The sequence below is a fragment of the Bartonella sp. AA2SXKL genome (genome assembly GCF_042197205.1).
GTDB lineage: Bacteria > Pseudomonadota > Alphaproteobacteria > Rhizobiales > Rhizobiaceae > Bartonella.
This window is the reverse complement of sequence record NZ_JBHIRN010000001.1, coordinates 223,567-281,237: the sequence shown is the minus strand read 5'-3', so window position 1 is coordinate 281,237 and position 57,671 is coordinate 223,567. Positions and strand designations below refer to the sequence as shown.

Annotated in this window: 46 protein-coding genes and 1 tRNA gene (1 of these 47 running past the window's edge); 16 read left to right on the top strand and 31 right to left on the bottom strand. The window is 37.9% G+C overall.

All coding sequences use genetic code 11. The features are described from left to right. Positions 1-847: 847 nt before the first annotated feature. Entirely contained in the window at positions 848-1,528 is a 681-nt protein-coding gene (locus tag ACFINS_RS01055) for a response regulator transcription factor (protein WP_375700944.1), read from the top strand. An 897-nt stretch (positions 1,529-2,425) separates the two neighbouring features. On the opposite strand, the gene ACFINS_RS01050 is transcribed toward ACFINS_RS01055, so the two are convergent. From ACFINS_RS01050 to argH, 5 genes are all read right to left on the bottom strand, one after another. Continuing rightward, a complete protein-coding gene (locus ACFINS_RS01050) occupies positions 2,426-3,196 on the bottom strand; it encodes a class I SAM-dependent methyltransferase (protein WP_375612730.1) in 771 nt (256 codons plus the stop codon). A gap of 222 nt (positions 3,197-3,418) precedes the next feature. Next, positions 3,419-5,848 carry a TIGR02302 family protein gene (locus tag ACFINS_RS01045; protein ID WP_375628587.1) on the bottom strand — a complete coding sequence of 810 codons (2,430 nt, stop codon included), beginning with the start codon at positions 5,846-5,848 and terminating at the stop codon, positions 3,419-3,421. A 126-nt stretch (positions 5,849-5,974) separates the two neighbouring features. Continuing rightward, positions 5,975-7,255, bottom strand: a complete 1,281-nt coding sequence (gene lysA / locus ACFINS_RS01040) for a diaminopimelate decarboxylase (protein WP_375705768.1) — start codon at positions 7,253-7,255, stop codon at positions 5,975-5,977. A gap of 8 nt (positions 7,256-7,263) precedes the next feature. Continuing rightward, positions 7,264-7,443: an LPS translocon maturation chaperone LptM gene (locus ACFINS_RS01035; RefSeq protein ID WP_375645305.1), complete on the bottom strand. Its 180-nt coding sequence runs from the start codon at positions 7,441-7,443 to the stop codon at positions 7,264-7,266. A gap of 51 nt (positions 7,444-7,494) precedes the next feature. Then, positions 7,495-8,895: an argininosuccinate lyase gene (gene argH, locus ACFINS_RS01030; RefSeq protein WP_375612215.1), complete on the bottom strand. Its 1,401-nt coding sequence runs from the start codon at positions 8,893-8,895 to the stop codon at positions 7,495-7,497. Positions 8,896-8,927: 32 nt separating this feature from the next. On the opposite strand from argH, the gene ACFINS_RS01025 reads away from it, so the two are divergent. Further along, a complete protein-coding gene (locus tag ACFINS_RS01025) occupies positions 8,928-9,623 on the top strand; it encodes a TlpA disulfide reductase family protein (protein WP_375705767.1) in 696 nt (231 codons plus the stop codon). 2 nt (positions 9,624-9,625) lie between these two features. Here the strand turns inward: ACFINS_RS01025 and ACFINS_RS01020 are convergent, their stop codons facing one another. From ACFINS_RS01020 to ACFINS_RS00990, 7 genes are all read right to left on the bottom strand, one after another. Beyond that, a complete protein-coding gene (locus ACFINS_RS01020) occupies positions 9,626-10,102 on the bottom strand; it encodes a YaiI/YqxD family protein (RefSeq protein WP_273790302.1) in 477 nt (158 codons plus the stop codon). A gap of 30 nt (positions 10,103-10,132) precedes the next feature. Then, entirely contained in the window at positions 10,133-10,987 is an 855-nt protein-coding gene (locus ACFINS_RS01015; protein ID WP_375612213.1) for a YihY/virulence factor BrkB family protein, read from the bottom strand. A 410-nt stretch (positions 10,988-11,397) separates the two neighbouring features. After that, positions 11,398-12,327, bottom strand: a complete 930-nt coding sequence (locus tag ACFINS_RS01010) for a prephenate/arogenate dehydrogenase family protein (RefSeq protein WP_375628578.1) — start codon at positions 12,325-12,327, stop codon at positions 11,398-11,400. Positions 12,328-14,285: 1,958 nt separating this feature from the next. Next, entirely contained in the window at positions 14,286-15,326 is a 1,041-nt protein-coding gene (gene holA / locus ACFINS_RS01005) for a DNA polymerase III subunit delta (protein WP_375612211.1), read from the bottom strand. A gap of 4 nt (positions 15,327-15,330) precedes the next feature. After that, complete coding sequence (locus ACFINS_RS01000; RefSeq protein ID WP_375618340.1) at positions 15,331-16,125, bottom strand: ABC transporter ATP-binding protein; 795 nt, start codon at positions 16,123-16,125, stop codon at positions 15,331-15,333. Beyond that, positions 16,118-17,014: an ABC transporter permease gene (locus ACFINS_RS00995; RefSeq protein ID WP_375639923.1), complete on the bottom strand. Its 897-nt coding sequence runs from the start codon at positions 17,012-17,014 to the stop codon at positions 16,118-16,120. Before ACFINS_RS00995 ends, ACFINS_RS01000 begins: the two co-directional genes overlap by 8 nt. A 63-nt stretch (positions 17,015-17,077) precedes the next feature. Beyond that, on the bottom strand, positions 17,078-18,055 hold the full coding sequence (locus ACFINS_RS00990; protein ID WP_273790096.1) for an ABC transporter substrate-binding protein: 978 nt from the start codon (positions 18,053-18,055) through the stop codon (positions 17,078-17,080). A gap of 186 nt (positions 18,056-18,241) precedes the next feature. Here ACFINS_RS00990 and ACFINS_RS00985 point away from each other — a divergent pair. After that, positions 18,242-18,316 (top strand) — tRNA-Gly (locus tag ACFINS_RS00985). Positions 18,317-19,980: 1,664 nt separating this feature from the next. Here ACFINS_RS00985 and thiD read toward each other — a convergent pair. Further along, positions 19,981-20,835, bottom strand: coding sequence for a bifunctional hydroxymethylpyrimidine kinase/phosphomethylpyrimidine kinase (thiD, locus tag ACFINS_RS00980; protein ID WP_375648877.1), 855 nt, complete (start codon positions 20,833-20,835; stop codon positions 19,981-19,983). Between the two features lie 128 nt (positions 20,836-20,963). On the opposite strand from thiD, the gene ACFINS_RS00975 reads away from it, so the two are divergent. From ACFINS_RS00975 to ACFINS_RS00965, 3 genes are all read left to right on the top strand, one after another. Further along, the gene (locus ACFINS_RS00975) at positions 20,964-21,770 is read left to right on the top strand and encodes a lysophospholipid acyltransferase family protein (protein ID WP_375611308.1); all 807 of its coding nucleotides are present in this window, start codon (positions 20,964-20,966) and stop codon (positions 21,768-21,770) included. Positions 21,771-22,462: 692 nt separating this feature from the next. Then, on the top strand, positions 22,463-23,560 hold the full coding sequence (locus ACFINS_RS00970; protein WP_375611309.1) for a D-alanyl-D-alanine carboxypeptidase family protein: 1,098 nt from the start codon (positions 22,463-22,465) through the stop codon (positions 23,558-23,560). Positions 23,561-23,952: 392 nt separating this feature from the next. Beyond that, positions 23,953-25,014, top strand: coding sequence for a CobW family GTP-binding protein (locus ACFINS_RS00965; RefSeq protein ID WP_375611310.1), 1,062 nt, complete (start codon positions 23,953-23,955; stop codon positions 25,012-25,014). 892 nt (positions 25,015-25,906) lie between these two features. Here the strand turns inward: ACFINS_RS00965 and ACFINS_RS00960 are convergent. From ACFINS_RS00960 to ACFINS_RS00950, 3 genes are all read right to left on the bottom strand, one after another. After that, complete coding sequence (locus ACFINS_RS00960) at positions 25,907-26,656, bottom strand: L,D-transpeptidase family protein (RefSeq protein ID WP_375611311.1); 750 nt, start codon at positions 26,654-26,656, stop codon at positions 25,907-25,909. A gap of 40 nt (positions 26,657-26,696) precedes the next feature. Continuing rightward, positions 26,697-27,653, bottom strand: a complete 957-nt coding sequence (locus ACFINS_RS00955; protein WP_375611312.1) for an acetyl-CoA carboxylase carboxyltransferase subunit alpha — start codon at positions 27,651-27,653, stop codon at positions 26,697-26,699. 78 nt (positions 27,654-27,731) lie between these two features. Further along, positions 27,732-28,670, bottom strand: a complete 939-nt coding sequence (locus ACFINS_RS00950) for a site-specific tyrosine recombinase XerD (protein ID WP_375611313.1) — start codon at positions 28,668-28,670, stop codon at positions 27,732-27,734. 260 nt (positions 28,671-28,930) lie between these two features. Here ACFINS_RS00950 and ACFINS_RS00945 point away from each other — a divergent pair, with 260 nt between their 5' ends. The 4 genes from ACFINS_RS00945 (at position 28,931) to ACFINS_RS00930 (ending at position 31,893) form a co-directional block, all read left to right on the top strand. Continuing rightward, the gene (locus ACFINS_RS00945; RefSeq protein ID WP_375611463.1) at positions 28,931-29,563 is read left to right on the top strand and encodes a shikimate kinase; all 633 of its coding nucleotides are present in this window, start codon (positions 28,931-28,933) and stop codon (positions 29,561-29,563) included. Further along, positions 29,538-30,671, top strand: coding sequence for a 3-dehydroquinate synthase (gene aroB, locus ACFINS_RS00940; protein ID WP_375611314.1), 1,134 nt, complete (start codon positions 29,538-29,540; stop codon positions 30,669-30,671). Before ACFINS_RS00945 ends, aroB begins: the two co-directional genes overlap by 26 nt. Positions 30,672-31,087: 416 nt before the next feature. Next, entirely contained in the window at positions 31,088-31,483 is a 396-nt protein-coding gene (locus tag ACFINS_RS00935; protein ID WP_375611315.1) for an MliC family protein, read from the top strand. Between the two features lie 17 nt (positions 31,484-31,500). Beyond that, on the top strand, positions 31,501-31,893 hold the full coding sequence (locus tag ACFINS_RS00930; RefSeq protein WP_375611316.1) for an MliC family protein: 393 nt from the start codon (positions 31,501-31,503) through the stop codon (positions 31,891-31,893). A gap of 16 nt (positions 31,894-31,909) precedes the next feature. Here ACFINS_RS00930 and mnhG read toward each other — a convergent pair whose 3' ends face one another. The 7 genes from mnhG to ACFINS_RS00895 all read right to left on the bottom strand — a co-directional run bounded on the left by mnhG (position 31,910) and on the right by ACFINS_RS00895 (position 38,687). Further along, positions 31,910-32,320, bottom strand: coding sequence for a monovalent cation/H(+) antiporter subunit G (gene mnhG / locus ACFINS_RS00925; protein ID WP_375648889.1), 411 nt, complete (start codon positions 32,318-32,320; stop codon positions 31,910-31,912). Further along, positions 32,317-32,598: a K+/H+ antiporter subunit F gene (locus tag ACFINS_RS00920; protein WP_375606068.1), complete on the bottom strand. Its 282-nt coding sequence runs from the start codon at positions 32,596-32,598 to the stop codon at positions 32,317-32,319. Before ACFINS_RS00920 ends, mnhG begins: the two co-directional genes overlap by 4 nt. Continuing rightward, positions 32,595-33,080: a Na+/H+ antiporter subunit E gene (locus tag ACFINS_RS00915; RefSeq protein ID WP_375629083.1), complete on the bottom strand. Its 486-nt coding sequence runs from the start codon at positions 33,078-33,080 to the stop codon at positions 32,595-32,597. The genes ACFINS_RS00920 and ACFINS_RS00915 overlap by 4 nt, the downstream gene beginning before the upstream one ends. Then, complete coding sequence (locus ACFINS_RS00910) at positions 33,077-34,699, bottom strand: monovalent cation/H+ antiporter subunit D (protein ID WP_375648896.1); 1,623 nt, start codon at positions 34,697-34,699, stop codon at positions 33,077-33,079. The genes ACFINS_RS00915 and ACFINS_RS00910 overlap by 4 nt, the downstream gene beginning before the upstream one ends. A gap of 2 nt (positions 34,700-34,701) precedes the next feature. Further along, positions 34,702-35,040: a Na+/H+ antiporter subunit C gene (locus ACFINS_RS00905; RefSeq protein WP_375705766.1), complete on the bottom strand. Its 339-nt coding sequence runs from the start codon at positions 35,038-35,040 to the stop codon at positions 34,702-34,704. Continuing rightward, positions 35,040-37,961 carry a monovalent cation/H+ antiporter subunit A gene (locus ACFINS_RS00900; protein WP_375639901.1) on the bottom strand — a complete coding sequence of 974 codons (2,922 nt, stop codon included), beginning with the start codon at positions 37,959-37,961 and terminating at the stop codon, positions 35,040-35,042. The genes ACFINS_RS00905 and ACFINS_RS00900 overlap by 1 nt, the downstream gene beginning before the upstream one ends. Before the next feature lie 228 nt (positions 37,962-38,189). Continuing rightward, a complete protein-coding gene (locus tag ACFINS_RS00895) occupies positions 38,190-38,687 on the bottom strand; it encodes a BA14K family protein (RefSeq protein ID WP_375705765.1) in 498 nt (165 codons plus the stop codon). Positions 38,688-38,854: 167 nt separating this feature from the next. On the opposite strand from ACFINS_RS00895, the gene ACFINS_RS00890 reads away from it, so the two are divergent. Together ACFINS_RS00890 and ACFINS_RS00885 are read left to right on the top strand one after the other, a co-directional pair. Further along, positions 38,855-39,952: a carboxynorspermidine decarboxylase gene (locus tag ACFINS_RS00890; protein WP_375620959.1), complete on the top strand. Its 1,098-nt coding sequence runs from the start codon at positions 38,855-38,857 to the stop codon at positions 39,950-39,952. Between the two features lie 54 nt (positions 39,953-40,006). Beyond that, positions 40,007-41,245 carry a saccharopine dehydrogenase NADP-binding domain-containing protein gene (locus ACFINS_RS00885; protein ID WP_375648908.1) on the top strand — a complete coding sequence of 413 codons (1,239 nt, stop codon included), beginning with the start codon at positions 40,007-40,009 and terminating at the stop codon, positions 41,243-41,245. A gap of 1,130 nt (positions 41,246-42,375) precedes the next feature. Here the strand turns inward: ACFINS_RS00885 and lpdA are convergent. From lpdA to ACFINS_RS00845, 8 genes are all read right to left on the bottom strand, one after another. Then, positions 42,376-43,782 carry a dihydrolipoyl dehydrogenase gene (gene lpdA, locus ACFINS_RS00880; protein WP_375705764.1) on the bottom strand — a complete coding sequence of 469 codons (1,407 nt, stop codon included), beginning with the start codon at positions 43,780-43,782 and terminating at the stop codon, positions 42,376-42,378. 31 nt (positions 43,783-43,813) lie between these two features. Continuing rightward, positions 43,814-45,025 carry a 2-oxoglutarate dehydrogenase complex dihydrolipoyllysine-residue succinyltransferase gene (gene odhB, locus ACFINS_RS00875; RefSeq protein ID WP_375705763.1) on the bottom strand — a complete coding sequence of 404 codons (1,212 nt, stop codon included), beginning with the start codon at positions 45,023-45,025 and terminating at the stop codon, positions 43,814-43,816. Between the two features lie 32 nt (positions 45,026-45,057). Next, positions 45,058-48,057, bottom strand: coding sequence for a 2-oxoglutarate dehydrogenase E1 component (locus ACFINS_RS00870; protein ID WP_375611325.1), 3,000 nt, complete (start codon positions 48,055-48,057; stop codon positions 45,058-45,060). Between the two features lie 163 nt (positions 48,058-48,220). Further along, positions 48,221-49,123 (bottom strand): succinate--CoA ligase subunit alpha, encoded by a 903-nt coding sequence (gene sucD, locus ACFINS_RS00865; RefSeq protein WP_375705762.1) that lies wholly within the window; start codon positions 49,121-49,123, stop codon positions 48,221-48,223. Between the two features lie 3 nt (positions 49,124-49,126). Further along, positions 49,127-50,323, bottom strand: a complete 1,197-nt coding sequence (sucC, locus tag ACFINS_RS00860; RefSeq protein WP_375611327.1) for an ADP-forming succinate--CoA ligase subunit beta — start codon at positions 50,321-50,323, stop codon at positions 49,127-49,129. Between the two features lie 86 nt (positions 50,324-50,409). After that, positions 50,410-51,372 (bottom strand): malate dehydrogenase, encoded by a 963-nt coding sequence (mdh, locus tag ACFINS_RS00855; protein ID WP_375611328.1) that lies wholly within the window; start codon positions 51,370-51,372, stop codon positions 50,410-50,412. Between the two features lie 288 nt (positions 51,373-51,660). Next, positions 51,661-52,860 carry a cell division protein ZapE gene (zapE, locus tag ACFINS_RS00850; protein ID WP_375611329.1) on the bottom strand — a complete coding sequence of 400 codons (1,200 nt, stop codon included), beginning with the start codon at positions 52,858-52,860 and terminating at the stop codon, positions 51,661-51,663. Positions 52,861-52,958: 98 nt separating this feature from the next. Next, on the bottom strand, positions 52,959-53,504 hold the full coding sequence (locus tag ACFINS_RS00845; protein ID WP_375620904.1) for an AprI/Inh family metalloprotease inhibitor: 546 nt from the start codon (positions 53,502-53,504) through the stop codon (positions 52,959-52,961). Between the two features lie 225 nt (positions 53,505-53,729). Between ACFINS_RS00845 and dapF the strand changes: the two genes are divergently transcribed. The 4 genes in view from dapF to ACFINS_RS00825 are tightly spaced (at most 14 nt apart) and all read left to right on the top strand, a layout consistent with a single transcriptional unit that may run on beyond the window. Beyond that, positions 53,730-54,581, top strand: a complete 852-nt coding sequence (dapF, locus tag ACFINS_RS00840) for a diaminopimelate epimerase (protein WP_375611331.1) — start codon at positions 53,730-53,732, stop codon at positions 54,579-54,581. Further along, positions 54,581-55,864 carry a tRNA (N(6)-L-threonylcarbamoyladenosine(37)-C(2))-methylthiotransferase MtaB gene (mtaB, locus tag ACFINS_RS00835; RefSeq protein WP_375611332.1) on the top strand — a complete coding sequence of 428 codons (1,284 nt, stop codon included), beginning with the start codon at positions 54,581-54,583 and terminating at the stop codon, positions 55,862-55,864. The genes dapF and mtaB overlap by 1 nt, the downstream gene beginning before the upstream one ends. Before the next feature lie 14 nt (positions 55,865-55,878). Then, positions 55,879-57,132, top strand: a complete 1,254-nt coding sequence (ftsY, locus tag ACFINS_RS00830) for a signal recognition particle-docking protein FtsY (protein WP_375611333.1) — start codon at positions 55,879-55,881, stop codon at positions 57,130-57,132. Beyond that, positions 57,129-57,671: the 5' portion of a septation protein A gene (locus ACFINS_RS00825; protein WP_375639861.1), read on the top strand. Its footprint extends 144 nt past the window's final position; only the first 543 of its 687 coding nucleotides appear in the window; it begins with the start codon at positions 57,129-57,131; its stop codon lies off the right edge, out of view. Before ftsY ends, ACFINS_RS00825 begins: the two co-directional genes overlap by 4 nt.

The window sequence follows — 57,671 nt, the reverse complement described above, 5'->3', positions numbered from 1 at the left end:
AAGCACAACACCTCCTTCTGTTGAGGTATTCTCATGCTAAATGCATAAATATGATATTTTTTTGTCATTTTTTATCCTGCACTCTTTCTCAATACAGTCTCCTTCCAAATTACACAAAAAACCTCTTTATGATGCATCTTTTCGGCATTGCTAAAAGCAAGGCTTACTCAACAATTATAATAAGCAACACCATGAACATAACACACAGCCCCTTCGCACACAAATGCAACGAAAAAACAAAACTGAACGTGGATAAAAAACAATAAAAATGATCGTGAAATTCTCCTAAACAGTGCATATGTGCTAGGTGTTGCACAATTCTCTTCACACTTAAAAAACGCATCATATTGCGTGTTTATTGTTTTGCATGTTGGACGAGTGCGCCTCATACCGCAGGATTCTCTCATTCCCAACCTGTTTTATATTGAATCAATCAAAAGCTATTTGCTTGCACATTCTAAGCGGAGAAAGTCCCATATAGATAAAAAACGTGAAAGAAAGGACTTAAAATTCCTCCTATGAATCGTCTCAAGTGCCAAGGACTGTCCGCAACACCCACAAGCTGGCAAAGTGAATGATAGTGCCAGCTTGTTTCTCCATAAGCGTAAAGATGATGACACTCAATAGCTAAAACACCTTCTAGAACATAAAAAACGCTTCCAACCAATACGTAAAATACCCTGCAGACGGAATACCTTCTTTTCAGCAAGCAACCATTAGAAATTATAAAAGTTTATTTTTTAGAAGCGCTCTTTTTTAATTTTCCTCTTTTAATTTTTCTTGCATGAAATCTTATTTTTCATGAAACTATATCAATCAGTGCATCAACATGCCTATAAGGAAAAACATGAACCACTATACTCTTTTAATCGTTGAAGACGATGATCTACGCCCTATTTTAGTAGAACAATTGCAAATGCATCAAGAGTTTAAAATTTTCCAAGCAAAAACAGCAGAAGCGGGAATGAGAATAATCCAAGAAGAAAATATTGATCTCACTATTTTGGGATTTCAACTTCCTGATCTTGATGGCTACAAAGCCGTTAAACAATTACGCACCCAAGGATTTCGTGCCCCCATTATCATGATAATAAATTATGATACAGACTGTGATAATATTTTAGATCTTGAAACAGGCGCCAATGATTATGTAACAAAACCCTTTCGCTTTGCGGTGTTATTAGCGAGAATTCGAGCACAGTTGCGCCAATATGAACAAAATGAAGACGCAACCTTTCATATTGGTCCCTATACTTTTAAACTAAGACAAAAACTTCTTCTTGATCAATGCAACAATAAAATCTGTCTCACAGAAAAAGAAGCAGCGATCCTTAAATGTCTCTATCATGCCAATGATAAAATTGTCAGCCGTGAAACATTGTTAGAACAAGTTTGGGGATATAATGAAAATATTGTCACCCATACTTTAGAAACCCATATCTATCGTTTGCGACAAAAAATCGAAAACGATCCCTCCAATGCGCAAATTCTCATAACAGATCAAAATGGTTACCGTTTAAATCTTTAATTCGAGATTTTCTGTTTCAAAAATAATTTTAATATTCTAAATGAAAACAGAAACGAGATGAAAAAACCTTCGCATATAATTCGAATGCTATTACATAGAACTTACTCTTATGACAAAATATATAACATTATGAATAAAAAACGAAATATTCCAACATGAGAACCAAAAACAAAAATGCTTTCAACCCTCACGATATACTTTGTAACTTCTGTTTCACATGCTTTTGTTCTTTCTAAAGTTTTTAATATGTTTCGCATATAAATAATCGTGATATCTTTTAGCAACATTCTTGATCATAACTATCATCTTTAGATGAGTGCTATTTATGATTATTTTTTTCAGAAAACCGCTCCACGCACTGCTTTATCTCACATTCACTAACCTAAATTGAGAGATGTTTTTTATCTTTATAGTTTTCCTCTATTCTTTATGACTTTATCTCCTCTTAAGAGGTTATATAATTCATGATATAACGCTAAATGTTTATCCTAACGATAAAGCCACTGGGCACCACCATCTTTACGCTTATAAAAGAACAAGCCAGCACCATCACACTTATGTTAGATCTTGATGTTGCAGAGGAGCCCTTGATACTTGAGATGGTTTATAAGAAGCATTGTAATCCTTCCTTGTACAGTTTTTACCACCATAAACCATATTATGTAAGATCTCTTGGACTCTGCTATTTTTACGTTTACGAAGATACCAGCATTTTTTTCTTTTAAAATGTTTCCACTATTCATGAAATATGGTTCGGTATATAGATACTTGAGATTTTTATTCACATACCAATTCCACATATTAATGTACAAAAGAATATTTTTTAATTGTAAATGCAAAAAATTGAAATAAGAGAATGCCTCTATATTTGCGATTCTTATGACAATGACAAAATGATTAATTATCTTTATAAATTAAAATATTTCTTGTCTGTGGTGATAAAGCAGGAATAAAAATACGTCGCGACTGACGACGCTGTACGAGCAAACCCTGATAAACACGTTTTTGTGCCTGACACATTAAGAGTCCACCAAAATAAGGCAAAAGATAGCGAGCAAATGGCTCGTAAAAAAATGAGAGCAACCGCGAAAAATACCCCGTAGAGGGCATATAGTGTACAATTTCTTGTATTGGTCCAGAAACAAAATTTGTTTTTTCGAACAAACGAGTAATTTGTTGCCGACTATAGGGTTCGCCATAACCAAAGGGCGTAGTAATATTGCGCGCCCAAAAGCCAGAGCGATTAGGTACAATAACGATCAAGTGGCCATTGGGTGCTAAAACACGCCATATTTCATTCAACGTTTCAAATGAATTTTCTGTATATTCTAATGCATGTACCAATAAAATACAGTCAACTGACGCATCAGGAAGTGGCAAATCTTCTTCAAAAACAAGCGCTGTAGCAACTTGCTCAGAACAAGGCCAAGGCGAAACACCCTGAGAAGCTGGCATAAAAGCAAAACATTGTTGGGCACGTTCACGCAATGTAGAAAGATAAGGAAGTGCATAACCCAATCCCATAATCCGTTTATCCGTAAGATCAGGCCACCATAAATTCAATTGGTCACACAGCGTTTTTTGCACACGCAGTCCAAGTGCAGAAGCATAAAAATCTTTCAGCGTAACGATATCCAACTCAACATACCATGTAGAAACAAATTTCAAACATTACAGATTTTCATATACCAAACCTATATGGACTTCTGCTTTTTTTCCGCAATAGCGAACATTTCAATATTGCATATTTTAAACTTAAATGATTAAAAAATCAGTACAACAGGATGATTATTGCCTTACAAGCACTTTAATCATTTTTTTGGAGATAAACCCCATAGAGGTTCTTCATATACTGTTTTTGACATCAATTAAGAAAAAAGCCAACACTGATTAATTAAAATGAAGCAATCTTTCAAGATAGTTTTTTTCTTCTTCTGAAAGATGCTCTTTACCAAGACGTTTGCGAATTTCATCCAAAATCTGCCGCGTACGCATTTGATCACTTTCTTGTGGGAGTGCCTCGCCTTCTTGTTCTTCATCTGTTGTTGAAGAAAGTGGACGTCCTAACGGATCTTTAGGACCAAAATCAGCATTTTGATCATCTCCCGTTTCTTTAAGTGTTTCGCGCATTTTTTTCAAAACATTTTGTGCACCTTGCCTCAAAGATTCCAAAGCATCAGACTGATTTTGTATAGATACCTGATGATTTCCATTATCAAGAGCATTTTCCGCAGAATTCATTTTTTCTTCTGCCCTTTTCAACGCCCCCCCTGTTTCAAATCCTTGTTCTGATAATTCTTTTTCTAATGTTGATAATTCAGATTGCAATTCAGCTTGACGTTTTTTTAAAGATTTTTTTTGTGTTTCCGGTACATTTTCTCCGCGTTTTTGTTCCATCTCTAACTGATGTGTTTCATTGAGAATTTCTTGCTGACGACGCATTAAATCTCCAAGCTGGTCCATCTTTTCTTTCATTTGTGCAGATTGGCTTTTTTCTCCCTCATTTTGATTGCCTTTTTGCACATGCAAATGATCAAGCGTCTGTTCAACTTCCGCCAAGAGTTGTTCAGCTGCTAAAGAAGAGCCCGTTTTAGCCATTTCCTCAATTAAATTTAGCTTTTCTTGTAATGTAGATTCAGAAAGATTAGGACTTTTTGAGCTTTTAGAATTTTTAGAAACTTGACTATCCGGTGCTTTTTCAGCCAAAGCACGAATATACTCATCCATAGCTTGACGTAAATCTGCCATAAGCCGTTCAATTTCTGCCGCTGAAGCACCGTAACGCAATGCATCACGTAAAGCAGCTTGTGCTTGTTTTAACTTTTTTTGCACGGATTCAAGCTGATTATCTTCAATACCCAAAGCAATTTGCCATAAATAATCCACCACATCGCGCAAATCCTCGTCTGTTTGTGCTAAAGAAAGTCTTGTCCACGCACTTTGTAGAACAATAAAATGCGATGCATTTTGCAACCCCTTTTCTGGACGCACAAGCAAAGCAGAAAGCATATCCAATACACGCTCTTTCACAGAAGCATCAAGAGCTAATAGACGACGCAATTCAACCACTGCGCGTGCAACAGGATTCGAAAAAACACGCTGTGGTAATATCATAACAAAAGTTTTGCTACGCCCTTTCTGCCCCGCACCATCTTCTGCCACCAAAGTAATTTTGACTTGCGAACCTGCCCATGGATGCGCTGATATATCCTGCACCATTCGCATTTTCCCCTTTCCACCACGCGGAAGAAGAAGTTCTATTTCCGGAGCATTATAAAGAGAAGAAGCACTTTTATTCTGAGGAAGAAAAGGCTCTATTTCAACAAAAGCCTTTGTCACACCATAATCATCATCCACCACATATCGTAACTCCAATGATCCCGTTAAAATCCTCCCTGGTTTTTCCAACCAATGAATTGTTGGACGCGTGTCCTTAATTATCTGCAAATGCCATTGCTGTTTTTTACGACGTGATGATACAAATAAATTTATTGGATGCTTTAAATGTGTTTCAAAATGAACAATTGGATCATTCAAAGCTGTTTGTTCCGTTTTCTCTGAAAACGAAACTTCCCTCCCATCTTCTACAGACTTTGCTTTTACTGTAATGCCAGCCCCATTGACAACACGCACAACAACATTACTCCCTTCAGGGATTTCTAGTTGTGTTTTCTCATCTTTTGTCAAATAAATCGGTGCCACACCGGTATAAGCAGGTGGTGTTACCCAAGCATCAATCCGCATGAGTTTTTCATCAACGATAGGACGAAAATCAAAGGCATCAGCCAAACGCCCCCCTTGTGAACCAAAAGAAAAACTAAAAGCGCACACAAAAAGAAGAGCACACAAAGCCCTCAAAGCCAAAGGATCATAATCCGCATTATTAAGAGAGATAAATCCAGTTTTTAAATGGTATAATTGCTTTGCCATTCGGCGTTGATGTTCACGCCAAATAACAGCACTAAAATCTTCATCATTTTCAGAACATAAACGATCTGTCTGAATATTCAAAGGCTGGTGTCTAAGATCATTGACGCGTTCAAGGCGGCAATTTACTTCCCGCATTGTGGGAAACCGAAAACGAATAAGAAAAAATAAACTCGCCCCAGCACAAATAAGTATAACCCCAAGTAAGAGCAAATGTGACCAATAGCCCAAAATACCAAAAAGTCCCAACCAGCTAAACGAACAAAAGAGACTAAGAACGAGGAAAAATGGCAACAACCGTACCCACATCCGTTCAAATGAAAGGATCCCCCACATCAAAATGCGCACACACAAAAGCTTCATTGCAAAACCTTTGATGTTTTTATTTTTCATAAACAAGCATTTATCCCCTTTTATCGTGGTGCATTAAGATCATAAACCCCATACAAAACAATTTCTAGAAAATAAATTGTTTCATCAAAGTTTAGTAAAAATAAGACCCAAAATATTTAATAATGCTCAATCTAATTTGGGCTCAATCCAATCTGGAATATGATCACAGCCTATCAATTGTGCATAATCAAGGCGTGGACGAATGACTGCATAACGCGTATCCTGAACCAGAACTTCCGGCACCAAAAGTCGACTATTATAAGTGCTTGCCATCACTGCGCCATAAGCCCCTGCTCCTGTTAACATCAAAACATCACCCGCTTTTAACACTGGTAAAGAACGTTCCAAACCTAAATAATCACCAGTTTCACAAATAGGACCGACAATATCAGCATTAATCAGAGGGGCATCTATTGGTGTTTTTTTCACTGGCATTACATTTTGCCACGCATCATAAAGCGTTGGACGCATGAAATCATTCATCGCCGCATCAACAATAACAAAATTTCGTCCTTCCCCCTTTTTAAAATACACAACCGATGTCACCAACACACCGGCTTCACCAACAATACTACGCCCAGGTTCTAGGATAATATTGATCCCTAAAGGCGCAATATGTTTCTTTACCAGTGCTGCATACTCAAAAGGAGAAGGTACTGGATGCTTCTCATAACCATAAGGAATACCAAGCCCGCCCCCAATATCGATATGGGTTATCGCATAACCATTATTCCATAATTGACGCACAAAATCTGCAACAATAACAAATGCATCTTCAAACGGTTTTAAATCACAAATTTGACTGCCAATATGGAGATCAACACCACACACATGAAGACCAGGCAATTGAGCTGCTTTTTTATATACATCACCCGCCAAAGACAGTGGAATACCAAATTTATTCTCAGACTTACCTGTTGTAATTTTCTTGTGAGTCTTAGCATCCACATCAGGATTAAGGCGTAAAGAAATACGAGCCGTTTTTGAAAGCGCAGCAGCCCGCGCCGATAATTGTTCAAGTTCTGGCTCTGATTCAACGTTAAAACAATAAATATCTTGTGCAAGAGCAAAATCTATTTCTCTCACTGTTTTACCAACACCAGAATAAACAATATTCTGCGCAGGAATACCAACAGCAAGTGCACGCCGTAATTCCCCTTCTGAGACCACATCAGCTCCCGCTCCATTGTTAGCTAAAAGTTGTAAAACTGCTTGATTGGAATTCGCTTTAACCGCATAAGCAATCAAACTCGGCATATCATGAAATGCATTCTGATAATCTTTAAAATGTGCAACGATTGCGCTAGCTGAATAACAATAAAAAGGTGTTCCAACTTCCCGCGCAAGTTCCAAAAGAGAAAGACCTTCAGCGTGAAGCACACCCTGATGATAAGAAAAAAAACGCATAAAAATCCCTATTGTATTAACCGATCAAGAATAAAAGGTTTATCTGTTTTGCCTTGAGAAACAAAAGTTCCTTGTGAAGAATTCACTCCTGTTGAAGGAGGTAACTCTAATGACCCTTTACGCCCACACCCAACGACACCAAAGCCCCCAAAAAGGACAATCATCAACCCCTTTATTATAATTTTCATCTGTCCTCTTTCCTCATCTCGATTTCTTTTTTACCTTTAAAATACAATCACTCAAGCGCTCACGAGACGCTTTTTCCAATACGCAATTTGTCGAAGAACCTCTGAAGGCGCTGTTCCCCCAAAGCTTTTACGACTTTCAACAGATTTTTCAACGGTCAAAACATCAAAAAGTGTCGCATTGATATCAGGACAAATTGCTTGAAGTTCATCTAATGATAAATCATGAAGGCGACACTGTTTTTTTTCTGCCAATGCCACAGCACACCCTGTGATGTGATGTGCTTTGCGAAAAGGAATCCCTAAATTGCGTACAAGCCAATCCGCAAAATCTGTAGCTGTTGCATACCCTAAATCCGCTGCTTGTTTCATAGCTTTTTTATTCACTTTCAAATCAGCAATCATCCCTGTCATTGCTGCTAGTGATAATTCCAAACTCAAAGCCCCATCAAACACATATTCCTTATCTTCTTGCATATCCTTTGAATAAGCAAGCGGTAATCCTTTCATCACCGTTAACAATCCCATAAGTGCACCATTCAATCGACCTGCTTTCGCTCGTACTAACTCTGCCGCATCAGGATTTCTCTTTTGTGGCATAATAGATGAACCCGTTGAAAAAGCATCTGATAAATGAATAAAACAAAACTGTTCACTTGACCAAAGAATTATTTCTTCTGCTAAACGTGAAAGATGTGTTGCACAAAGAGCGCCAGCGCTTAAAAATTCCAATGCAAAGTCACGATCTGAAACACTATCAATTGAATTGCGTGTAGGTTCCCGAAAGCCTAGCGCTTTTGCTGTCATAAAACGGTCAATTGGAAAGCCTGTCCCCGCTAAAGCAGCCGCCCCTAAAGGCGATTCATTCATTCGCTCAAGAGCATCACGCATCCGCGATAAATCTCGACCAAACATTTCAACATAAGCCATCATATAATGACCCAATGTTACAGGTTGAGCCAATTGTAAATGCGTAAAGCCTGGCATAAAGGTATCAACATGTTGTTCTGCGCGAATAAGTAATTGCTCTATCAATCCTTTTAAAGCTTGTGCTATCTTTTGCGTTGCTTCACATACCCACAAGCGAAAATCAACAGCAACTTGATCATTGCGTGAACGCGCCGTATGCAAACGCCCAGCTACAGGACCTATCAATTCGCTCAGCCGCGCTTCAATATTCATATGAATATCTTCAAGCTTTCGTGAAAAAACAAATTTACCGTCTTCAATTTCTTGGCGAATAAGTTTCAAACCATGAACAATTTTTTCATAATCTGATTGTGAAATGATTTTCGTTTGCGCTAACATAGCCACATGAGAAAGAGAACCTTCAATATCTTGTCGATAAAGTTTTTGATCAAAATCAATAGAAGCATTAATTTCTTCCATAATTGCAGCAGGAGCTGCCGCAAACCGACCACCCCACATTTGGTTCTTTAACTTCTCATCTGTCATATTCTGAAAATACCCATCCAAAGGACAAAATTATGATTTTTCAAATTTTCATCAGCGAAAAAAACAATAAAAAAAGGCAACTCTCCCTTGCATTCTTTATCATTGCATTGAGTTTATACGCAACCATAAACTACGATACCAAAAGAGAGTTTTTTCTTTTCAATTTCATTTCAGCAGCACAAGCACAAGAAATAAATACTGATAAAGCACGAGCAGAAAAAATGATGGCGATACGAAAAGCAGCAAAAGGCTTTTTTAGCCACATACGATTTGCTGATACGCCCTCAGATATGAATAAACTCTCTTTCAAGGATATTCTAGGAAAAGAGCACACACTCAGCGAATTTACTGGAAAACCAATGCTGGTCAATCTATGGGCTATTTGGTGTGCACCTTGCCGCACAGAAATGCCTGAACTTGCGCAATTAAAACGTGAATTAGGTGGAGAAAACTTTGATGTCATAGCTATTAATATCGATAAAACTGCTTCTCCTGAAAAAATTCAGCAATTTTTACAGAATATTCATTCAGATAATTTGCTTTACTATCGCGATGAAACAATGGATATTTTCAACAATGTTAGAAAACAGGGGCTCGCTTTAGGACTCCCCATTACATTGCTCATTGATAAAGAGGGATATCTCATTGCTTCTTTCAATGGTGCAGCTCCGTGGGCCAATGACGATGCCAAAGCACTTATAAAAGCAGTCATTAAAGAAGCCCTATAACTTTAATAACCGCGTCTTTTTAAACGTTGTATAACAAGATCCAGTGCTGACAAAAAAGCAGAACGGTCTTTACGAGAAAAAGGACGGGGACCACCTATTATACTGCCCTGTCCACGCAAATCTTCCATCAAATTGCGCATCGCCAAAGCCTGACCAATTGAATTTACATCAAAAATACGCCCCGTTGGCGAAAGACAAAAACCCCCAGCTTGCACAACCCGTGCTGCTAAAGGAATATCACTGGTAATAACGATACTTGCCTCATGCACATGTTCTACAATCCAATCATCAGCACCATTGAATTCACCAGCAACGACCACTCTTTCAATGAGTGCTTCATCTGGAAGGGACAAAGAACGATTTGCCACAACAAATGTCTTAAGCTGATAACGATTCATCACACGATAAACTTCATCTTTTACAGGACAAGCATCCGCATCAATCAACAAAGTGATAGCAGGCTTTATTGGGATATTCATACCTTAGCTTTCAAGCAATAATAAACTCTTTCATTCATCTGAATGTTGCAAATCCTTGCGATAAAACATTATCGCCGCGTTTATTTCTCCTCCCAAAATAAAAATTGCACTCAATATGTAGAGAAAAATAATAGCAACCATAATAGATGCCAACCCTGCATAGGTAGAAATATAATCAAACATCGTTAAATATTGCGCAAAAGCGATAGAAGCCATAAACCATATAAACATTGTCACCACTATTCCTGGTAAAATATCTATAATTTTCCGCCGCCCTGCTGGAAGCCATTTATGAACAATCAAAAGACTGATAAACAAAATAACGATTGCAACTGTATAACGCCATACACGAATAACAGCAATATATTCAGTCATAAAAAAAGAATGATTTTGCATAATTTTGATCAACAAAGGCGCCAGAATCAATAAAAAACTAATCACAACAAGACCAACAGCTCCAAGGATTACAAAAAACAGACTTTGAAAACGACAAAATAACAAACTCCGTCGATCAGTAACACGGTAAGCTTTATTTAAAGCCGTACGCAAAGCCTCTATCCCATTAGAAGCAAAATAAGCCGTTCCAATGACAGAAAGCGTCAACACACCTCCTCGATGAATGGTTAAAACATTAACAATTTCCTGAGATAAAGGCTCTGCAATAACATCAGGCAATAACTGCACCAGTGCTTTAATTTTCTGCGGTGTATAAGTAAAAGCACCTAGAAAACGAGCAAACGATGTTCCAAAAATAAAAAAAGGGAAAAATGCTAAAAGCCCCGATAGCGCAACATGGCTTGCAAAAGCACTCCCACTATCACGCCAATAATGACTTACTGCGTCACCAAAAATACGATAGCTATACCAAAAGATATTTTTTAACAAAACTCAATACTTTCTGGTAAAACTCTTCCTCAGTCTATTTCAAGTTTTATAAAAATCATCAAAACTCTGCAAATAAACATTTTGCAATGTTGCAATATAAAGGTTAATAATCAATACGGTCAAGCCCGACTTTATACGAAAACAAAAACAATAACCCACTCTATGAAGTTCTACAACGACCTCATTTTTTTGTTACTTCTACAGATCAGTAACCTCTTCTGTACATCATATGCCCTATAGAGAGCTAAGCAAGATGATCGTGCACACATAAAACCTTTTAAAGTCATGATTATCTGTATCGGAGCAATCGCCCCTCCTTTTTATTGCAATCTATGACTGAAGAAAGAAAAAACTTCTTATTGATTTCTAGAAAAAACCAACGAAATTCAACAAAACCCCCTTGCTTTTATTCACCCTTTTTTAGAAACACTCTGACGTCCAAAATCAGGAGCATCAATTTCCTGGCCAGCATCAATAATATTGCGACGTACAGCACGCGTACGTGTAAAAAAGTTAAACAGTGTCTCACCATCTCCTAAATGAATTGCCCGTTCTAAAAAAGCAAGCCCTTCACTAAAACGACCCAACATTTCTAAAATAGCATCTTTATTATGCAAACAAATATCTCGCCACATAACGGGATCAGAAGAGGCCAAACGCGTAAAATCACGAAAACCAGAAGCGGAATAAGCAATCACTTCCGAATTTGTTACTTTTTCTAAATCACTCGCTGTCCCAACAGTATTATACGCAATCAAATGGGGTAAATGTGAAACAATAGCCAAAACAAGATCATGATGCTTAGGTTCCATCTTTTCGACACGCGCACCACAAGCTTCCCAAAACGCTGTTAATTGTGCGACAGCAGCAGCATCGCTATCCGCAAAAGGCGTTAAAATACACCAACGATTCATAAATAAATCAGCAAAACCAGCATCCGGTCCTGAATATTCCGTTCCAGCAATTGGATGCCCTGGAATAAAATGAACCGTTTTGGGCAATAAAGGTGCCATTTCCGCAATAACCAACGCTTTCGTAGAACCAACATCACTCACAATCGCTCCAAGTTTTAAATGATCACGAATGGTTTTTGCCACTTCTGCACTAGCCCCAACAGGAACAGAAAGAATAACTAAATCTGCTCCTTCAACAGCTTTTGCATTATCTGTCGTATAAAAATCCCCAAGCTCCAATTCACGCGCTCTTTTCAGGGTTTCTGGACGACGTGTTGCAATAGAAATCTGAGTCGCAAGATTTTTCTTTTTAATCACTCTTGCTAAAGAAGACCCAATCAGACCGATCCCAATGAGTGCTATTTTTTCAAACTGAATATGGAGCATCTTTCACCTTCAAAGATTCTTTGCAAATGGCAATAAAGACAATTGTAAAATCACAATTTTCTTGTTTGTTTGTTCAAGAGTTATGCGTAAAACATTAAAAAATGACAACTAGGGAATAAAGAATAACGCAGTTTACCAATTATCACCTGCGCAAGCTGACAACAGATCACTTTACCTAGAAAACACATAAAAAATAAATGACGAGAAATCTAACATCACGCTCTAAAACTCCCTCTTAATTACTGATCAAAGCGCATCACCGAAACAAAATAAAATGCACTCTCAATTAGGATAACAACGACTCTACATAAAATCCCATCAGTTTACTTTATCTTACTAATTTACTCACAAAAAAACACATCAAAAGCGTAAGCAGACACTAACTCTTCTCCAATTATCCCGATACGTTCATTAATTTGTACATTAGACCTATATAAAAACGTATTGCGCCTCCACCTACAAACATCAACATAAGTTTCGCGAATATTGAAAACACCGTAAAACAACGCATACCAACAGATACCATTAAAAACATTTTCCTCTCCCGATTCCGGATACCATAAATCAAATAAATATGAGAAAAACACGCCCTCTCAATAAAGAAAAAGTTTGATAACAAAAACACCGAATATCCCTTTAATGGAATCACACCCCTCACGTAAAACAGAACGCCCTCAACAGAATAAATTTGGATTATAAATTCATGGGTTTGTTTTAAAAAGCATCTCGCTCCCTAGCCTATCTCATGACAGTGTTCGTAAATGTTATAACTATAAATCTATTAAGCACGACCCTCTTCACACTTAATAAAACACTATCATTATATTTTCCTACCCCCAATGTTGCAAAAAACCTTGGAATTTGAGAGCATTCACTAAGAGGCATTTTTAGTGCTTTCTTGTACAGTTTTTATCCACACGCCCCCCCGCTTATGACGTGCAAAAGACATTGTTCTGATTGATTTAATATGAAAAATAATAAATTATTAATAATAAACAATGGTTAGCTCTGTTTATGAGACACATTCATTGCTAAGATAATCATCTCTGTATCAAACATAAAAGTTTCCCCATAGGTGCTGTGGTTTTCATCATAATCTATTTTGACTTTCTTCTCATCCCATGAAGATTCTTAATTCATACCGATCTGCAAACAATTCATTTTCTTGTCTAAAAGATTCCTCTGGCTCACTATTTTAAGTGATTCAATTAATCTATAATACATTGATTTATAAAAATAATACTTTTTTTCAATTTGAATCATAACTTCGAATACTGTAAAATTCTTCCATCACAAACCCTCTTATCAATTAAAATCTCTTGTCTACACGTCACAAGAAGACATGTGAGAAAAAATGATGAAAAACGCTCTCTAATGCTAAAAACTGTAGCAACATTAGAGGCTAGCAAAGTATATAATGAGTGTCGACTTTCACTTTTATTAAGCGTAAAGATAGAGTTGCTCTATGGGTTTTATATTCTTCACAAGGAACTTTACTTCTACACCATCCATAAACACCGCCGCGAAATAGATATGACGCGCATTGAAAAATATTTCTAAGAAAGCGTATGAATCTACCATACAAGTGTCTTCTGTTGTTTGAGATACTCTGTTTTACATGGGGGTGTTACTCCATTAAGACTCTATGAACCAACTAATATTCACCAAATATCCACACAAAAAAACATCGAATACATAAAATTTGATATGAGCCTCGTATCACTACTCTAAAAAACAGTACTTTACGACACAACAAAATAATAAAACTGTTTCAAAATGGCCTTTTGAAAATAAACTATTTCTTTTGAAGAAAAATTTCTATCAAGCTTTCAAGCTCCTAAAATGCATCCTCAAAAATACAAGTTCCATCAACCTCTACTTGATAGCATAACAGTTTTAATTACTGAAAATGCCTCTGTGGTATACCAAAAATAAAAAATCATTATATTTCTAGGCTGTTAAGCTGCCATCTGGCGTCGTGCAATAATTGTAAGCCCTAACAAAACTTGACGAATGATAGCTTCGCTCAAAAGTGGATTTTTACGACTGTCTAAAACAGCACTCTGAATTCTTTCCATTGCATAAGAAATTTGTTCTAATTTCCAATATTTTAAAGCTTGTTCAACGACCTTTTTCCGTTGAAAAAAAATGGGAGGACGAGCTTCAGAAACCACCGTAAAAGACGATTTTCCTTCAACCTCTACCTGATAACGCAATAGCTGTAATTGCTGAAAATGCCTTTGAGCTGTACTCAAAATTAAAAAAAGTGCCCCCTGCACTGCTGCATGTCGGTTAAAATGCGCTTCAAAGCCTGATATATCGCCCAATAAAAGAGCATCAATGACTTCATCTTGAGAAAGAGCACTGACATCGCTTACAACAGCTTTCACATCTTCAAGAGTAATATGAACATTTGCAGCGTAAAGACAAAGCTTTTCTAATTCACCTCGTGATACAAGGCGATCCGCCCCTAAACATTCATGCAACCATCTACGTGCATCTAAAGAAAGAGTCTTCTTAAACTGTCCTAAAACCTCATCAATCAAACCGTCAAGAGACCGCATATCATCGGCAAAACAGGGTAAAGCCATCGCTTTTGATGCTGTTTCAACAGCATTGCGCAACCCTGTTCCTTTTTTTAAATCCCCTGCCTCAATGAGAATAAAACAAGCTTCTGGTGGTTTCTCAATTAAAAGTTTTAAGGCAGCAAGAAAACCTTTTTGGTTAGCAGCATTAGAGATCCATATCAAACGATCTCCCCCAAAAAGCGATAACGTACGCGCTTCATTTTCTAAACGTGCAGGATCTTTATCAATTTCAGCAGCATCCAAACGAATTGTCGAAAATGGATCTTCTATTGCTACCCGTGTAAGTTTTGCAAAACATTGTGCACGCTCACAAATAAGACCACGATCTGGCCCATAAATGAGAACAATAGGAAAAGCACGTGAAAAACGCATTAGAAACTGATCAACTTCATGTGCTTTTTTCTGAGCCACACTATTAATCCATTAACAGTTCATCATCATCAAGAACTTCCCCGCGAACTTTCTGAAACATGCCAATTAAATCATTGACATCCAAGCCCTTACGCTCTTCATGACAGACATCCAAAATCACTTTTCCACCATGCAACATCAAGGTACGATCGCCATAATCAAGAGCCTGACGCATAGAATGAGTCACCATGATAGTCGTTAATTTTTTCTCTTCAACGATTTTTTCAGTCAACCGCATCACAAAATCAGCCATTCCAGGATCAAGCGCTGAGGTATGTTCATCAAGCAATAAAACATCCGCATGTGCTAATGTTGCCATCACAAGACAAACTGCTTGGCGTTGCCCACCTGATAAACTATCCATAGGATTATGAATATATGCTTCAAGACCAATGCCTAATTGAGCAATTTTCTCTCGAAAAAATTGCCGTTTCTCATGATTTAAAGCCGCACGCAAACCACGACGACTTCCTCGAAGAGCAGCAAGAGCCAAATTTTCTTCAATTGTTAAAGAACCACAACTTCCCTCTAACGAATCTTGAAAAACACAAGCAATCTTTCCAGCGCGTTCACTGACTGATTGCCTAGAAACATTTTGCCCATTGATAACCACTTTCCCTGTTGAAGGAAGCGTAGCACCCGCTAAAACACTGAGCAAAGTTGATTTACCAGCACCATTTGAACCAATAACCGTAACAAAACTACCCTGATCAATTTTCAGGTTAATATCAATTAAAGCCTGTTTTTCCAAAGGTGTTTGCGGTTTAAATGTGACCCCAACATGAAAAAACTCAATCACGTTTATGCCTCCTCCAATAGCGTGGCACAATAAGGGTTAAAACAACCAACAGCGAAGTAATCAACTGAAGATCTGTCGACGTATCAATGCCAATGCCATTTGCTTCAAATGCAAATTGCACCGCCACACGATAAAGCACAGACCCTACAATACAGCTGATTATAATCCAAAAAATATTGCGCGTACGAAAGAGAGTTTCACCGATAATCACGGCTGCCAATCCAAAAACAATTGTTCCAATTCCACCGGTAATATCTGTTGCAATCGCAGTTTGAATATAAAGAGAACCACCAAGTGCCACACACGCATTGGAAAGCCCCATTCCAAAATATATCAATGCTGATGTATGGACACCTTGCGCCGTCGCCATGCGTGGATTAGCGCCCATTGCACGCATAGCAAGACCAATTTCACTTTCCAAAAAGCGCCAAATCAAAAACGCCATAACGAGCAACACAATACCAACGAAAAGAGGACGCACAAAAATATCAGACAAACCAAACAGATTATAAAAGGGGGTTAACGCCGTATCAGCAAGTGCTAAATTAACATTAGACCCTCCCATAATTCCCATAATACGAAGATTAACCGTATAGAGTGCTGACATTGTTAAAATAGAAGCTAAAAGATTCAAAATGCCAAAACGCAAATTCAATAGAGCTGTTAATAAACCAGCCACCATACCTGCACAAAAAGCGCATGCCATAGCTGTCCATGCATTGAAACCCAAGAGAATCAAAACACCACAGACACAGGAACCAAGAAGAAACGATCCATCAACTGTTAAATCAGGAAAATCTAAAACCCGAAATGAAAGATAAACCCCTATAGCAACAAACGCATAAATAAGGCCTAATTCCACAGCACCAGAAAACGCAAATATATTCATGTAAAGACAATCCCCATGAAAACTTAACGTATTTTTATTGTATCAACACTCTATCAATAAAAGTTATTGAATCACTTTTGTTGCACGGTCAATAACTGCCTGCGGAATAACAATCCCTGCTTTTTGGGCTGCTTTCAAATCAATTCGAATGTCATTATTAGCCGCCTGCACAACATCAATATCACCAGGCTTTTCACCCTTTAGAATACGCACAACCAATTTCCCAGCATCAACCCCTACATCATAGAAATTCACACCTTGCGTCATAAAAGGCCCACGCCCGATAGTATTAGCATCAACAGTAAATACAGGCATATTGGCTTCCTCTGAGACCTTTATTGCACCTTCTAAAACAGATAAAATCGTATTATCAGCAGGAACAAAAATAATATCGACCTTACCGATTAAAGCGCGTGTTGCTGCCTGAACATCTGAAGGCTTTGGTGCCGATGAGGGAATAATTTCAATTCCAGCTTTTTTTGCTACATCCTTTAACGTTTTAAGTGTCGAAACAGAATTTGCCTCAGAAGCATTATAAAGATAACCAATTTTTTTCAAATCTGGTTTTACTTCTTGTAAAAGTCTAACACTTTCTGCAACATCTATACGATCAGAACTCCCCGTCATATTACCGCCAGGTTTGGTAAGTGAAGAAACGATTTTAGCTCCGATAGGATCAGAAATTGCTGCAAAGACGATAGGAATTGTTTTTGTTGCCGCAAGCATCGTTTGTGCTGAAGGCGTGGTAATTGCTACAATAACATCGGGTTTATCACCAACAAATTTACGCGCAATTTGCGTTGCTGTTGAAATATTACCCTGCGCTGATAAAAAGGTAAGTTGAAAATTTTCACCTTGCTTATAACCATTTGCTGCAAGCACATCTTCCACACCTTTACGAACAGCATCCGCAGCAGGATGGACCATAATTTGCGTTATTGCAACTTTAACGTGTTTAACTTGGTCATCGGCCTTTGCAACACTGTTCATCATAAAAACAGTTGCAATGATAATCCCTAATATATTTATTCTCTTCAACATTATATTCCACCCCTCTCCATGCAAAAATTAAAAAAGGAATAATCTATTACTGAAGAATTTTCTAAAATCAATCTTTATTTCATTTTATTTAAACATGGACAAAATAAATCAAACTAAAATGATATTTTTTTGTTGCAATTCGTAGAAGCCTACGCCATACAGACAAGACATATATCGAATCGGTAAGCGGGTGTAGCTCAGGGGTAGAGCACAACCTTGCCAAGGTTGGGGTCGTGGGTTCGAATCCCATCGCCCGCTCCATTGAATTTTGTATTTATTCGTTCTTGTATGGAGTTATAGTGTAGCTTGCCAGCGGTTTTTGTATATTTTGCCACTGTAGCTTGCCAGCAGGTTTTGTATATTTTGCCACTAGGTTTTGTACCAATTTATTTTTTTCAAAGAGTTTTTAAGGGGTTCTCAAAGGGTCTTCAAAGACCTTTCAAAGATCATTTAAAGGTCTTTTATGTGTATTGTTTCTTTTTCTATATCGCAGTCGATGATGAAAAATCTCTCACGCTAATTGTAATTATTTTCAAACGAAATAACTGTTTTCACCTATTATTTAGAGTAAATTAAGTTTTTGGGATTTCTGGCACATCATTTGATAATCCTCTTTCTTGAACAAATTCTTATCCAGAATAATCTTCAATACAAAAATAAATTAATAACTTGGTTTATAAAGATAATTTATAATTATTCATATTGAGCAAGCGTCTAAAATATCATAGGATTATCTCATTTCAAATCTCTATACATTAAAATCACTCACAATCATCTGCTCATGCATAACAGGAAAAATTGAGGCATCAATAAAATTCACTTGAAGAAAGGAATAAAAACTCTTCTTCTGAACACTCTGAAATACCAAAGATTATCGCAAAATTGGGAGCTAAAATAGTATAGGGGAGTACCCCTTTCACCTTGAAAACGTAAAAATGGGAAGCATAATAGCTTTATACACTTCATAGAGGCTTTAGACCATTCACGAACGTTATTATAAAATGGATATGACACACTTTGAGAGAAATCTCTTTAAAATAGACATGTGAATTAACAATATAAATGCATTCTATTTTACATGAGGAGCATAACTTCAAATCAAGATAAGGTAACATAAAGTATTGAAACCATCATAGCGCACAATAAAATCAGACCATTTTAAATATTTAATGGTAGCCTCTGCTAAACAACAGAATGAAAATTCAATTTTGAAAAGATTAAACCATATGCTACAGGTCTATTGAAACTCCGATTGTGTAATCGACTACCTTCTCGCTAAAACTTAATCACTATAAATATAAAAACCTTAAAGTCCGCTCTAAATTCGTAAAAGTTTCTAGATCTTGCTGTATTAAATGTTGAAACTCCTCATGGCTACTCATCTGAAACGCCAATAATTTCATAAAGCAGTTCCATAAAAAAGGATAATGACGTTGTAATATCCGAAAAAAATTTACCACATCACCTGAAAGATCATTGATAATTCCATCAGGAAGTATCAATTTCTATTTAGAAAACCCTATCCATGCCGACAAAAACTATGTAAATGTTAGATATATAATAATTTTGATGACGATTTTGGCTCATCCTGTTTTGCCACCAATATAAGAAACAGCGAATATAGTGGATCCGCTAGTTTTAATATCGCCTTGTAAAAGGTTTTTCCCTCTACTCTTTTTGCTATCAAATCCTGATTTTACAATTCCTTGCTCTCTTTTTTATACTCAAAATTGCCTCTGAAACAGGATAGATTAATCGTAAAAAATATATAAAAGAAACAAATTATAACATTTTTTCTTATCCTTCTTAATACAAAATAACTGTTAAGCTACAATGCGCTAACACTTATCAGTCACAAGTCCAAAACTTCATATAATGACGAAACAAATTCATAGAGTGAAGATTTTTCACTATCAACCGTTGTATTAATCTTTCCATAATGCATAAAAATGATGAAGCGGCCCTCGCCCTTTCCCTACTTTTAAAGCATCTGAGGCAGTTAAAGCGCCATGCAAATAATCTTTTGCTTGTTTAACAGCGCAATCCAAAGGTTGAGTAGGTAACAGAGCTGCAATGGCAGCAGAAATGGTACACCCTGTCCCATGATCATGAGTGGTTGAAAGACGAGAAGCTTCAAGTATAAAAAGGTTTTCACAATCACAATAAAGATCTGGACTAGAACAATCGTAATTTTCTGTACTATTTTTGGTCAGCGTATTCAAATGTCCCCCTTTTAACAAAACTGCATGACACCCTAGCGCCAAGAGTCGTGGAGCATATTGATACATAGTCTCTAAAGACCATCGCACTTCACATCCCAATAACAATGCAGCTTCAGGCAAATTTGGCGTGATCAAAGTTGACATCGGCACAAGAACATCACGCATAATTTCAATTGCATCAGACTTTAAAAGAACATCACCACTTTTTGCAACCATAACCGGATCAAAAACAATGAAACGCGCTTTATGATAAGCAAGACGTTCTGCAATAACCTGTGCAATCTGAGCATTTGCAACCATACCAATTTTAACGGCATCAACATGAATATCCTCAAAAACAGAATCAATTTGATCTGCAACAAAAGAAGCATCTAATGCCTGAAAAGAACGCACACCCTGAGTATTTTGTGCAACAACAGCTGTAACCACACTCATACCATAAGTTTTCATAGCTGAAAAAACCTTCAAATCCGCCTGCATTCCAGCGCCACCAGAAGGATCTGTTCCCGCAATAGATAAAATCCGTGGAATAAAAAGTTTATCTTTTTGTAATTCCATCAACCTCTTTCCTTCTGTTTTTAAATATCGGAAAATGAGTTACCGAAAAATAGATGCTTGAAAAAATATAAAGAAGATGTTTTCTCACGTGAATTATATTATATACGAAGTCTTCTTATAGATATAAAATGGAAAATGTAGTGCTTATCCTTCGTTCTATTCTTTTTACGTTCGCTTTTTATACATCAACTTTCATACAAATGATTCTTTACGCTCCCGTTTATTTTTTAATGCCCCGCAAAAAGGCATGGATTGTTCCTAAAACATGGGCGCGCGTTACACTCTTTTTGCAAAAATACATCGCAGGCACAAGTTATGAGATTGAAGGTTTAGAAAATCTTCCCAAAGGACCCTATATCATTGCTCCAAAGCATCAATCGGCTTGGGAAACTTTCAGTCTTGTTCCTTATTTTGATGATCCCACTCTCATTTTAAAACGTGAATTGATGTGGATTCCATTGTTTGGCTGGTATATGGCAAAAACGCAAATTATCCCCATTAACCGCACAACACCCATCAAAGCCTTAAAAATGATTATACAAAAAGCAAAAGAGAAAGTAAAACAAGGGCGCCAAATCTTGATTTTTCCCGAAGGAACACGCCGACAACCCGGTCAAGAACCAGATTATAAGTCAGGAATTGTCGCGCTCTATAATGAATTAGGACTTCAAGTTGTTCCTATTGCACATAATGCGGGTTTATATTGGCCACGCAATAATTTTCGCCGCTATCCCGGAACAATTCGTGTCCGTATTCTTCCCCCGATAGAGGCTGGTTTAAGCAAACGTGATTTTCTAGATCAACTTGTCCAAAAAACTGAAAAAGCGTGTGATGAACTGCTTCTCTTAGCAGCTCAAGACCCTACCCCTCCTCCTATGCCACCATACGCTGTTCAGAAACTTCAAAAACTAAATCAACATGAAACAATGCACTGATTGATAAGAATAATGCATAACTTTGTATATTGAGCGGAGTATAGGGAACAAAAATATAAGAAAGATACTTCAAACTTTCTAATTTAAAATTGTAAAACACTTGTACATGATAAGAAATGATCAATGTGTAAATTTTTTTGAAAAAGAATTCTTCCTCTCTTTAAAATCATTTAAATAACATACATCTCATTGATTTATAACGATGTTTTAGCGTTATTCAACTTGAATGAGAACCCTGAACACCGTAAGATTTTCTCATTTCAAATCTATTCTAGGTTGAATCAATTAGAATCATTTTCTTACACATTACAAGCGGGGATATCTGTGTGAATAAAACGATACAAGAAAAGATTAAAATGCTTTTTACGAACCGTCTCAAGTGCCAAGGGCTATCCTAACAGGAGAGCAAGAAAAATGCATGATTATGCAGATTCATTCCTTTCTGAGAAATTCAATTCCTCCAAGAACCTGAAATCTTGTACAATCTTCATTATTTAAAAAGTATTTCTTGAGATACTTAAGTCATCAAACCAAATTCAAGGGGAAAATAAAAATGAGAATTGGTTTTTATCCCACAGACACAACGGATACAGCAATTAACCATCTTTCCTTCCTATCCTAGACTTAAATGCTTTGTGTGCTACATTAAAACAATTCTAAATAACGAATAAGAGGGAACTAGATTTAAATTAATGCGACGTCTCTTCTATAATTTATTTTTTTCTGTGATTTTGAGTTTATCCAGCGCTGTTGCTCTAGCGCAGCCTTTTATTTCTGTTGATGTTACAACGAGGCGTATCTTAAAACATAATCAAGCTTTTGAGCGTTGGTATCCTGCTTCCTTGACAAAATTAATGACCGCTTATGTTATTTTTCGTGCCATGAGCCGAGGGGAAGTTTCACCAAACAAACATATCACCATCAGCGAATACGCCGCAAAAGCTCCCTCATATCGTTCAGGCTATAAAGCTGGTTCTGTACTCACACTTGATACAGCCTTAAGTATCACCATGGTTAAATCTACCAATGATTTAGCCATTGCCATGAGTGAAGCTGTTGCGGGTTCACAGAAAGATTTTGTACGTAAAATGAATAGCGAAGCTAAACGTTTAGGCATGTTTGGCACCCATTTTGCGAACGCAAGTGGTTTACCAGATCCTCAAAACTACTCCACGGCACGCGATATTGCTCTTTTAGCCGTTCAAATACGTCGAGAATTTCCACAATATGCTCATTATTTTTCTATTCCAGCCATTGATTTTGGTAATAATCGAAAAATCCAACATAACTCAAACAACCTCATTGGCCGTTTTTATGGGATAGACGGTATGAAAACAGGCTTTATTTGTGCCTCTGGTTTTAATCTTGTTGCCTCAGCCACCCGCAATAAACGTACAATTATTGCTGTCATTCTAGGTGCTAACAACATAAGTGAAAGAGAAGAAAAAGCTGCACAACTTCTTGAAATAGGATTTTTGCACCAAGGAAGCCCCCAATTAACACTAGCAACATTAAAACCTTATGGGAGCAACATAACACAAGCCAACAATATGAGACAACAAACATGCACACCTGAAGCCATAAAAATGCATGCAAATTCATATGATGATCAAGGAAATATTATTCTCACCTCACCTTTTATCACTGCTCCACCTTCTTTTTCTCATCCTTTATCAGTACACCTCATTCGTACGCCACAAACACCTAAAATGACAGTAAAACCACTAAGAAAACCCTATATTCCGTATAAAAGGCACGCAAACCATTCTATAAAAAGCCATAAATCATAATCTACAATTAATTATAATACTTTGATTTATAATCATAATTAATTATTTTGTACCTTATGTCAAAACCACAAGTATTGTAAGATTCTCTCATTTCAAATCTGTATTTGTTGAATCAATAAAACCAGTCTCTTGCGCGCCACAAGGTGGATGAACATGTAGATAAAATAATTAAAACAAGGAATAAAAGTCCTTTCAAGAACCAAGAATTATCATAACATTGACGCTAAAAGTGTATAATATACCCACGTGCACCTACCTTTATAAGCGTAAAGATAGTGGTACAATGGATTTCATGGGGGATTAACCATTATATCCCTCACGGACATCATTATAAATTGCTTAGACATACTGAGATATATTTTTTAAAAACAAAACTATGATTGATGATTAACATGAAAATAAAGCGCATCCCTCTCACGCTTATTACGGGTTTTTTAGGCTCTGGCAAAACAACTTTGCTCAACCGTATGCTACAAGACCCTCTTCTAACAGAATGTGCTGTTATCATCAATGAATTCGGCGAAATCAGTATTGACCACCTTCTGGTTGAAAAAACGACAGAAGGAATTATTGAGCTTGCCAATGGTTGCTTATGCTGTAATTTACGCAGTGATCTCATCGACACATTAATTGATTTAATAAATCGCGTTCAGACAGGACAGATCAAACAACTCCATCATATTATCATTGAAACCACAGGGATGGCTGATCCCGCCCCTATTTTACAAATACTTTTAAGCCACCCATTGTTTATTCAAACATTGTCCATAAATGCTGTTCTTGCAACATTTGATACATTAAGTCCACTTTCCATATGTAAGCGCTATCCTGAAATATATAAACAATTAATATTTGCTGATAAAATCATTCTCACCAAAACAGATCTTAGAGACCCACAAACGCTTTCAGATGCACTCCTTAGCACACTTAAAACAATGAATCCTACAGCACAAATCATTGACGCCCATTCTAAAGATTTCTGTTCAAATCTATTAATAAATAACACATTATGGGATGAAAAAGTAGAAAATACAAAACTTAAACAAAATCTTACGACTACCCCACATGATCATACCCCCCATAAAACCATTCGTACCTTTTCACTAAACTGTGAGGGTCCTGTTGATTACGCCACAATTGAAGCTTTTTTAGATCTCCTACAAGAGCGTTATGGTACAAAATTATTACGTATTAAAGCAATTATCGCATTGCGTGATGACCCTTATCGCCCACTTGTATTACATGGCGTACAAACATTTTTTCATCCTCCCATAAGATTGCCGGCATGGCCAAAAGGAATAAAACAAACACGTTTTGTCATCATTGCCGATGGTGTTGAAAAAGACGCAATACAAAAGCTCCTCAATGCTTTTTTTAATAAACCAGCAATAGATACTGCAGACAAAACAGCTCTCTTAGAAAATCCTCTGGTCATTCCAGGAATAAAATTTTAATTTTTTCTCCCCTTCAATGATATAATATTAAATTCATTGGCACCACCATCTTTATGCTTTTAAAGAAGCAAACCGGCACCATTACACACTTTGCTAATTCCCAATGTTGAAACAAGCCCTTGGTACTTGAGACGGTTTGTAAAAAGCATTTTAGTCTTTCTTGCACAGTTTCACCCACGCGGTTATCCCCGCTTGTAACGTGCAAGAAAATGGTTTTAATTTATTCAACATGGAACGGCTTTGAAATGAGAGAATCTTATGGTATTCAGGGTTCTAATTTAACTTGAATAACACTAAATTATCATTATAAATAAAATTGTTATGATAAAAAATTTAATATCCATCAATCTGCAAACAGATTGTTTTCTCTCTAAATGCGCTTCATCTGCAAACCACTTCATGTGATTCATTTCACAGACAGATTGACCAAATTCTTGGTTCTAAAATATTCTGCTCAACTCTATATTTATTCAAGCTAATTGAAATCAAAATCCCTGTTAAGAAAAAAACCAAAATCAGACAGAGGCAATATCGCATTTTAAAATATGTGAATGTGTCTTATATAACAGCACGACAAGACAATATTTTACAGCATAAAAGAATAAAACTCTTTGAAAGAAATAAAAAGAGAGGTGCATTTTATGTTAACTTACTCTTCACTAAAAACGAAGATTGACACCAGTGCCTATGTGCAAACAATCCAACTTCTTTGAGAAAATTCCTCTTGGCTTCCCACTTCATATGATTTACTTACATTAAGGCTCTATGAAAAAACTCTGCACTTTAAGACTATTGACCACTCACTTAAACACCTTGTGTGCAAAGTTTTTGCATATCCTGTATCGCCATTATTAAGTGATAGTGTTTACGGTGCTGTAAGATACAATAACACTTACTGCATTAGAGAAACTGAATTTTTATCAATATCGCGATTAAAAACGTAACGTTTTTCATAAACCTCAACAGTTGGAGGTTGACGATTTTTTTCAAAAAAATCATAACCTTTCTTAAGCATAACCCAGAATTGATAATGAGGATTCTTGCTATGACGTGACATATTATCCTCGGTCATGCGGAAAGGAAAAGCCTGCAACTGAAACTCTCTTTGTCCTCCTTTAAAAGCATCCCGTGCAAACGCATAAATCTGAGCCATGTTCTTATCACTCATAGAATAACAACCTGCGGAAAAGCAAGAACCATGCACCATAAGATTGCTTCCTGTGCGACCATTTTCCTGATCATAAAGGTTAGGAAATCCTATATTAAAAGAGAGATAATATTTTGAATAAGGATTCATTTGGTTTGCGCTAATAGTATAAAAACCCTCTGGTGTCTGAAGATCCCCTTCTTTATATTTAGGTCCAAGCTTACCAGACCATTTGCAAATGCCATAGCGAGCAACCAAGATAAAAGGTCCTGAACGAGATTGCTTCCAAACTTCAGCAAGATTTTCTTCCTTAAAAAACCGCATCATAATCGGTGCATAGGGATCTATATCATACAGAACCATTCTATTTTTGATTTCTTGCGGCAACGGCTGCTCAACTTTAGCGCGAATAGAGGCTGGTAATCTTCCTTCACATGCTGTCAATAGTCCCATTACAAACAACACACACACAGCAAGGAATCTGCTAAATGTCATCGAATAAAACTCCAATCCAACACCCCTCACAAAAAATAACCTATGTTAGAGATCGACCAATTTGAAGGTATTTTTCCCTTCGCTCTTGTTTAAGCACTTGACCATCTTTTCCAGCCATAGCTTTTAAAGCCTCTGAAATAACATCACCCGTTGCATCAATGACAATCTCTTTGCCACGATGCGCTCCCCCTAAAGGTTCCGAAATAATGCCATCAATAATCTTTAAGCGATACAAATCTTGAGCGGTAATACGCATATTCATTGCAGCATCTTTTGCACGAGCTGGATCACGCCATAAGATAGAAGCTGCTCCTTCTGGTGAAATAACAGAGTAAATTGCGTGCTCCAACATATAAACTTTGTTGGCAGCCGCGATTGCTATCGCCCCTCCAGAACCGCCTTCTCCAATAACAACAGAAACCACAGGAACTTTCAAACGCAAAGTTGTAGCTGTTGATTGAGCAATTGCTTCCGCTTGCCCACGTTCTTCAGCGCTTACCCCAGGATAAGCACCTGCTGTATCAATAAAAGTGAGGAGTGGCAAACCAAAGCGGTCAGCCATTTCCATAATACGTACAGCTTTACGATAGCCTTCTGGACGCGCAGAACCAAAATTATAGCGCAAACGTGTTTGCGTATCGTGACCTTTCTCTTGACCAATATAAGCAACGGCCTCACCTTTAAAGCGTGCAAACCCCGCTTGAATAGCCTCATCTTCAGCAAACTTTCGATCTCCGGCCAAAGGCGTAACGTCACTCAATAGGCGTTTAGAATAGTCCATAAAATGGGGACGATCCGGATGACGAGCGACTTGTGTTTTTTGCCACGGCGATAATTTTTTATAAATATCGCGCAACGCTGTTTGGGAACGCGTTTCAAGACGAGCAATCTCGTCACTCATATCAAGACTGCCTTTTTCCTGAGAAATTTTTTTTAATTCAAGAATTTTCCCATCAAGATCAGCAACTGGTTTTTCAAAATCAAGATAATTATACATTTGTGTCAACTCATTCAGTGTCACTTATACACTTATAATTTGCTTTATAAAGTCTTTTTCAAAAACATCACCTTTTCTTTAACGAGCCTTTTGCTCATCGGCAAGTGGATGATGCTCATTGACTAAACGATAAAGTCCCTCTTCCAACACATGGGTATAAATCTGAGTGGTAGCAATATCAGAATGACCTAACAAATGTTGAACGGCACGCAAATCAGCACCATTTTGCAAAAGATGACTAGCAAAAGCATGACGCAACACATGGGGAGAAAAGCTATCACTTCCTATCCCTGCTCTTCTAGCGAGATTTTTCAACTCTCGTGCAACGACTTGACGAGCAATATATCCTGTCTCGGAATGCGCAGGAAAAAGATAAGAACTCGTAGCGTCCTTTCCCTGATCACGCAAATTTAACCACTGTGAAAGAACTTGGCATGCTTTTTTTGATAACAGCACCATTCGTTCTTTTTTGCCCTTACCACGAACCAAAACGCTGTATTCATTCCTTCGAACAGACTGAACCGGCAGACTCACCAACTCACTAATACGTAACCCTGTTGCATAAAGCATTTCAATCAATAGCTGAAGACGCAGTGCACGGAAATAACCTTTGGACCCATAGTCTGCTTGATTGACTTCTAACTCCGCAAAATCAAGCAATTTTATCACTGCATCTTCACTCATGATTTTGGGCAAAGGACGCCTCTGACGAGGTGCATCAATATCATGAGAGGGATCATCTGCTCTCAACCCTTCAGCATAAAGGAATTGATAAAACTGACGCAAAGTTGATAAACGGCGCGCTTGCGACGATGCCGCAAAACCAAAAGTATGCATAAGTGACAAAAGAGTAATTAAATCTTCTTTTTGTGCTGAAAAAAGCGAAACAGAGTGTGAAGACAATTCGTCTTGTGCCCACTGCAAATCATGCTGATAAGCCGCAAGCGTATGAGACGAAGCCCCTCTCTCCGCACTCATCATCTCAAGAAAATGATCTATCACAGCACCACTTTTCATTTCATTGATTCGCTTCCGTAGAAAGATTCCATGAATCCAAGGGAACATCAATGTACATATCCACAGTTACTGGTTCAACCCAAACCACAAGAGCACCCATTATAATGAAAAGAACAGAAAGCAAAATGAAAAGAATCATCAAAAATCTAGTCAATGTTGGCATAAGACAATAACCTACCCAAAAATATTCTATCTCGTATTATGCCTCACAAAGATTAACAGGAATTGACTTTAAGATGGATAAATGCCGAAATAAAGTTATGAAAAGCAATCGACAAAAACGCGTCCCCATAACACAAATAAAGAATCAGCTCTTATCGTCCCTTGATAAAAGAGCACTTGTCCTTGTTGGTCTTATGGGGGCAGGCAAATCAGTGATCGGAAAACGCGTCGCCACCATGCTTCGTTTACCTTTTTATGATTCTGACCAAGAAATTGAAAAAGCTGCACAAATGACAATCACGGAACTCTTTGAAATTTATGGTGAATCCGAATTTCGTGCTCTTGAACAGCGTGTTATTCTAAACCTCATGAAAAAAAGTCCCCTTGTTTTAGCAACAGGTGGTGGTGCCTACATAAATGAAAATATCCGAAAAGCCATTCACAAAAATGGTATATCCATATGGCTAAAAGTCGATCTTGATATCCTCATGCAACGTGTCTCAAAGCACCCAACACGTCCCCTGCTTCAAACAGCCAATCCTAAAGAAACCATGCAAAAACTCATGGAACAGCGTTATCCTATCTATGCAAAGGCAAACTTAACAATTAACAGTCATAAAGAAAGCCGTCATACCGTAGCACAAAATGTTATACGATCCGTACAGCACTACCTATACACAGAAATTAACAATAGGGATAACCAGCATGCAAACCAAAACCGTCACTGTTAAACTGGACAAACACTGTTACGATATCATCATTGGTCCGGGTCTGATTACACAAGCTACTTCACAAATTAAACATGCTCTTAATAAAAAAGATCCTCATCAAACGCGCTTGGCACTTGTTACAGATACAAATGTTGCTTCCCTTCATTTGGAGATATTGCAAGCAGAATTAACAAAAAATAAAATTCATACTGTCCCTATTATTGTAGAAGCGGGAGAACAATCAAAATCATTTTCAACCCTGCAAGTTGTTATCGATCAAATTCTTGCTGCACGCTTAGAAAGAGGCGACTGTGTTATTGCTTTTGGCGGTGGTGTCATTGGTGATCTAGCAGGATTTGCGGCAAGTATAATCCGCCGTGGCATGAACTTCATTCAAATGCCCACAACGCTTCTTGCACAAATTGATTCTTCTGTTGGTGGAAAAACGGGAATCAATAGCCAATATGGCAAAAATCTTATTGGTGCCTTTTATCAACCACAATGCGTTATTGCTGACACGTGTCTTCTTGATACCCTGCCACCGCGTGAATTTCGCGCTGGCTACGCAGAAATAGTAAAATACGGTCTCATTAACCAACCTGACTTTTTTGAGTGGCTTGAAAAAAATGGGCAGAAAATTTTCTCTAATGGCCCTATGCGAACAGAGGCCATTGTTCGCTCATGCCAATTTAAAGCTGCCATTGTAGCACGTGATGAGTACGAAACGGGAGAGCGCGCACTCTTAAATCTCGGCCATACATTTGGACACATGCTTGAAACAGCAACCGCTTATGACTCCAACCGTTTAATCCATGGCGAAAGTGTAGCAATTGGGATAATTCTAGCTCATCAATTCTCTGCTCAATTAAATTTAATAAGCCCCACGCTTACACAACGCATTGAAGCGCACTTCAAATCTATAGGATTGCCTACACAATTAAAGGATATCCCAGGGTCTCTACCAGATGCTGAAACTTTAATGACTCTCATTGCCCAAGATAAAAAAGTTTCGCAAAACAATTTGACTTTCATATTAACACGCGGACTTGGCCAATCATTTATTGCAAAAAATGTTTCACCAGATGCAGTTTTATCCTTTTTGGAACAAAAATTAACAGAAATTCGTTAATTCATATTGAATATAATTGATTCGTTTTTATACTTCTATTAAAGATTAAATATGATGATGTCTGCGTAGCTCAGTAGGATAGAGCACAGGATTCCTAAAGAAATTGGGCACTTTGAGGAGAAATCCTCAAAGTGAATCTGCTCAAATTCGGGGAAAGCTTCATGGGCGACTATATGCCAATCCCGAGCCAAGTCTCTTTTCAAATGAGAGAAAGGTGTAGAGACTGAACGGGCAGCACCTAAAGAGCAAAAGCTTCAAGGTGAAGAGACAGTCCAGACCACAAACAGCCGATAAGGCTGGCGGTGAAAATCGAAGTGGTATGAATCCTGGGGTCGCAGGTTCGAATCCTGCCGTAGACACCATCGTATCAGTCAAATTATTCTTTGTGCACAATATTAGGAATATAGGGAAGCATCATGAAAAAAACTTTGCACATTTTAGGATTTTTCACCGCTTTAAGTTTATCACTCTTCAGCTCAAACAATAGCTTAGCTGGTTCTTTAATCATTGAAGTACCAGACAATCCAGAGCCCAAAACAGAGACCATTACCTATCAGTGTGAAACTGGAGCAGGTAAAGAGCGCATTGAGGCAGTCTATCTTAATGCTGATAATATTTCGTTGGTTGATTTCAAATGGAACGGTGACCGTGTCATTGCTGCTAATGTCATCGCGGCAACAGGAGCAAAATTTGCAGGAGCTCAGTATATCTGGTGGGAGAAGAACAAAGAAGTCACGCTTTATGACCTTGCTCAGGATCCAGAAGAAAAAAAACCTATCCTCTGTAAAGATGAGTCAACATTATTATTTTAAATAACACGGGAAATATTATGAAAAAAATTTCTTTTACTAAACAATTTTTCATTACTCTAAGTGTGCTCCTCCTCGGTTCAATTAATGCATTAGCAAGTTCTTTAGTCATTGAAGTACCAGATGATCCAGAACCAACAACAGAGACCGTCTCCTATCAATGCGATATGGGAACAAGCAAAGAGTATGTTGAAGCAACTTATTATAATGCTGGCAATATTGCGCTTGTTGATTTAAAATGGAACGGTAAGCGCATCGTTGGTTCTAATGTAATTGCCGCTTCTGGAGGAAAATATGTGGGTGGACAATACATTTGGTGGATAACTAAAAATGAAGCCATATTTTACGATCTTATTAATGATCCAAAAGAAGAAAAGCCCATCCACTGTGTAGAAGAAAAAAGCACAGAATAAGGAAGATTCTTACATTTCAAGAACCGCGCTGGCTCTCATCTCGTGATGTTCCTTCTGATGTGGGTAGCTTTTCCTCCGTTTGGTGTAATAAAAGAGCCAGCGGTTTTTCTGATTGTTTTTCTGAATGATGTCGATAAGCTGCTGTATGTGAAAGCAACATAGAAGCTACCGGTGCTGTTAAAAACAAAAAAAACATCAGCAACACTTCATGAAAAACAAAATAATGGTCCACAAATATTGAATGAAGAAATGAAGAAATAAGAATACTACCAACGCCCCAACTCGTACATACTGAAAGCATATGCAAACGCTTATAAAAATTGGAAAAACGCACCAAACCTATCGTTGCGATCAATGTCAATCCAGACCCTAATATTAAGAAAACTGTGATAGCAATAGCAACCACAAGCGATATATCATCTTTCATTCAATAATCTCCCCCCGCATAAGAAATTTCGCCAAAGCGATGCTTGAGACAGATCCCAACAATCCAATAATGAGAGCTGCGACAAAATAAGTGGTTGTTCCTGAACGAATATCGAATGTAAGAAACAAAAGAATAGTGGTTATATAAAGGGCATCCAAACCAACAATTCTATCCTGCGCCCGTGGACCACGAATCAACCGAAACAGCGCGAAAATCACCGCTAAACTTAAAAAAAACTGTGAAAAGAAAAGCCCCCAATAAAGAATCACCATACTCATAAAAAAATCTCCAAAAGCAATTGCTCATACCGTTGTTTGATCAACTGTTTGTAATCATATCCATTTTTTAAATTTAAGACATGAAGCAAAAGTTCACCCTTTTTACTATTATAGGCAACCCAAGCAGTTCCAGGGGTTGCCGAAAGGATGCATGCTAAAATAGCCAAAGCAGTGCGATTATGAAGCAGAAGAGGTACTACAATAAAACCAGATTTCTGCTCTCGAGACCTTTTTGTTAAAACAAACCAAGCCACCGAAACATTTGAGAATATAGAATCTATAAATACTCGAAAAACGAGACGAAAAACCGCACTCCAGCTTTTAATAACAACCTTCTCCGGCTCCAGAAGCCGTATCATCCAACCACAAAACAAAGCGGTTAAAATCCCTAAAAGCAATTGCCCTAAACTAAAACCATTTAAAATAAGCCACATAAGGACAATGACACCACTGAAAAAAGGGGAAGGACAAAAACAATTCATTTACTTATCTCCCTATTTTCGAGAGAAAAATCCGTTAAAACGCTCCCAATATAGTTTTGAGGTTCATACAAAGTCTTAGCAGTTTCAGACATATAATGACTAACAGGACTGGCTACAATTGTTATAAGAAAACACAAAGCAAGGAGAACGGCAATAGGCGCAAATTCTATCACTTGCACACGAGGAATACGCCCTTCAAGAGAAACCCAAAAAGTTCGGATACCCGTTCGTGTCAATGCAATCAAAGCCGCAAAACCAGAGAGAGTGACAAAAACTACAAAAAGCCAATCTTGGTAAACCGGAAGAGAAGCAGAAAAATCCTCTCTACTGTGGTTTAAAATTGCCATGAACATCATAAATTTAGCAACAAAACCAGAAAAAGGCGGCAATCCAATAATCAAAATGGCACAGATACCAAAACAAGCTCCAAGAATTGCCAAGGTTACTGGAAAATAGATGCCAACTTCATCTTCTTCCTCCTCTTCATCGTCACCATACACCTCCATTGTGACAGCAAGAACATTAGCAGCCACATCTTGACAGCGTTCTACCAACTCTACCAAAAGAAAAAAAGCTCCCAGTGCTAAAGTTGAAGAAACAATATAAAAAAGTGCGCCTGCTGTCAGTGCTGCATTGCCTATCCCGATCGCAGCCAACAATGTGCCAGAAGAGACAAGAACGCTATAAGCTGCCAAACGCACCAAAACTTGGCTCGCCAATACTCCAATAAAACCAATAATCATAGTGGCAAGCCCACCATAAAACAAAACTGTATGACTAAAATGGTTAAAATATTCACTTTCAGGACCAAACCATAGCAACGTTAAACGTAAAATAATATAAATACCAACCTTGCTCAAAAGTGCAAAAGAAGCTCCAACAGGCGCTGCTGCTGCACTGTAAGTTGGCACCAACCAAAAATTAAGCGGCCACATACCCGCTTTAAGCAAAAAAGCAATACCTAAAAGTGCAACACCTATTTCGAACAAAACAATATCTGTAGAAGATATATATTTTATTTTAACAGCCAAATCGGCCATATTAAGAGTACCAACGACTCCATAAATGAGCGCTATACCAACTAAAAAAAATAATGAAGCAACAAGATTAACCACAACATAATGCAACCCTGCACGCACGCGTGTCTGACCAGAACCATGCAAAGCAAGCCCATAGGAAGCCGTTAACATAACTTCAAAAAACACAAATAAATTAAATAAATCGCCAGTCAAAAAAGCACCATTTATCCCCACCATAAAAAATTGCATTAGTGACTGAAAATGAGAACCAGCTTTGTACCAATGAGCCCGCGCAAAAACCAACACGCTAGTCACCAACAAGCTGGAAAGTAAAAGCATCATAGCGCTTAAGCGATCAAGGACTAAAACAATTCCAAAAGAAGACGGCCAATTACCAAGTCGATAAACATCGCAAGCCGGTGCTATTTCAAGAGTACGTATAATCAATAAAATGGCAGTAACGACCAACAGTCCCGCAGAAGAAAGACTGATGAATGATTTAAGTCTTGCACGACGTTCATCATAAAAAAGAAGAAGTGCTCCAGTGATTAACGGCAAAAGAATAGGCAAAATAAGGAGATGATGCACTCCTATTTCCATTATTACACCTCACGTCCATCAACGTGATCAGAACCCGTTAAACCACGTGAAACCAACAAGATAACTAAAAATAAAGCTGTTGTTGCAAAACCAATCACAATCGCAGTTAAAACCAAGGCTTGTGGAAGAGGATCGACATAATTAGCTGGATTAATAACAGTGGTAGGATCAACAATTGGAGCAGCATTACTACGCGGTCTACTCATTGAAAATATAAAAAGATTAACACCATAGGAGATCAAGGACAAACCAAGAATGACTTGAAAAGTACGTGGACGCAAAACAAGCCAAATACCTGATCCGACAAAAACACCGATACCCAAAGAAAGAACAATTTCCATTAATTTTCCTTCTCTTTTAAAATAGGTTTCTTACCGATTCGGTAACTCCGAATTGACTGGTGTGCAAGTGCAATTAAAATGAGAACAGTTGCTCCTAACACAAGAGAAAGCACACCAAAATCAAACAAAAAAGCAGATGCCATGGGAACTTTCCCAATTAACGGAAGATGAATATATCGAAAAAAGGATGTTAAAAAAGGATATCCAAAAAACCAAGAGCCCATCCCCGTTACGACTGACAATAATAAACCAAAGCCTATCCAACGCAAAGGTAAAACTCTCAAATGCGTTTCCACCCACCGAATATCGCGTGCAAGATATTGTAAAATAAATCCTATAGCCAAAGTAATACCACCGACAAATCCACCTCCTGGCAGATCATGCCCTCGCATGAATAAATAAATAGCAAAAGCGATAATAATTGGAAAGAGCCAACCCATAATAACAGCAGGAACAGCTAAATAATTCAATACTGTATCTCCCACATTTCGATTAGGCTGTGCTATATCAAAGGCTTTCTGGATACGTTGTTGAAAAGGCGCATCAATACTCTCAGGCGCAGGACGAAAACGTCGTAAGAGTGCAAAAACAGTAAGGGAAACAACACCCAAAACCACAATTTCTCCCATAGTATCAAAACCACGGAAATCAACCAATAACACATTCACAACATTGCGACCACCAGCATCTGAGTAAGCATGCGTTAGAAAAAAATCAGAAATCGTTGTACCTTGGGGACGTGTCATCACTGCAAAAGAAAGCCATGCTACACCAGCACCTCCTACAAGGGATATGATGAAATCACGGAAACGACGCAAGCGAACCCAAAAATGAACAGCAGCTGGCCCAGGGTCATGCAAACGTTTAGGCAACCACCGTAAACCAAGCAATAATAAAACGACTGTAACAACCTCAACAACCAATTGTGTTATTGCTAAATCAGGAGCAGAAAGCCATAAAAAGGTTGCACAAGTCATCAAACCAGCTCCCCCTAAAAGCATAAGTGAAGCAAGACGATGAAACTTTGCTCGCCAAGCAACTAAAAGCGCACATAATCCGCCAACCAGCCAAAGAGCGAGAAAAGGAATATCAAGTGGAAAAAGCGGTAATGTCCCCACTGGAATGAAACCATCGCACCAAAGTAAAAGACCAACAAAGGCAAAACAGACCCAAAAAATCCAATGCAATTGGATCTGCAAACGGCGTGTTGACAAAGCAGACTCCACCGCACGGGCCCATTTCCAAGAAATAATTACGAGAATGCGTTCAAAAATACGCGGTCCTTTTAAGTGACGGAAAAAAGGAGCCCCATCATCACAGGATAAAAAATAACGATGCCCAACAGCATAGAGCAATCCGCCCCCTAATAATGCAACAAAGCTCATCACTAATGGAGTGTTAAACCCATGCCAAACAGCCAAACTATAAGGAATTGTCATTGGTCCTAAAACAGACACGACCGCATTATCTAAAATAGGTCCTATTGTTAAATTAGGAAAAATACCAACCGCTAAACAAATAAACACCAAAAGCTCCATTGGTAAACGCATGAAATGCGGTGGTTCATGGGGAGTCTTGGGTAAATTGTCAGGCTTTGGTCCTAAAAAAACGCCATGAATAAAGCGTATAGAATAGGTCACACTAAACAGACTAGCTAGCGTTGCCACATAAGGCGCAATCCAATCGAGCCATGATTCCATATGCGTTTCAACAGCTTCAGCAAAAAACATCTCTTTCGATAAAAAACCATTCAACAAAGGAACCCCAGCCATCGCTGCACTCGCAACTAAAGCAAGAGTTGCTGTGATAGGCATAGAACGATAAAGCCCTGACAGTTTACGCATATCACGTGTTCCCGTCTCGTGATCAATAATGCCAGCAGCCATAAATAAAGAAGCTTTAAAAGTAGCATGATTGGCCATATGAAAGATCGCCGCAACACATGCAAGTGGACTACCAAGACTTAAAAGTGTTGTAATTAATCCAAGATGACTAATAGTCGAGTAAGCAAGCAGTCCTTTCAAGTCTTGCTGAAACATGGAAAAATAGGCACCTAGAAGAAGAGTTGAGAGTCCTGAAAAGCCAACCAGCCAAAACCAAGATTCTGTTCCAGAGAGCACAGGCCATAAACGAACAAGCAAAAACAATCCCGCTTTTACCATTGTTGCCGAATGCAAATAAGCCGATACGGGAGTTGGAGCAGCCATCGCGTTAGGTAGCCAAAAATGAAAGGGAAATTGCGCGCTTTTTGTTAACCCTCCCAATAAAATACAAATAAGGATAGGACTATAAAGAGAACTTGACCGGATCATATCTCCAGACTGTAGCACCTTATCCAAATCAAAACTGCCAACAGTATACCCAATCAATAAAACTCCAATAAAAAGAGCAAAGCCGCCAAAACCTGTGATCGTTAGAGCCATACGCGCACCCTCACGCGCACTTGCATTATGGTACCAATAGCCGATCAGCAAAAAAGAAAAAATACTGGTAAGTTCCCAGAAAACAACCAAAAAGACGAGATTACCTGATAAAACTATTCCTATCATTGATCCCATAAAGGCCAAAAAAAAGGAAAAAAAACGCGGTACAGAATCCGCTGGATCTATGTAATAACGTGAATAAATGACAACAAGCAGCCCAATCCCTGTAATAAGCAAGCAAAAAAGCCACGACAAACCATCTATGCGGAGAATCAAATCGCTTCCCCATTCTGGAAGCCAAGAAATATCTAAACGCACTATGTGGTTTCCGCGAACTTCCGGATAAAGCATTATTGCAAAAATAAGACAGAAAAGTGCGACAACCCCAGCAAACCACGCTTCATTATTTTTTGCTGTCGAACGAAAAAAGCCAATGACAGCACTTCCACCAAAGGGAAGCAAAACGAGCAATACCAACATTGCTTCCCGTGTTGTCATTCTTTAAACTCCATTTTACCTTAATATTTTGTCATCGACAAAACAAAAACTTATATTCTCACCCCCATTCCACACTTAATGATAATAAGATTTAATAAAACTTAAAAGCATTTAAAATTTTTAAAAAAACAATGCTTGCATGAAAATACTGCGCACCACACAAGTCTTCTCTTTATTGTAAGAACAATAACGCTCACGACAAGAAGCAATTAAAATTTTATTTAATTTCTATCCTTTAAAAAAGCGTGATAAACACTGCCTACGCCCCCCATGAAAAGGCTGAAAACTATTATCATTTTTATTATAAGAGCGATAACGCGCAAGGCAAGATTCAATATGTTGTTTAAGCATCCATGGCTCTTTTTTTTCTAATTTTTCCGAAGAAGACGTTAAAAACACTTTTTTAGCATCTGGTACAACTTTTAATGATGCGCCTTTTGTGCTTAAGTGCGGTGATGTAATAAATGCCACTTCAGGATACCACCAATTATCACTGTATTTACGATAACCACGCCGATAATGACGATAACCTTTAAAACCATTAAGTTCTCTACGCCCCGTAAAAATCAAAGGCACCGAAATATCTTGGAGAGAGGTCTGAGTAACCAGTTTGGCTTTAGCATCACTCCTATTTTGCCCCCAATTAACAAGAGTGGTTGTTATAATGAAAAAACTGCTAACAAATACAAAAGCTAAAGCATAATATAATTTTTTTTTCATACTCATAACAAAAAACTCAACATAATAAACAACAGTAATTACAGAAAGCCTTTCTCTTGCTGGACAGAAACAGATTCTTTTCTTAAGATTCTTTTTTCTTGAGACATTCTGTTACTCTTTGTACTAAACGTTGATCTTGGTAATAAGATCCTACAAAAAAGAATGAATAAATGATGATAAAAACCCCCTACTATCTTATAGACAAATCGAAACTCATCAAAAACATGCAAACAATTTCTCGTTTACGGGAAATGTCCGGAGCTAAAATTTTACTTGCTTTGAAATGTTTTGCCACATGGAGTGTTTTTGATTTAATGTCTGAGTTCATGGATGGAACCACATCATCATCCCTTTATGAACTGCGTTTAGGAAGAGAAAAATTTGGCAAAGAAACCCATGCTTATTCAGTGGCTTGGGCAGATGATGAAATTGATGAGGCCTGTGGTTATGCAGATAAAATCATCTTTAATTCCATCCAACAGCTTCAACGCTTTTCTGATGCAACAAAAACCATTCAAAGAGGTTTAAGGTTAAACCCAGGAATGAGCGCATCAAATTTTGATCTTGCCAACCCCTCTCGCCCTTTTAGCCGCTTAGGAGAAACAAACCAAAGCGCTATCAAAGAAGTTCTGCCTCTTATCAACGGATTGATGATCCATAACAATTGTGAAAATGCTGATTTTAATCTTTTTAACCAAATGCTTGGGTATATGGAAGAAAAATTTGCAGAACTTTTTTCTGCTGTTGACTGGATAAGCCTTGGCGGTGGAATCCATTTTACGGCTGAAAATTATCCTCTAGAAGCTTTCGCAAAACGCTTAAAACAATTTTCTAAAACTCATGGTGTCACTCTTTTTCTAGAACCAGGAGAAGCTGCTATTACCAAAAGCACCACTTTAGAAGTCAGTGTTCTTGACACATTGTATAATGAAAAGAATCTAGCCATCGTTGATAGCTCAATTGAAGCACATATGCTTGATCTTCTCATTTATCGTGAGAATGCCAAATTAGAACCCAATCAAGGTCCACACGAAATTATGATTTGTGGAAAGTCTTGTCTTGCCGGCGATATTTTTGGAACATTTCAATTTCAAAAACCTCTTAAAATAGGCGATAGACTGTCTTTTCAGGATGCAGCAGGTTATACAATGGTCAAGAAAAACTGGTTTAATGGCGTTACAATGCCTGCTATTGTTCTCAAAGAGTGCGATGGTACATTAACACTTCAACGCCAATTCAGCTATAACGACTATCAGGAAAGCCTTTCATAAAGATAAACCATAAAAAACGTCATACAACAGTATTAAAAAGGAGATGGACCTACAATGAAAAAAAATGTTCTCATTATTGGTGCCGGAGGTGTTGCACAAGTTGTTGCGCATAAATGCGCTCAAAACAACGATATTCTTGGTGAAATTCATATTGCTTCACGAACACTCAAAAAATGTGAGGCCATCATTGCTTCTATTAAAGAAAAAAACACAATGAAAGAACAGGGTGTTTTCAAAAGCCATTCGCTCAATGCCATGAATGTAGAAGAAACTATAAAGCTCATCCAAAAGACCAAATGCGAAATTGTCATTAATGTTGGTTCTGCCTTTCTTAATATGTCTGTTCTTTCAGCTTGTATTGAAACCAAATGCGCTTATATCGATACCGCAATTCATGAAGACCCATTGAAAATTTGTGAAACACCTCCTTGGTATGGCAATTATGAATGGCCTCGACGTCAAGAATGTGAAAAAGCTGGTATAACCGCTATTTTAGGAGCAGGTTTTGACCCAGGTGTAGTGAATTCTTATGCTGCATTAGCGCGCGATGATTATTTTGATAAAATCACAGATATTGATATTATTGATATTAATGCCGGAAATCATGGGCGTTGGTTTGCTACAAATTTTGATCCAGAAATTAACTTCCGTGAATTTACAGGACAAGTATGGTCATGGCAAAATAAAAAATGGACTTCCAATAAAATGTTTGAAATCAGCCATGAATGGGATCTTCCCGTTGTGGGAAAACAAAAAGCCTATATGACAGGACATGATGAAATTCATTCACTTTCCAAAAATCTTGATGTAGAGAATGTCCGTTTCTGGATGGGATTTAGTGATCGTTATATCACTGTTTTTACGGTTCTAAAAAACCTCGGACTCTTATCCGAACAACCAATTAAAACGGCAGAAGGTCAAGAAGTTGTGCCCTTGAAAGTCGTGAAGGCCGTCTTACCCGACCCTTCCTCTCTCGCCCCAGACTACACAGGAAAAACCTGTATCGGAGATCTTATTAAAGGCGAAAAAGATGGAAACTCGAGAGAAATTTTTATCTATAATATAGCCGATCACAAACAAGCTTTTCATGAAACTGGGGCACAAGGCATTTCCTATACAGCTGGCGTACCAGCAGCCGCAACAGCTCTTCTTATTGCCACAGGCGAATGGGATGTTAAAACTATGGTCAATGTAGAAGAATTACCACCCCACCCTTTCCTTAAATATCTTGATCATATGGGGCTTCCCACTTTTATAAGAGAACAACAAGAGGATAAAAAATTACAATTTTAATACCTATAGAAAGCATATAGTTGATTTTTTAAGTTATCACAAAACTGCCCAATGAAAACAAACTTAATATTCTCGTGTAATTATGGTTTTCAAAAAAATTTTAGCTATTCGTTATATTTTGGCAACATTGCGATTTCTTAACAACCCTAAAGAAGAGACATAGCATCTTTTTAAGACATAGCGAGCAATGATCAAGAAAAACAGAGAAGAAAAAACTAATTTAATCACACTGTATAACTTGTCATTATCATCAAAAAGATAGTGTCATAAACAAAAGATATAAAAATACCGCTCTTTTAAAGAAGAGCGGTATTTTGTAGAATATTCAATTCCTCCCCTCTTCATCTTAAATGACAAAGATCCTTAACCTACACCAATCATTAAACAATTCAATTTCTTCGGGTGAATGAATTCCTCTTGGCTTCCCTTTTCATATGATTCATCATCATATATAACATGTTGATTCATAACGCTGAATACTGTAAAATTCTCTTAATCACAAACTCTCTCACATTGAAGCAATTAAAATCTTTTGTCTGCGCATCACAAACAAAGCGAGCGTGTGAGGTAAAATGATAAAAGAACAGAATAAAAATTCTCTTATGAAAACTCTCAAATAATTAAAAGCTTTAGCAATATTGAGAACTGAAAAAGTGTATTATCAATGTCAGCGTGTACTTCTACTAAACATAAAGATGATGGTGCACAATAGGTCTTATAACAGTTTGAATGAATTTCATATATTTCAAGAGAAACTTTACAGCTATACCATTCACGAGCACCATTGCGAAGTAGATTTGGGCATTTTGAGAGATGTCTTCTTAACACAAAGCACGCAGATAGGCTCAGAATCCTATCTTAAATATTTTATAACAGTATAAAAACTACCCCATATATAAAACTTTACATAGACTAAACACCACCGCTCTAAACGATAGTGCACAACAGAATAATCAATCAAAACTGCACAACAGATATCTAAAACAGTAATTATCGAAAAGCATACAACAAACGGAACACTTCAATACAATTGGTTATATTCTTTTTTAAAGTTTTAAAATGTTGTTGCATGCTTCACAAATATTTTCTGCCCCCCCCCGTACTTTTTAAAATTTACTTTTTAAAGCTTTTTAAATATGAAGTGGTTTAGCAAATGTTGCCAAAGCTGCCTCACGCACAGCTTCTGATAAGGTAGGATGTGCATGGCAACAACGTCCCAGATCTTCTGATGAACCACCAAATTCCATTAAAACTGCAATTTCATGGATCATTTCACCAGCACCAAATCCAAGAATATGCCCCCCTAATACCCGATCTGTTTTTTTATCAGAAAGGATTTTAACAAACCCATCACTCTTTTGCATTGCACGTGCACGACCATTGGCCATAAAAGGAAATTTGCCAACATTATATTCAATGCCAGCAGTTTTTAGATCTTCTTCTGTCCTTCCTACACTCGCAATTTCCGGCTGTGTATAAACAACACTAGGAATAACATCAAAATTAACATGCCCTTTTTGACCTGCCAAAATTTCTGCCACAGCAACGCCTTCTTCCTCTGCTTTATGTGCTAGCATTGGCCCTTTTACAACATCACCAATCGCATAAATTCCTGGAACATTCGTCTGCCAATGAGCATCAATTGCAATAAATCCGCGTTCATCTAACTGAATACCAACCTCTTGTAAGCCAAGCCCCTCTGTATAAGGAGAACGTCCAGTAGCAATAAGCACAACATCAGCCTCTAAAGTTTCAGATTCACCACCTTTGACAGATTCAAAGCTCACCTGAGCAGTTGAGCCAGATTGTGTAACAGCTGTCACCTTAGCACCCGTTTTATATTCAATCCCCTGTTTTTCCATTAATTTCTGAAATTGCCGTGAAACTTCACCATCCATTGAGCCCAAAACTTTATTAAGATACTCAATAATGGTCACCTTAGCACCTAAACGGCTCCAAACTGATCCAAGTTCTGAACCAATGACACCAGCACCTACTACAATCATATGCGTTGGTACTTTTTCAAGTGAGAGAGCTCCCGTAGAAGAAACAATAGTCTTTTCATCAATTTCAACATTCACCCCTGGAATGCCTGAACTCTCTGAACCGGTAGCAATAATAATATTTTTTGTTTCAATTGTTTGTTTATTACCATCTCTGGCAACAACTTCCACATGACCCGCACTCAAAATTTTGGCTGTCCCAAAAAAAGTATCAACTTTATTTTTTTTCATCAAAAAAGAAACACCACTCGTATTGGCTGTTACCACAGCTTTCTTATGAACCATCATTTGTTCAAGGTTAAGCTTAGATTTACCAATAGAAATACCAAGCGTTTCAAAACCATGCTGGGTTTCAGAAAACACTTCTGAAGCATGCAACAACGCTTTAGAAGGAATACAACCAACGTTGAGACATGTTCCTCCTAATGTTGTACGCTTTTCAATAATCGCTACTTTAAGTCCCAGTTGTGCCGCCTTTATTGCTGCTACATAACCACCTGGACCCGCTCCGATCACAGCCACATCATAAGACATCCGTTTCTCCTTTCATCCTGAAAACTGTATTTTACAAATCAAGAACAAGGCGTTCCGGATCTTCTAAGCTTTCCTTAACACGCACAAGGAAAGTCACAGCTTCTTGCCCATCCACAATACGGTGATCATAAGAAAGCGCTAAATACATCATGGGACGAATCACAACTTGTCCCTCAACAACCATTGCTCGCTCTTTAATCGCATGCATTCCCAAAATACCAGATTGTGGTGCATTCAAAATCGGTGTTGACATCAACGATCCATACACACCACCATTTGTAATGGTAAAAGTTCCGCCCTGCATATCAGAAACGGCTAATTTTCCATCACGCGCAAGACGTCCCAAACGACCAATCTCTTTTTCAATCTCTGCCAATGACATTTGATCTGCATCTCGCACTACTGGAACAACAAGCCCTTTATCCGTTCCAACAGCAATTCCAACATTGACATAGCTTTTATAAACAATATCTGTCCCATCAATCTCTGCATTAACAGCAGGAAGTTCTTTTAATGCATGACAAACAGCCTTGGTAAAAAAACCCATAAAACCAAGCTTAACGCCATGTTTCTTTTCAAAAAGATCCTTATAACGCTTGCGCAAATCCATCACCGCTGACATATCAACCTCATTAAATGTGGTTAACATTGCTGCTACATTTTGTGCATCTTTAAGACGGCGAGCAATTGTTTGACGCAATTTCGTCATACGAACCCGCTCTTCACGTGTTTCTTGGACAGGAGGTGCCGAAGAACTCGCCGCAGAAGAAGAGGGTGTAGGGGCATTTGTACTTTGTTTTAATCCACCAAGAACATCTTCTTTAAGAATTTGTCCACGTTTTCCAGAACCTGAAATATCGCTTTTTGCAACATTATTTTCAGCCATCAATTTTGCTGCTGAAGGAGAAGGAGGCATTGCACTGCTCAAAGCAGGCTTCTCCGATTCAGATGAAGCCGCTGGAACAAGTGTAGCAGAAGGTGAAAGTGATTGGGAGATACCAGCTTCTCCAGCTTTCACCACTCCTAAAAGAGCATTTACTTCAACCGTATCGCCTTCTTTTGCAATGATTTCAGATAATTTCCCAGCAACAGGAGAAGGAACTTCAACGGTTACCTTATCAGTTTCTAATTCAACCAAAGGCTCATCCATAGCGACAGCTTCGCCAAGTTTTTTAAACCATTTGCCAACCGTTGCTTCGGTAACCGATTCGCCCAAAGTAGGAACACGAATTTCAGTAGTCATAATATTTTTCCATACATCAGAGTAGTAATAAATTAAGAACCTAACGCGTCTTTAAGAAACGCAGCCAGTTGTTCAAGGTGTTTCACCATCAACCCAGAGGCCGGTGACGCACTCGCGGGACGTCCTGCATAACGAGCACGTGAATATTGCGCATTAATATGCGTCAAAACCCATTCCAAATAAGGCTCAATAAATGACCAAGCCCCCATGTTTTTTGGTTCCTCTTGGCACCAAAAAACTTCCGCCTGCAAAAAGCGCGATAACACATTCACCAAAACTTTTGCAGGGAAAGGATAAAGCTGTTCAACACGAAGGAGGTAAACATCATCAATACCCCTTTTTTCACGTTCTTCATAAAGATCGTAATAAACCTTACCAGTACAAAGAACGACACGGCGAATCTTATTATCTTTTTGCAACTTAATGACAGAATCTTTGAGACATTCTGCATCATCAAGCAACACACGACAGAAACTTGTTTCTGGCCCCATTTCATTGAGAAGAGAAACAGCTCGCTTATGACGTAAAAGTGATTTCGGTGTCATCAAAATCAATGGCTTCCGGAAATCACGCTTAATTTGTCGACGCAAAATATGAAAATAATTTGCAGGGGTTGTACAATTAGCAACCTGCATATTATCTTCCGCACAAAGTTGAAGAAACCGTTCTAAACGTGCAGAAGAATGCTCCGGCCCTTGCCCTTCAAAACCATGAGGCAATAAACACACAAGACCAGACATACGAAGCCACTTACGCTCTGCAGATGAAATAAATTGATCAAAAATGACCTGTGCACCATTAGAGAAATCACCAAATTGTGCTTCCCAAAGTGTTAATCCTCGTGGTTCAGCAAGAGAATATCCATATTCAAAACCAAGAACAGCTTCTTCAGAAAGCATAGAATTAACAACGTCATAAAGCGCTTGCCCCTTTTGTAAATGATTCAAAGGAATATAACGCGCCTCATTTTCTTGGTCATAAAGAACTGAATGACGTTGTGAAAAAGTTCCCCGTTCAACATCTTCACCGGAAAGACGAACCGGTGCTCCTTCCAAACAAAGTGAACCAAAAGCTAAAGCTTCAGCAGTTGCCCAGTCAACACCCTCACCGGTTTCAAAAATTTTAGCACGATTATTTAAAAAACGTTGAATGGTTTTGTGAACGTGAAAATCTGCCGGAATTTCAACAATTTTCTGACCAATTTCCTTTAAAGTTTTTAATTCAACACCAGTTGTTCTAGAATGCTGCTCATCAGAACTACTAAAAGCTTTGAGTCCCGTCCAGCTTCCATCAAGCCAATCAGCCTTATTAGGTTTATAAGAAGCACTTGCTTCAAGTTCACCTTCAAGCTTATCGCGCCATAATTTTTTTTGTTGCTCAATTTCTTCTGAAGTAACCATTCCTTCTGCTACTAATTGGTCACTATAAAGTTGAAGTGTTGTTTTATGATTACGTATTGCTTTATACATAAGCGGCTGCGTAAAGGAAGGTTCATCACCTTCATTATGCCCATAACGGCGATAACAAAACATATCAATAACCACTGGTTTATGGAAAATTTGGCGAAACTCTGTTGCTATTTTGGCAACAAAAACAACTGCCTCAGGATCATCACCATTCACATGGAAAATTGGTGCGTCAATCATTTTTGCGACATCTGATGGATAAGGCGAAGAACGTGAAAAACGTGGAGATGTTGTAAAACCAATCTGGTTATTGATAATAACATGAAGTGAGCCTGCAACACGATAACCTTTAAGACCTGAAAGACCAAAAGTTTCTTGGATAACGCCTTGTCCTGCAAAAGCGGCATCACCATGAATAAGCAATGGCATCACTTTTGAACGCTCACTTAATGGGAGTAAATCAGTATGCGCAGGTCCCATAAGTTGATCTTGTTTAGCACGTGCTTTTCCCATAACAACCGGATCAACAATCTCAAGATGAGATGGATTGGCCAACAGCGATAAATGAACTTTTTTACCATCAAAGTCCAGATCAGCGGTAGTTCCCAAATGATATTTAACATCACCGGATCCCTCCACATCATCAGGCTTGTAAGATCCCCCTTTGAATTCATGAAAAATAGCCCTATGCGGTTTGGCAAGAACTTGTGAAAGAACATTTAAACGACCACGATGTGCCATTCCTAAAATAACTTCCCTAACCCCCAAAGCACTACCACATTTGATAATCTGTTCAAGAGCGGGAATCAGCGCCTCACCACCATCGAGTCCAAAACGCTTTGTACCTTTATATTTAGTGTCTAAAAACTGTTCGAATCCCTCTGCCTGAATAAGCTTATTCAGAATAGCTTTCTTGTCTTGTTGTGTGAAAGAATTTTTTTTATCTCGCCCTTCAATGCGTTCTTGAAGCCATACTTTCTGAACCGGATCAGAAACATGCATATATTCCACACCGATTGTTGAACAATAGGTACGATTGAGAATCTCAAGCATTTGCGGAATAGTTGCATATTCCAACCCTAAAACATTATCAATAAAAATGGGACGCTCGTAATCAGCTGGAGTAAAACCATAAGCTTCTGGAGAAAGTTCCTTATAATCTTCTTGTTTTTCGGCCAATTGAAGAGGGTCAAGCTGCGCATGAAGATGTCCCCGTTCTCGAAACGCACGAATCATCATAATTGCATGAACGGAATCACGTGTTGCACGAATAATATCTTGTTTACTGGAAGTTTTTCCCTTTTGTGCAGCACCTGTTATTGCTTTTTCCTTTAATTTATCGCCAAGATATTTTTCAAGAGAAGACCAATCACCATCAAGAGCAGAAACCAATTCACCCTCTGCTTTTAATGGCCAATGATCACGCTGCCATGTTGCTCCTTCAGCATTTTTAAGAACATCTTCTTTATTATCATGAAGTCCTTCAAAAAAAGCACGCCACTGTGAATCAACACTGGTAGGATCTTTTTCATATTGAGCATAAAGTTGATCTATATAATCCGCATTCCCACCATAAAGAAATGATGTCTGTGCAAAAAGGCTATTTATTTCGTCCTGCCTTGCCATATACTTCTCCGGAACATTTATTCCGTCTCCTTATATCTCTTTTTGACCTTTAAATGCTTACAAACAAGCAGTGATTCGAACATTCAAAAAAGTTTTACCTTTTTATACTCAAGCTTTTTCACCTGAATCTAAGAACCTTTTCTTATTCAGGTGAAACTTTCTTTTAGCCTTTCAAAACTGACATCAAAGTCTTACCTATCTGTGATGGCGAAGAAGACACACGAATCCCTGCTGATTCCATTGCCTCAATTTTATCTTCTGCTCCACCTTTACCACCAGAAATAACAGCACCAGCATGTCCCATTGTACGTCCTGGAGGAGCCGTACGGCCAGCAATAAAGCCAACAACTGGCTTTTTACGACCTTTTCTTGCTTCATCTTGCAAAAACTGTGCTGCTTCTTCTTCAGCAGAACCACCAATCTCACCAATCATAACAATAGACTCGGTTTCATCATCCGCTAAAAACATTTCCAACACATCAATAAATTCAGTGCCCTTAACAGGATCGCCACCAATCCCTATAGCAGTCGTTTGTCCGAGACCTTCCTGACTCGTTTGAAAAACGGCTTCATAAGTTAAAGTTCCCGACCTCGAGACAACCCCAACAGAACCTTTTCTAAAAATAGAACCAGGCATAATACCAATTTTACATTCATTTGGTGTAAGAATACCGGGACAATTAGGACCAATAAGACGAGACTTTGAGTTTTCTAATCGCGCCTTCACTTTAACCATATCCATAACGGGAATACCTTCCGTAATACAGATAATTAAACGAATTTCAGCTTCAATAGCCTCTATAATAGCTGCCGCAGCCCCTACAGGAGGAACATAAATAACGGAAGCATCCGCGCCTGTTTTTTCTTTTGCTTCTGCAACATTAGCAAAGATAGGAAGAGTTTCACCTTTTGAACCTTCCCATGTTTCTCCACCCTTTTTAGGATTAACGCCACCAACCATTTGCGTACCATGATAAGCAAGCGCCTGTTCTGTATGAAATGTTCCTGTTTTTCCTGTAAGCCCTTGAACTAGAACTTTTGTCTCTTTATTCACAAGAATCGACATAGCTTAAGCTCCCTTCACGGCTGCAACAATTTTTTGGGCAGCATCATCTAAATCATCAGCAGGAATAACATTCAAACCACTCTCATTAATAATTGCTTTACCCTGCTCAACATTAGTGCCTTCAAGACGAACAACCAAGGGAACTTTTAAACCAACCTCACGAACAGCAGCAACCACACCTTCAGCAATGACATCACAACGCATAATACCACCAAAAATGTTAACCAAAATGCCCTTAACATTTGGATCGGCCGTAATAATCTTAAAAGCAGCTGTCACCTTTTCTTTTGATGCTCCACCACCAACATCCAAAAAATTCGCTGGCTCTGCTCCATAAAGCTTAATGATATCCATTGTTGCCATAGCAAGCCCAGCACCATTAACCATGCAACCAATCGTACCCTCAAGAGCAACATAAGCAAGATCATGCTTTGATGCTTCTATTTCCTTTGGATCTTCCTCTGAAAGATCGCGCAATTCTAAAATATCTGGATGACGAAACAGAGCATTATTATCAAAAGAAACTTTCGCATCAAGAACACGCAAATGACCATCTTTCATCACAATAAGCGGATTGATTTCTAAAAGGCTCATATCTTTTTCACAAAATGCCTTATAGAGAATCGGAAAAAGTTTTTCACCATCTTCTCGCGCACTACTTTGTAGTTTCAACGCATCACAAAGTCTTGCACAATCAGCAGAAGTAACACCCTCTCCAGCATCAATGGGAAGCGTGAATATTTTTTCTGGTGTCTCTTCAGCAACCGTTTCAATATCCATTCCCCCTTCTGTTGAAACAACAAAAGCAATTCGACCAACGCTACGATCAACCAAAAGTGAAAGATAAAGCTCTCGTTCAATATCGGCACCATCCTCAATGTAAAGGCGGTTGACCTGCTTACCTTCTGGACCAGTTTGTTTAGTTACCAAAGTTTTTCCAAGCATTTCTTGAACATTTGCGACAACTTCTTCAACAGATTGTGCAAGCCGAACACCACCCTTTGCATCAGGACCAAGTTCTTTAAACTTACCCTTACCACGACCACCAGCGTGTATCTGACTTTTAACCACATAGAGAGGTCCGGGCAATTTTTCCGCCCATTTTTCAGCTTGCTCTACAGAATAAACAGCGACACCATTTGCAATTGGTGCTCCATATTCATGAAGCAGACGTTTGGCCTGATACTCATGGATATTCATGCATTTGTCCTTTTCTTTTATGGATCTTATTAATCCTAAAGTTTTAATATTCTATACTTATTTTAATGAATTAAACCTTGTTCAATTTACTTGAGACTAGGTACAAGAGCAATACAAGCTTCACAAAGCTTTTTAACCGCATTTACTGAATGATCAAAAGCACCTCTTTCTTCCTTATCAAGATCAATTTCAATGACTCGTTCAACACCACCTGCACCAAGTACAACAGGAACACCAACGTAGGTATCATTAACCCCATATTCTCCTGAAAGATAAGCTGCAACAGGCACAACACGCTTAGTGTCCTTTAGATAAGCCTCAGCCATAGAAACAGCAGAAGCTGCTGGTGCATAATAAGCAGAACCTGTTTTTAACAAACCAACAATTTCTGCACCGCCATCACGGGTACGCTGGATAATTTGATCAATTCTTTCCTGTGTTGTCCAGCCCATCTTTACAAGATCAGGCAAAGAAATACCACCAACCGTTGAATAACGCACGAGAGGAACCATTGTATCACCGTGGCCCCCTAAAACAAACGCTGTCACATCTTTAATAGAGACCTTAAATTCTTCAGATAAGAAATGACGAAAACGCGCTGAATCAAGAACACCAGCCATCCCAACCACTTTATGTGTAGGGAGACCTGAAAATTTCTGCAATGCCCACACCATCGCATCAAGGGGATTGGTAATACAAATAACAAACGCTGAAGAAGCGTATTTTTTAATTCCAGCTCCAACTTGTTCCATAACCTTTAAATTAATGCCCAAAAGTTCATCACGGCTCATACCAGGTTTTCGCGCAACGCCTGCTGTTACAATAACAACATCAGCACCTTCAATTGCTTCATAAGCATTAGCACCTTTTAGACTGATATCAAAACCATCAACGGGAGAAGATTCGGCTATATCTAGAGCCTTACCTTGTGGCACACCTTCTGTAATATCAAATAAGACCACATCAGCAAGCTCTTTAAGCCCAATAATATGTGCTAAAGTACCACCAATCATACCTGAACCAATGAGAGCTATTTTTTTCCGTGCCATTTTATTTTTTCCTAACTTTTAGATAATTCAGCGCACACCCATCAGCGTCCGTATACTGAATATTTTTGACTTCAACCATATTCAAACAATATCATAAAAAGGAGTAAAGAAATGAAATTTACAAATTTATCTCCTTACAGAAACAACAACCCTCCGCTGAAACAACTATTAGAAAATTATCACGATGTATCGATAAAGTGAATTTAAAAAAAATACAACAGAATTATTATATTTCTTTAATTTCAAAAAGTTATTGTTTTGACAGTTTACGTAAAGGTAAAAGTATAATCAATGCTTCTTCTTCAAAAGAAAATGTTCTTCCCAAAGTTTTAAATAATCGTAGCTTTGCATTTCGAAAAGACGTGATTGTGTTCTTTGAAATTCAAATGTTTCCGTAATCTGCGCATGCCCTTTATACAAATCCCCTACCCCTGCGGCTGCCGACATAAACAACCGTATATGCCGCTCATAAAGAATATCAATAAGCAAAATAAACCGTTTTGTTTCATTGCGACATGTATCATCCATGACCGGTACATTATCAATAAAAATCGTATGATAATGCTCTCCTAATAACAAATATTCAGCCGCGGCCAAAGGCTTTGCACATAAATCCCCATAATCAAAACGAGCACATCCTGCACCAAAGCGCGGAATAGGAATAAAGCGCCCTTTTATAGAAAGCTCATCAGACATCTCCTTATGTCCTTGCAATACAAGTGCCCATGCTTGATCCATATATTCATTTGCTTGGACCCCCAACGGCGATACATACATCTGTTGTAGATTTGATTTTTCAAGGCGATAATCTGTTTTTGCATCAAGATTAACAACACGAACATATGCTTTCAAAACTTGAATAAAAGGCAAAAAGAGCTCACGATTCAAACCGTTACAATAAAGGTTATCCGGCGCCACATTTGAAGTCGCAATAAAGAAAATTCCTTTATCAAACAGAGCAGAAATAAGCCGCCCCAATACCATAGCATCAGCAATATCCGTTACACTAAACTCATCAAAACAAAGTACTTTTGCTTCTCGTACAAGATCTTCAGCAACAGCTAAAATAGGATTATCTTGTTTAAATTTTGTACACCCAGATGCTTGACGATAAGAATTAATACGCTCATGCACATCAGCCATAAAATCATTAAAATGGGCACGCTTTTTATGACCTTTAGGCAAACAAGAAAAGAACAAATCCATCAGCATGGTTTTGCCCCGTCCTACTTCACCATAAATATACAGTCCCTGAAAAAAACCTGTTTCATCTCCTTGTTTTACAACGCAAGAAATATTTTGTTTTTTCCTTTTAAATATTCTGTTAAAGAAAGAGCAAAATATCCAAGGCAAAGAATGAGAGATATTTTGTTCCGCAATTTTTTTTAATAAATGATCAAAATATTCTGTTATAGCTAATTGAGCGGGATCAAAACAAACCTCTCCTTTAGCGACAAGCTCCTTATAACGTGTTGAAACGAGAATCATCCAAAAAGCCTTTTTCAAACTGATCTCAATGAAAAATACAAATACTTTTCAAGAATCTGTCCGTCTAGTTTAGTTTATCATAAACGATCAAAAATGATTTAACGACTTAAAATAACGGGATGATCATCAAGTGTACGTCCCTCAAAACGATCAACATTTGAAGAATAAAGAACGAGGATAACACGTCCAGAGTTATTATAAAAATATAATCTTTTTCCTTTAACAGCCCACGATCTCACTTGGGAAGCAATTCCTGGACAGTGTAAAGGACCAGCACGGTACCCTTGTCCAAACTTTGTTTGTGGAGTTGCAATCCGGCAAACTTTTCCTCCCATAGAAAGATTCCATACCCCAGCAACACTTGCAGGAAATAAATCAGTGGCATTACTTGGCAATTCGAGACTAGCCATTCGTCCATCGCTCTGAGAATCTCCTTTTTCATACATCGGAGCATTTGCATCTTCAGATATCGACGAAGAAGTAGACGACAGATCAGACGCTTCTAATATTGTCATTTGTTGAGATGGATAAAAAACTTCTAATGCGTTACCATCGTCATTACCATCAAACCGTGTTGTTGAACATCCCCCTAAAAACATTACAGTTGATAGTGCAACGAAAAACGAAACTTTTGAAAACGCCATGTCTGTACTCTCTCCCACGACAATAAATAAGTTCACAAAAAAATTAAGCGAATATTTGTTATAGTTACAAAGATAAATTAACAAATTAAAAAAAACAGGTTAAAATCACTTATTTTAAAAGAAATAATTTATGTACCCAATTTTATATTTATTAAACACTAGAAATTTATAATATTTTCAGTCATATATCTTTTTATAAGTAATCATTAGAAATAGAGAAGTTTCATGAAAACGCCATTTAGCAAAATGGACGGTCTTGGAAATCAAATTATTGTTGTTGATATGCGTGAAAGCACATACGCTCTTACACCACAAGCAATCCTTGCTTTGTCGGCAGATCCTGAAATGCATTTTGATCAAATCATGGCTATCCACACACCAACCCAGAAAAAAACCGACTTCCGCATAGAAATATGGAATGCCGACGGATCAATGGCTAAAGCTTGTGGCAATGGTACCCGCTGTGTCATCGCATGGCTTAAAGATCACAATTTTGGTGAAAAATTTCATTTAGAAACTCCCGCTGGAATTATTGAAGGAAAATACCAAACCGATAATCTCATTTCTGTTGATATGGGATGCCCAAATTTCAGTGCAAAAGAGATGCCTGTTTCACGTGAAATAGTTGATACCAATCACGTAGAAATTATGGCTGGTCCCCTAAAAGACGCTTGTCTCATATCCATTGGCAATCTCCATGCTATCTTTTTTGTTGAAAATGATATTCAACATATTCCATTAGAAAAATATGGGCCAAAACTTGAACATGATCCCCTGTTTCCCGAACGGTGCAATATTTCCATTGCTTGCATAACGTCAAAGAAAAGTCTAAATTTACGTACATGGGAGCGAGGGGCAGGATTAACACAAGCATGTGGGAGTGCTGCTTGTGCAAGTGCAGTGGCCGCTTATCGTCGTGGACTTACAGAGCGCCATGTTGATGTAAATTTACCAAAGGGAACACTTAATATTTTTTACCGAGAAGACGATCATATTATCATGACAGGACCAATTAAATATCACTTTAGTGGTTTTTTAAGCCCTTTAACAGGGTGCTACAAAAAGGATCACTCCTGATGGCAATAGAAATTGTAACTTTTGGTTGTCGACTTAATAGCTACGAATCGGAAATCATTCGCAAAGAAAGTACTTCTTCAGGGCTAGATCAACTTAAAGATGGTGCTATTATCTTTAATACCTGTGCTGTCACTGCCGAAGCCGTACGACAAGCAAAACAAGCTATCCGCAAAGCAAGACGTGAAAATCCTCATGCGCGTATCATTGTAACAGGGTGTGCAGCCCAAACAGAAGCACAAAATTTTGCCTCAATGACAGAAGTAGATCTTGTTTTAGGAAACGAAGATAAACTTCACGCTCATTCTTATCGTCAACTTCCTGATTTTGGTATTAATCATTCTGAAAAGATGCATATCAATGACATTATGGAAGTACAAAAAATTGCTCCACATATGGTCAGTGCAATGCAAGAGCGCACCCGCGCTTTTGTACAGGTACAAAACGGATGCGATCACCGCTGTACATTTTGCATTATTCCTTATGGACGAGGACCATCTCGTTCAGTTCCCATGGGTGCTGTCATAGAACAAATTAAAAAGCTGATAGGTGGGGGTATCCAAGAAGTGGTCCTTACAGGTGTTGACCTTACAAGTTATGGCCACGATCTTCCTGGAAAAGCTACTCTAGGAAAATTAACTTCAGCTATTTTGCATCATGTCCCTGACTTAGCCCGATTACGCCTCTCATCTATTGACTCTATTGAAGCAGACGAAGAACTCATAAATCTTTTAGCTTATGAAACAAGAATCATGCCCTATTTGCATTTATCTTTGCAAGCAGGTGATAATATGATTTTAAAACGGATGAAACGGCGTCATCTGCGCGAACATGCCATTCAATTTTGCCAAGAGTTGCGTGCCAAACGTTCTACAATGGTTTATGGTGCCGACTTAATTGCTGGTTTTCCTACAGAAACAGAAGAGATGTTTCAAAATAGTCTTTCCTTAATCAAAGATTGTAATTTAACCCATCTCCATGTCTTTCCCTTTAGTCCAAGAGAAGGAACACCTGCCGCACGTATGCCACAAATCAACCGTAAAATAATTAAGCTGCGTGCTGAAAAATTGCGTAAAGTAGGTGATATGGCTTACAAAAAGCATCTTGCTCATTTACAAAACAGTCTACAAACAATTCTCGTTGAAAAAGATGAAATCGGACGAACAGAAGATTATACTCTTGTACAAGTTAAAGGTGCAAAAGCAGGAACAATTGTTCAAGCCCTTATCGTTGATCATGATGGCGATAAATTGATTGCTGTCCCTCCAAAATTAAACGCTGCTTGAGCAGGAGAATTCTTATGACTAAATCTTTTATAAAAAAAATATTCTCTTTTAACAAATCTCAAGAGCAAGAAATTGAACAACAGATTTCTATTCCTGATAAAAGCGATATAATAGAAGAAAATAAAGACAAAAATGAAAAGACAAAAAATAATCAAATCTCTATAAACACAGAAAAAGAAGAACAAACAAAAAATCCAGAGTCAATACTTACAAAATATGATGAAAAATCTCCATTTCTAGAATCCCATTCTGATAAAATTCCCTTTTCTGGTAAAATTATTGTCACAGACAACATCCGTGAAAAAAAGAATGAAGAAATTTTATCTGAACCTTCTGTTGAACAAAAAAAAACAGCGTGGTTTGGGCGCCTTAAAAAAGGCCTATCCCTTTCTTCACAACGCCTAAGCGGATCAATTGGCGATCTCTTTGTTAAAAGAAAACTTGATGAAGATACATTGCAAGAGCTCGAAGATATTCTTATCCAAGCTGACATAGGTGTAGAGACGGCAACACGCATCACAAATACTTTAGCTTCCAGTCGTTACGGAAAAAACCTCTCCCCAGATGATATTCATACTATTGTAGCTGATGAGGTCAAAAAAGTTCTGGAACCTGTTGCAATACCATTAGAACTTGATCTCAGCCATAAACCTCATGTTATTTTGCTGGTAGGTGTAAATGGCACTGGAAAAACGACAACTATTGGAAAACTTTCAGCCAAATTAACAGAAGGGGGATTAAAAGTTATGCTGGCAGCAGGTGATACTTTCCGAGCCGCTGCTATTGAGCAACTACACATTTGGGGTGAACGTACCAATTCTCCTGTTATTTCGACAAAATTGGGTGCAGATGCCGCCAGCTTAGCATTTGATGCTTATGAAAAAGCAAAAAAAACAAACAGTGATGTATTAATTATTGATACAGCAGGGCGTTTACAAAATAAATCTGAATTAATGGATGAGTTGGCAAAAATTATTCGTGTTTTAAAAAAACACACCCCCCAAGCACCCCACACAATCCTTCAAACTCTTGATGCAACAACCGGACAAAATGCACTCAACCAAGTGGACATTTTCCGTGATATTGCTGGTGTTAATGGTTTAGTTATGACAAAGCTAGATGGGACTGCACGAGGAGGAATTCTTGTCGCTATCGCAGCAAAATATAAATTACCCGTTTATTTTATCGGTATAGGAGAAGATATTGAAGACCTTCAACCCTTTTCTGCTTCTGACTTTGCCGAAACTATTGCAGGAAAACACGCATGAAACAGCCTTTATCTAATCTTAATTTACACAATAATTCTGAAAAAAAGATGAATAACAATAAAAAAAATTCTCTCTCACCAACACTTAAGTTTCTTTTGGAAATGGGTCCATTGGTTGCCTTCTTTTTTGCCAATTATAAGGGAGAATGGCTGATAAAAAACATTGGATTTTTTCAAAATTTTAGTAAGCCTATTTTCCCTGCAACAGCTATTTTTATGGTGGCTATTATTATTTCCCTAAGCTTATCATGGATCCTTGCAAGACAAATTCCTATTATGCCTCTTATTTCAGGAATATTTGTTTTAGTTTTTGGCTTTCTAACTCTCTGGCTTCATAATGAAACTTTCATAAAAATGAAACCAACAATCATTAATAGCTTATTTGCTTTTATACTTTTTGGTGGGATGTTTTTTAAAAAACCACTTTTACGTTATGCTCTTGATTCTACCTTAAAACTTGATGATTTAGGTTGGCAAAAACTTACCTATCGTTGGGCGTTTTTTTTCATTTTTCTTGCCATTTTGAATGAAATAATTTGG

What these genes read in the sequence shown, in the direction of transcription:
- ACFINS_RS00965 (WP_375611310.1), top strand. Translation starts at nt 23,953, where the DNA reads ATGAAAATAAAGCGCATCCCTCTCACGCTTATTACGGGTTTTTTAGGC.
- ACFINS_RS00955 (WP_375611312.1), bottom strand. Translation starts at nt 27,653, where the DNA reads ATGTATAATTATCTTGATTTTGAAAAACCAGTTGCTGATCTTGATGGG.
- sucD (WP_375705762.1), bottom strand. Translation starts at nt 49,123, where the DNA reads ATGTCGATTCTTGTGAATAAAGAGACAAAAGTTCTAGTTCAAGGGCTT.
- ACFINS_RS00975 (WP_375611308.1), top strand. Translation starts at nt 20,964, where the DNA reads ATGGAAAATGTAGTGCTTATCCTTCGTTCTATTCTTTTTACGTTCGCT.
- ACFINS_RS00900 (WP_375639901.1), bottom strand. Translation starts at nt 37,961, where the DNA reads ATGACAACACGGGAAGCAATGTTGGTATTGCTCGTTTTGCTTCCCTTT.
- ACFINS_RS01045 (WP_375628587.1), bottom strand. Translation starts at nt 5,848, where the DNA reads ATGAAAAATAAAAACATCAAAGGTTTTGCAATGAAGCTTTTGTGTGTG.
- ACFINS_RS00950 (WP_375611313.1), bottom strand. Translation starts at nt 28,670, where the DNA reads ATGAAAAGTGGTGCTGTGATAGATCATTTTCTTGAGATGATGAGTGCG.
- ACFINS_RS00935 (WP_375611315.1), top strand. Translation starts at nt 31,088, where the DNA reads ATGAAAAAAACTTTGCACATTTTAGGATTTTTCACCGCTTTAAGTTTA.
- ACFINS_RS00890 (WP_375620959.1), top strand. Translation starts at nt 38,855, where the DNA reads ATGATAAAAACCCCCTACTATCTTATAGACAAATCGAAACTCATCAAA.
- ftsY (WP_375611333.1), top strand. Translation starts at nt 55,879, where the DNA reads ATGACTAAATCTTTTATAAAAAAAATATTCTCTTTTAACAAATCTCAA.
- ACFINS_RS01035 (WP_375645305.1), bottom strand. Translation starts at nt 7,443, where the DNA reads ATGAAAATTATAATAAAGGGGTTGATGATTGTCCTTTTTGGGGGCTTT.
- ACFINS_RS00945 (WP_375611463.1), top strand. Translation starts at nt 28,931, where the DNA reads ATGAAAAGCAATCGACAAAAACGCGTCCCCATAACACAAATAAAGAAT.
- lysA (WP_375705768.1), bottom strand. Translation starts at nt 7,255, where the DNA reads ATGCGTTTTTTTTCTTATCATCAGGGTGTGCTTCACGCTGAAGGTCTT.
- ACFINS_RS01010 (WP_375628578.1), bottom strand. Translation starts at nt 12,327, where the DNA reads ATGCTCCATATTCAGTTTGAAAAAATAGCACTCATTGGGATCGGTCTG.
- zapE (WP_375611329.1), bottom strand. Translation starts at nt 52,860, where the DNA reads ATGATTCTCGTTTCAACACGTTATAAGGAGCTTGTCGCTAAAGGAGAG.
- sucC (WP_375611327.1), bottom strand. Translation starts at nt 50,323, where the DNA reads ATGAATATCCATGAGTATCAGGCCAAACGTCTGCTTCATGAATATGGA.
- ACFINS_RS00970 (WP_375611309.1), top strand. Translation starts at nt 22,463, where the DNA reads ATGCGACGTCTCTTCTATAATTTATTTTTTTCTGTGATTTTGAGTTTA.
- ACFINS_RS00960 (WP_375611311.1), bottom strand. Translation starts at nt 26,656, where the DNA reads ATGACATTTAGCAGATTCCTTGCTGTGTGTGTGTTGTTTGTAATGGGA.
- lpdA (WP_375705764.1), bottom strand. Translation starts at nt 43,782, where the DNA reads ATGTCTTATGATGTGGCTGTGATCGGAGCGGGTCCAGGTGGTTATGTA.
- ACFINS_RS00845 (WP_375620904.1), bottom strand. Translation starts at nt 53,504, where the DNA reads ATGGCGTTTTCAAAAGTTTCGTTTTTCGTTGCACTATCAACTGTAATG.
- ACFINS_RS00910 (WP_375648896.1), bottom strand. Translation starts at nt 34,699, where the DNA reads ATGGAAATAGGAGTGCATCATCTCCTTATTTTGCCTATTCTTTTGCCG.
- ACFINS_RS00915 (WP_375629083.1), bottom strand. Translation starts at nt 33,080, where the DNA reads ATGAATTGTTTTTGTCCTTCCCCTTTTTTCAGTGGTGTCATTGTCCTT.
- argH (WP_375612215.1), bottom strand. Translation starts at nt 8,895, where the DNA reads ATGACAGATGAGAAGTTAAAGAACCAAATGTGGGGTGGTCGGTTTGCG.
- mtaB (WP_375611332.1), top strand. Translation starts at nt 54,581, where the DNA reads ATGGCAATAGAAATTGTAACTTTTGGTTGTCGACTTAATAGCTACGAA.
- ACFINS_RS01055 (WP_375700944.1), top strand. Translation starts at nt 848, where the DNA reads ATGAACCACTATACTCTTTTAATCGTTGAAGACGATGATCTACGCCCT.
- ACFINS_RS00920 (WP_375606068.1), bottom strand. Translation starts at nt 32,598, where the DNA reads ATGAGTATGGTGATTCTTTATTGGGGGCTTTTCTTTTCACAGTTTTTT.
- dapF (WP_375611331.1), top strand. Translation starts at nt 53,730, where the DNA reads ATGAAAACGCCATTTAGCAAAATGGACGGTCTTGGAAATCAAATTATT.
- ACFINS_RS00895 (WP_375705765.1), bottom strand. Translation starts at nt 38,687, where the DNA reads ATGAGTATGAAAAAAAAATTATATTATGCTTTAGCTTTTGTATTTGTT.
- ACFINS_RS00870 (WP_375611325.1), bottom strand. Translation starts at nt 48,057, where the DNA reads ATGGCAAGGCAGGACGAAATAAATAGCCTTTTTGCACAGACATCATTT.
- ACFINS_RS00930 (WP_375611316.1), top strand. Translation starts at nt 31,501, where the DNA reads ATGAAAAAAATTTCTTTTACTAAACAATTTTTCATTACTCTAAGTGTG.
- ACFINS_RS00995 (WP_375639923.1), bottom strand. Translation starts at nt 17,014, where the DNA reads ATGAATATATTTGCGTTTTCTGGTGCTGTGGAATTAGGCCTTATTTAT.
- odhB (WP_375705763.1), bottom strand. Translation starts at nt 45,025, where the DNA reads ATGACTACTGAAATTCGTGTTCCTACTTTGGGCGAATCGGTTACCGAA.
- thiD (WP_375648877.1), bottom strand. Translation starts at nt 20,835, where the DNA reads ATGGAATTACAAAAAGATAAACTTTTTATTCCACGGATTTTATCTATT.
- aroB (WP_375611314.1), top strand. Translation starts at nt 29,538, where the DNA reads ATGCAAACCAAAACCGTCACTGTTAAACTGGACAAACACTGTTACGAT.
- ACFINS_RS00990 (WP_273790096.1), bottom strand. Translation starts at nt 18,055, where the DNA reads ATGTTGAAGAGAATAAATATATTAGGGATTATCATTGCAACTGTTTTT.
- mdh (WP_375611328.1), bottom strand. Translation starts at nt 51,372, where the DNA reads ATGGCACGGAAAAAAATAGCTCTCATTGGTTCAGGTATGATTGGTGGT.
- ACFINS_RS00885 (WP_375648908.1), top strand. Translation starts at nt 40,007, where the DNA reads ATGAAAAAAAATGTTCTCATTATTGGTGCCGGAGGTGTTGCACAAGTT.
- ACFINS_RS00905 (WP_375705766.1), bottom strand. Translation starts at nt 35,040, where the DNA reads ATGGAAATTGTTCTTTCTTTGGGTATCGGTGTTTTTGTCGGATCAGGT.
- mnhG (WP_375648889.1), bottom strand. Translation starts at nt 32,320, where the DNA reads ATGAAAGATGATATATCGCTTGTGGTTGCTATTGCTATCACAGTTTTC.
- ACFINS_RS01025 (WP_375705767.1), top strand. Translation starts at nt 8,928, where the DNA reads ATGATTTTTCAAATTTTCATCAGCGAAAAAAACAATAAAAAAAGGCAA.
- ACFINS_RS01020 (WP_273790302.1), bottom strand. Translation starts at nt 10,102, where the DNA reads ATGAATATCCCAATAAAGCCTGCTATCACTTTGTTGATTGATGCGGAT.